Below are 57671 nucleotides of genomic sequence, written 5' to 3'. Positions count from 1 at the left end.
ATCGATGCAGAAACAGACTGTGATCTGCTTCTGCTTCCGGCAGTTCCTTTTTCCCGGCTGATGAAAAACAATATCTATCTGGAAAATTTCATCTACAAACGGACAACTGAACATTTCTCAGATGTGATCGCAGGAATCGAACGGACATTTTTTATGACCCTGACTCAGAGAATCGCAGCCTTTCTTCTGGATGAAGCTGCAGATACCGGTTCCGATGAGCTCGCTCTCACACAGGAAGCCATCGCCCGCTCCATCGGAAGTGCCAGAGAAGCTGTCAGCCGCAGCCTTAAAAAAATGAATAAAGACGGCTCTATCCAGATCTCACGGGGATCGATCCGTATTCTGGATAAAAGACGTCTTTATGAAATGATGAATACTTTTTAATTTGAAGATATTTTAGGTGCCGGCTGCAAGATCCACCAGAACAGCATCGGCATAATAGTCATTACCGGCCACATATAACGGATCATCCCATTTACAGGAGACACAAGACATATCAGTATATTCAGCACCGGTATGGCAAAGATCAGGAGTTTTTTCCATTGCTTCTTCACCAGAAGATATCCCATCAGCAACAGAGTAAGCCAGGTATACGTTCCTGCACTTAAGATAAGTCCCAGCCCAGGTGCACGCATCCATAATTCATCATAAAGCCTGAATAGATACTGGATCTTTTTTGGGCCCACATAGCTGACATCGATCCCGGATTTTTTCTGATACAGTTTATCTATGTAAAACCGGTACACGCCCTGCTGTCCTCTTCCCATATGGAACGGATCATTATAGCTGTAGGTGTTATTCAATGTCGCCTGGACATATACTCCCGGATGACGACGGAACATGGCAAACCAGGCTTTAAAATAATCTTTCATGTATCCATCCAATTTAGGATCATTATCATCATCTCTGAACCTAAATGTAATTTTCACAGGATCCGACAGTTCCGGATTATACTTCTCGGCAAGAACATCATAATCCAGGATCCTGTTTATCGCTTTCTTCTCACTTGCGGTTACATCATCCGGATATTCTCTCAGATATCGGGCAGTCTGCTGAAACGGTACCGAAAGCATTTCACATCGGGATCCAGGTGCCACGCCAAGGGCAGGTGCTGCCCCCTTTTCTACGCCCAGATAGCAGGCAAAAACACAGACAGCCACAATAAATGCATATTTCCTCGCACCCTTTACCAGGAAGAAAAACAAAAGGATCAAAGAAGGCAGGACCAGATGAATGCCATTATTTCGGGTAAGACAAACACTGATTCCCAGAAGAAATAAATATACTGCCTTTCTCTTGGAAAAGGAATGACAAATATCTATATACACTGCAAAATACAAAGTAATGACTGCCGTATACAATCCGTCTTTGATCACTGCCTGGGCATAGCTTCCAAATATGGGAACAAATGCAAACAGCAGAACAGTACCAAAAAGTATCCATTTTGGAGCCTTCCATCTGTACAGATAGCGGACTACCGCACTGTAACACCAGATTTCCACAGAAGTAAACACAATGACGATCAAAAATACTCCAAAATTATAACACCAGATAGTTTTTCCAAGTGTCAGCAGTCCACCCATGATCATCGTCAGGACCCATGGATGATGATTGTCCAGCGGCATAGCTCCCAAAAATACATCCAGCTGCCGAAATCCATCTGCCGGGATCGAACCTGGGAGAAATGCCAGGATAAACGGTGTCCATCCAATGATCATAGATATCTTTGCCAGGCGGAACCACATTACTTCTTCCTCTCTGGCCGGGATACGCCCACAGGCCTTTCGGAAAAACTCCATCTCAGGAATCCTCCAAAAATAAGTGATTCCCATATCACAGATAATATAAAATCCTATAAAACATCCGGCTGAGATCAGGATCTGTTTCTTTGCGCCAAACAGAAAATCCCAGTTTCCATTTGTAAAATAAGAAGTTCCAAGAAGCATTCCCGCCGAAAAGATCACTGCCAAAACATGTGCCTGCCAGTTTCTGTATTTCCGGTAGCCCTCCCATCCTTTCACGTATAAAATAAGAAGCAGGATCCATGCAAGCAAGCTCGTGCATCCCAATCCATTATAAACATCGCTCATTTTCTCTACAGAAGTATTTCCATCCATTGGAAGGCCCGTAAAAGAAAAGGCCAGCGCTGTGATCATTGCCGCGATCACAGGCACTGCATTCTTTTTTATTATTTTCTCATCCATATTTTTATTAACCCTTGTCTAAAATTTTCAGTAAACCAACAATGCTCCGGAAACCGTTTCGGTTCCCAGAGCTGTATCTGTTTTTTCTGTTTTCTGTTTTGGTTACTGAAGCGCTGCCTCAAGCTCTGTCTTTGATGTCAGTCCCACAAAACGTGCGGTCTCTTTTCCTTCTTTGAATACCAGCAGTGTAGGGATACTCATGATCTTGTACTGCTGTGCCAGTGATGGCTCTTTGTCTACGTCAACCTTGCCAACCTCATATCCGGCTTCTGCAAGCTCTTCCACGACCGGAGCCTGACGTCTGCATGGTCCGCACCAGGTTGCCCAAAAATCTACCAGTACCGGCTTTTCTGCCTTTAATACCTCAGTTTCAAAATTGTCTGTTGTAAAAACTTTTGCCATGATAAAATTCCTCCTTGATTCTGTATTTATTTTTAGTATCAGCTTATGCTTACGCCTTCAGAAGCTTCCGCACATACTGACAGGCGGAAAGTCCTGCCTGGGCACCGTCATGAACAGCTTTTGCCACCTGGAGAAGTCCACCGGTGCAATCACCTGCTGCATACAGTCCCGGAACTGTAGTCTCCATCTCTTCATTGACCCGGATATTTCCTTTTTCATTCAGTTCCGCTCCGATCTGGCGGGCCATCTCCGAGCTTCCGGCTGTACCAAGTGCTACAAAGACTCCCTCTGCCGGCACAAAAGAATCTGCTCCGGTACCTGCTTCCTGCATGGACACATCACTTTTCAGGCGGATGCCGGAAACACGCTCATCTCCTTCGATCGCCTGGATCTTCATGGTGTTAACCGGAAGCGGATTTTCTCTTGAAAATTCCGGTTTCTTTCCATCTGTAAAGATCGTCACACGGGAAGCGGTATGAGAAAGTTCTTCTGCTTCATGAAGAGCAAAATCACTGTTTCCAAGCACTGCCACTTCTTTTCCTCTGTAAAAAAATGCGTCACATACTGCGCAGTAGCTGACACCTTTTCCCTCAAATTCCTTTACTCCCGGAATCCTGGCAGAAGCTCTCCTGCTTCCGGTTGCCAGGATCACGCTGCGTGCCTCAAAATCTCCTACGGTAGTTTTCACCTCAAAAGTATCAAAACCACCCATTCCCACAACCTGGGCATCCAGGATCCGTACTCCAAGTGCTCTTGCCTGGGCAAGACCTCTTTCGAAAAGCTCTCTGCCGGACAGCGGCTGCTCCAGTCCGTAATAGTTCTCGATCTTCTCCGCTTTTTCCAGTGAACCGATCCCTGTATTTATGATCAGCGGATCCATATTTCCTCTTGCCGCATAAAGTGCTGCCGAGATCCCGGCCGGACCTGCTCCTATGATAATGATATTCTCCATTTCAGACACCTGCTTTCTTCTTCGTTTGGATCTGTTCTATAATATACGCTTCGCATTGGTCTGTTTCTGTGATCAGGTCACTTTTCCTTCACAGAAGTCATTATATCACATTCCCCCAAAATTACACCTTTTTTTCAATAGCTTTTATTTGCGTCTGTTTCTCTTCTATGCTATTATTATAACGACTTTAAACCAATTAAATGAATCAAGATGATACCCCTGCGGGATCATAAATATCTGCTTGACCTGTAAGGAAACGGATTCCTTATATTTATCAATAGATCATGAATCATAAAAAGGAGCCTAATCTCTATGAGAAATTTTGAATATTTTACCCCTACCCGGGTTATTTTCGGAAAAGATACACACCTTAAGATCGGCACTGTTCTAAAAGAGCAGAACTGCAGCAAAGTACTGATCCATTATGGCAGCCACAGTGCAGTAAGCTCCGGTCTGATCGATGAGATCCGATCTTCTCTGGATGAAGCTGGAATTTCCTATGTCACTCTTGGCGGTGTGGTTCCCAATCCCCGTCTCTCCAAGGTACGTGAGGGTATTGAGCTTTGCCGCAAAGAACAGGTTGATTTTCTTTTGGCTGTTGGCGGTGGCAGCGTTATTGATTCCTGCAAGGCCATCGGCTATGGACTTGCCAATCCGGATACAGATGTATGGAACTTTTTTCTCCGCACCGAAACCCCAAAAGCCTGTCTTCCTGTAGGCGTTATCCTGACGATCGCAGCTTCCGGAAGTGAAATGAGCGGATCCTGTGTGATCACCAATGAAGAGGGCTGGCTGAAACGGAGTAGTGCCCGCAACGATCTGTGCCGCCCACGTTTTGCTATTTTAAATCCCCGCCTCACCTATACCCTGCCGCAATATCAGACCGAAAGCGGCTGTGTGGATATCCTGATGCATACTATGGAACGGTACTTTGTAAATATCGAAACCATGGAGATCACCGACAGTATCAGCGAATCTCTGATGCAGACCGTGATCTATAACTCCCGGATCCTGATGAAGGAGACGGATAATTATACTGCACGGGCAGAGATCATGTGGGCCGGCAGTCTTTCCCACAATGGACTTACCGGCTGCGGAACCGGCGGTGGTGACTGGGCCTGTCACCAGCTGGAGCATGAACTGGGCGGCACCTACGATGTGGCTCACGGAGCCGGTCTTGCCGCTTTGTGGGGAAGCTGGGCACGTTACGTTTATGATGCAAATCCGGAACGCTTTGCCCAGTTTGCAGTCAATATCTTTGACATTCCCTGCAGTACCGACTTCAACAAAACTGCTCTTGCCGGCATAGAAGCCATGGAAGATTATTTCCGTTCCATCCAGATGCCTACCAGCCTTCATGAGCTTGGTCTTGATCTTACAGAAAAGGAGATCCATGATCTGGCGTTTAAATGCAGCTTTGAAGACACCCGTACCATCGGTGTGTTCAAACAGCTTAACATGAAAGATATGGAAAAAATCTATCTTGCTGCCAGATAAATCTGTAGCCATAATATTGCAGATGTTTTTTTGAAAATCAGATTTTTCAGAAAAACATCTGCTTTTTTTATTTTTTCCTTGCATTCTCTACATAAATGTGTTAAAGTAACAAAGTACTCAAAAGAGACATGCCCAGATAGCTCAGTTGGTAGAGCAGAGGACTGAAAATCCTCGTGTCGCTGGTTCGATTCCGGCTCTGGGCATTATTTTTTTACTCTGATCGCAGAATAGCCTCTGCTGGTCAGAGTTTTTTTATACAAAAAACTGCTGCAAATCCCTTGTGGAATCTACAGCAGTCTTTTTCTGATCACTGAAGCAAATATACTTCTGTATAAAACACGCCCTTCTGCTCTGCTTCGGAGTGTGTTGCCACATATACATCAATGCAATTGGTCCGGATCGCTCCTCCACAGTCCTCTGCAACATAAACCTGTCCATTGATCACTACTTTGGAACCGTATGGGATCTGACTCGGATCCACTGCGATCGTACGGTTGGTAGTGGCCGTTACTCCTGTGGAAGTAATTCCATTCGCCCATGGTCCGCAGCAGATGCTGCACGGACAATAATGCGTGATCCGGAATGTTCCCAGTGGTTTCAGTGTCGCGTCCGAAGATACTGATACCGGCGTTCCGATCTGTACGCCAGCTGCGGTACTTCCGGAACCACCTGTGGAAGTTACACCATCCACCGCATCCGCAAAAACGCCCTCCCCGGAACTCTTAGTAAGGGATCCTGCTTTTGTATTCTTTTCCTGCTCTGCCTTGGCCACTTCCGTAGCCTGATAACCTTCCAGACAGCTGGTCGGAATATAGCCGACGTGATCTGAACCACTGTCATCTGTGTAAACGATCCTGCTCCAGATAGCATCTACCGTACCTGTTCTTTTCAGCTCATCATCCTGAAGGACCTCTCCTACAACCTCTCCGTCCTTCTTGCCGGGATAATCCAGGATATCACTGTCCTGTGCCGCTGTAACTGTATCTGTAAATTTATTTACGATCTCCGTATCACTGAGCACGCTGTCCGAAACATAACCGATGATCTTGTCCTCACCTTTCTTTTGGAAGGTCACCTTGCTCCAGCCATTGTCACAGACTGCAACTCTTTCAAGCTTCGTTCCCAGGATCACAGAACGCAGCTCTGTACCACTGTCTCCCGGATTGGACCGGATTTCCGTATTTTTCGCTGTAACATAAAGCGTATCACTCTTCGCCAAAACATTTACTGTGTTTCCCGCCCCATCATCGATCTGAAACTGCTGAGGTGTTTTTTTCTCCTTTGTATATGTATCCAGTGTTGCTTCATATCCCAATACCTCTGCTGATACGGATGCAGGGAAAAGCATAGAAGCACATAAAATAACTACCAGAAGCTTTTTTCGCATGAAATCTTGCCTCCTTTATTCCGGCATTCTACGGTTTGTCCCGACTATCATAGCATATCAGATCATATTTTGCAATTTCACAGGACAGTCTTCAGAAATTTTTAACAAAAAGATCATATTTTTTAACTGGTCAAATCTATCCGTAACGGATACAATACTTATATGAATATAAAACACAAGAAACCAACCCTTACTAAAAAACAGCGCCACAAACTCCGTGTACAGCAGGTGCGAAGGCAGAAGATCTTTCTGACATGTCTTTTTCTGCTGATCGTGGGCTGTATCCTTCTGCGTTTTTCCAAATTTTCCGGCAGGCAGGAGGAAGCCCATCAGATCAATGCAGCCTGTGAAGCTTATCGCGATGAGGTCTCCAGCGAAGCAGCACAATATGATATGTCCAAGTATGTAGACCTGATCCTGGCTGTGATGATGCAGGAAAGCTCCGGACAGGGTACCGATCCCATGCAGTCCTCAGAAGGAGCCTACAACACCAGATATCCTCAGCAGCCCAATGGTATCACAGATCCTTCTTACTCTATTTCCTGTGGCATCCAGGAGCTGAAATATGCTCTGGATAAAGCCGGCTGTACCGGTCCGACTGATCTTTCCAAGATCCGTCTGGCTCTGCAGGCATACAATTTCGGAGCCGATTCCTATTTTGCTTATCTGGAAGAAAACGGTCAAACTGTGTGGACGGCCCAAAGTGCTCAGGCCTTTGCTCAGATGGCAAGCGGCGGCACACAACGTGATGAAGATGATCCCCTTCATGATCCTGCCGGTCCATGGGACTATGGTGACCAATACTATCCGGATCATGTTTTGCGCTATTACCACTTAGACAATAACTCATAAACCAGCGAAATATTGTCATATACAAGTTCTATTTCAGATGTCTGGAATAAACTTTATATGTTGTATATAATTTCAAAAAAATTCCAAAAAACATTTGACAGAATATAAAATCTATGCTAATATATGTCTTGTCGCTGAGGGAAATATGTGAAGCGATAAGGCATATGCGATAGTGGCGTAGTTGGTAACGCGCGACCTTGCCAAGGTCGAGACCGCGGGTTCGAGCCCCGTCTATCGCTCTTCAGAACTCTGAGTTTTTCAGAGTTCTTTTTTCATTTTTAAAACTATCCTTTTTCGATCAAAAAGTCCCGAGTCTGATCTCTTTTTTCCAGAAATTCAGATTCGGGACTTTATATTTTTTATCTTTTATTTCAGCTGCATATCATGGCCAAGGCATGCATCTTTTAGTGATGGAAAAGGCGGATTCCTGTAAATGCCATCACCATTCCATACTTATTACATGTATCGATAACTGCGTCATCACGTACAGATCCACCCGGCTCTGCAATATATTTTACACCGCTCTTATATGCGCGCTCGATATTATCACTGAACGGGAAGAATGCATCGGATCCCAGTGTCACGCCGGTAAGACCATCCAGCCATGCTCTCTTCTCTTCTTTTGTGAACACTTCCGGCTTCTCTGTGAATGTCTTTTCCCATGCACCATCTGCAAGGACATCCATATATTCCTCACCAATGTAAACATCAATGGCATTATCTCTCTCCGCACGTGTGATCGTGTCTTTAAACGGAAGCTCCAGTACCTTCGGGCACTGACGGAGGTACCAGTTATCTGCTTTCTGGCCTGCAAGGCGTGTACAATGTACACGGGACTGCTGTCCTGCACCAACGCCGATAGCCTGTCCATCCTTAACAAAGCATACGGAATTGGACTGTGTATATTTCAGGATGATCAGAGAAACCTTCATATCTCTCTTGGCTTCTTCCGTAAGCTCTTTATTCTCTGTTACAATATTGGAGATCAGCGCATCATCAATTGCCAGCTCCTGGCGGCCCTGCTCAAAGGTGACTCCAAATACCTGTTTGTGCTCCAAAGGTTCCGGTACATAGTTTTCATCGATCTGGATCACATTGTAATTGCCTTTTTTCTTCTGCTTCAGAATTTCAAGAGCCTCCTCTGTATATCCTGGTGCGATCACACCATCAGAAACCTCTCTCTTGATCAGCATTGCGGTATCTTTGTCGCAGACATCAGAAAGAGAAATAAAATCACCAAATGATGACATACGATCTGCACCTCTTGCTCTTGCATACGCACATGCAAGCGGGGAAAAATTCTTCCAGTCCATATCATCTACCCAGTAGATCTTTGCCAGTGTCTCATTCAGCGGAAGTCCGATGGAAGCACCTGCCGGAGATACATGCTTAAATGAAGTTGCTGCCGGAAGTCCGGTTGCTTTCTTAAGGTCACGTACCAGCTGCCAGCCATTAAAGGCATCCAGGAAGTTGATGTATCCTGGTCTTCCGGAGAGTACCTGGATCGGAAGCTCACTTCCATCTGCCATATAGATCTTTGATGGTTTCTGATTTGGGTTACATCCGTATTTTAACTGTAATTCTTTCATGAAAAAGCTCCTCCGTTCTCTGTGATATCCCTATTTTCTTATTTATTCTTGTTTACGATCCTGGATTCATATTTTCCTGTCTCAATGTCAATAAAACGAACAAAGAGAGAAACTTTATTATCCTGGTTCAGGCTCTTCCAGAGGAGATCCGTAAACTCATCAATATCGCTTGGGATCTCTACCAGCTTCGGCTCTCCCTCGAAACTTGGAAGTGGATTTCCATCGCATTTATAAGTATGGATAAAACGTCCCTGTCCTGCCGCCGCATTCTCATAGGCGAATGTATAACGAAGACAGGAATCCGGATTTCCGTTATTGCTCTTTAAAATAGACATCGCATAATTGAATTTACCGTCTTCAACATGAAGAACACCTGAAATACGAGGTGTATAGTTCGGCGCATCCGGCTCAAACTCTCTGCTGCGGAGAGACTGTTCAAAGGTGAGCTGTCTGTCCATTCCCTCATAGATCGTATCTGTCTGATCACCGTTTGTTACGATGGTCTTATTTCCAAGGACACGTACCGGTGCATAAATGATCAGGCTCGGGTCTGTAAGCTTGGATGGATCAAAAGCCTGTGTACGGATTCCTTCCCCATCCTCAACAAAAATACGGTTTCTGCTGTTCTCGCTTCTTCCCATAATAAAATATGCAGTAACTGCATGTTTCCCGTCAGCGGAACGTCCGATCACAATTCCTCTTCCCGGATAGGAATTTTCTTTCAGTTCTTTTTCAAGTGAAAATGTCGTCATTTTTCACAGTCCTCCTTGTCTAATGTAAGGCCCGGGGCTTATCCCAGGATATGAACGGTAACAAAAAACCGCCTGGACACCCCTTATCAGGCTGCCCAGGCGGTCGGCTTCTCACTTCACTGCACTCCCTGTAGGTAATCCTACTTTCCGCCAGTCATGCAGCTTCTGCTGTTATACTACAATACTTCTTCTTAATTTTCAAGCCCCTATTTTCAGAAATTATTTTTCCCGACTTCTTGTTGCTCACAAAATAAACAATAACACTTTATTTCCCCTGTAATGCATAATCTGTCTGGATCTGTGCTGCAATGTCTGATTTCATCTGGATCCATGCATCGGGATTTTCCACGTAATACTTCGGACAGTCTTTACCTGTGACATCATAATGACGGATCACCTGATCCGAAGTCAGTCCAAAGCGTGTACAAAGCCACGCTGTCAGCTTTACCGCCGAATCATAGGTTGCTGTATTAAACTGCCCTGTTTCATCCGGATGGCAGCATTCAATGGATATGGTATCTACATTTCTGGAATTTGTGGCATAGGATATTTCCGAAGTGGGAATACATTGTACCACTTCTCCCTCCAACCCTACCACAAAATGACTGCTGACTTTGTTGTCCTGCGTTATCGCAAGATTTTCAAAATAATTCCGGTTGGATACGGCAGTAGATCCCGGATTGGCCGTATAATGAATGGCTATATAATTTACCTGTTCCATAGAAATCTGTGGTCTGGAATAGGAATTCGGTGTCAAAAGCTCCACATCAATAAAAGGTGCTCCTTCTGCCTGCCATTGTTCCGGTCCGCCATTTCCGCTGGCATTCCCGGATATTTCTTCCTGTCCGGACTGAGTTTCACTCTGTTCCATGCGCATCTCAAAAAATGCGTATCCTAACGCACACGCAGCAAAAGCAACGATCACAATGATACATATCAACACAATCCTCTGTAGGATCTTGATCGGGTTCTTTTTTCTCAAAGACTTCTTTTTTCTTCTGGAAGACCCGGAGGAAGTTTTCTTTACGGAAACAGGCCGCCCGCTATGGGACGGCCTGGGTGACTTTTTACCGGTCTTACCTTTTTTTCCTTTATTATTCATCTACACTGTAGTTTGGAGCCTCTTTTGTGATGTGGATGTCATGTGGATGTGACTCTTTAAGAGATGCAGCTGAAATCTTGATGAATCTGCCTGTTGTCTTCAGCTTCTCAATGTTCTCTGCTCCACAGTAACCCATACCGGATCTTAAACCACCGATCAGCTGGAATACGGTATCCTCAACATGTCCTTTATACGCAACACGACCCTCAACACCCTCCGGCACAAGCTTCTTTGCATTCTCCTGGAAATAACGATCCTTGCTGCCATTCTCCATAGCTGCGATAGATCCCATTCCACGATATACTTTATATTTTCTTCCCTGATAAAGTTCGAATGTTCCCGGGCTCTCGTCGCATCCTGCGAACATGCTTCCCATCATGCAGACATTGGCACCTGCTGCGATGGCCTTGGTGATATCTCCGGAATATTTGATACCGCCGTCTGCAATGATCGGGATTCCGTAGCTGTTAGCCACTTCATAACAATCCATAACTGCAGTAACCTGCGGAACACCAATACCTGCAACAACACGTGTTGTACAGATAGATCCCGGTCCGATACCAACTTTGACTGCATCTACTCCAGCCTCGATCAGAGCCTTGGTAGCTTCGCCTGTTGCAACATTACCTGCGATTACCTGAAGCTCCGGATATGTTGCCTTGATCTCGCGGACTGCTTTTAAAATGTTTTCTGAATGACCATGTGCAGAATCAATTACGATCACATCTACATTAGCCTTCACAAGCGCATCAACACGTGCAAGCACATTTGCTGTGATACCAACCGCAGCACCACAGAGAAGTCTTCCCTGTGCATCCTTGGCTGCAAGCGGATACTTGATCTGTTTCTCGATATCCTTGATGGTAATGAGTCCTTTTAAATTAAAGTCATCATCTACAATGGGTAATTTCTCCTTACGGGATTTCGCAAGGATCTTCTTGGCATCCTCAAGTGTGATTCCTTCCTTAGCTGTGATCAGTCCTTCTGAAGTCATGCACTCCTTGATCTTTCTGCTGAAATCTGTCTCAAATTTAAGATCACGGTTTGTGATAATACCTACCAGTTTTCTGCCTTCTGTGATCGGAACACCGGAAATACGGTATTTCGCCATCAGATCATTGGCATCCTTCAGTGTATGCTCTGCTGAAAGATAAAATGGATCGGTGATAACACCGTTCTCAGAACGTTTAACTTTGTCAACCTCTTCTGCCTGTGCCTCAATGGACATATTCTTGTGAATGATACCGATACCACCCTGTCTGGCCATAGCAATTGCCATTCTGTGCTCTGTAACTGTGTCCATTCCCGCACTCATCATGGGGATATTCAGCTTTACTTTCTTGGTTAAATACGTTGAAACATCAACCTGATTCGGAATTACTTTAGAATAAGCCGGAACCAGCAGGACATCATCAAACGTAATGCCTTCACCAATAATAGTACCCATTGCATTTCCTCCCTTTGTGTAAGATATTTTAAATTTGTGAACTAGTGTAACAAAAAACAAGATTCATGTCAATCCAAAAAAACTTTACTCGGTGCAGAATTTTTCATGGTATTGGCAAGTTCATCATCCAGCTCCAGGATCACCTTGCAGGTTTCTCCGCTGTCTCTTACGATCATGGCATAGCGCTTATGATCCTCAATACCTGAGGAAAAGTCTATGGTTTTCATCTTCTGATTTCCGTTGTAATAATCCATTCTGTGGGATTTCAGAGGTGCCACAAGATCAGCCTCCGCAAGCTGAAGTGATTTTACTCTTTTCCTCTTTGACTTGGACATGATCATATCAATATCCAGTTCCCCGTTAACAAACAGATATTCATATTCCAGGTCTGTTTTCGGAATTACAAAATAGCATGCAACACCAAGAGCGATAGCCGGAACCAGAAGAAGTGCATTCAGCACCAGACCTCCCAGAACCATGATCACGGTCAGTACAATAAGACCGTATTTTATAACAAGATCCTTCCCTGTCTGTTTCTTCTTTACCAGAAGTTCTGAATATAAGTCACTCATTTGCTTCTTCCTTTCGTAATTTACTGATTTCTTTTGATTATAACACAAAAAGAGAGCCGCGTCCATGACGCAGGCCCTCTCATTTTGTAAATTATTTACCTGCCTGCTTGAAATTACATCATTCCCATTCCCGGGTTTGGTGCCGGAGCAGGAGTATCCTCTTTGATCGTAGAAACTACAGCCTCTGTTGTAAGAAGTGTAGATGCAACACTTGTTGCGTTCTGAAGTGCACTTCTTGTAACCTTTGCAGGATCAAGGATTCCATTTTCAACCATGTTTACATATTTCTCATTCAGAGCATCAAAGCCTGTACCTACCTCAGACTCTCTTACCTTGTTGATGATAACAGCGCCTTCCAGTCCTGCGTTTGCAGCAATGTGGAACAACGGAGCCTCAAGGGCTTTCAGGATCACATAAGCACCTGTCTTCTCATCTCCCTCAAGTGTTGCTGCAAGTTTTGCAACCTCTTTGGAAGCATGGATGTAAGCAGATCCGCCGCCTGCGATGATACCTTCCTCAACAGCTGCTCTTGTTGCTGCAAGAGCATCCTCAAGACGAAGCTTTGCTTCTTTCATCTCTGTCTCAGTAGCAGCACCTACACGGATAACAGCTACGCCGCCTGCCAGTTTTGCAAGTCTTTCCTGAAGTTTTTCTTTATCAAACTCGGATTTTGTCTCCTCGATCTGCGCACGGATCTGAGCAACACGTTTTGCGATGGCATCTTTATCGCCAAGGCCGTCAACGATAACTGTATTCTCTTTTGCAACCTTAACGGATTTTGCACGTCCGAGCTGCTCCATTTTAGCTTCCTTCAGATCAAGACCGAGCTCGTCAGAGATCACCTGTCCGCCTGTCAGGATCGCAATATCCTGAAGCATCTCTTTTCTTCTGTCACCATAGCCAGGTGCTTTAACAGCTACTACCTGGAAGGTTCCTCTCAGTTTGTTAACGATCAGGGTTGTGAGAGCCTCACCCTCAACATCTTCTGCAATGATGAGAAGCTTTGCACCAGCCTGAACAACCTGTTCAAGAAGCGGAAGGATCTCCTGGATGTTGCTGATCTTCTTATCTGTGATCAGAATGTACGGATCATCAAGAGTTGCCTCCATCTTCTCCATATCTGTAGACATGTATGCGGAAATATATCCACGGTCAAACTGCATACCTTCAACAAGGTCAAGCTCTGTATGCATGGTCTTGGACTCCTCAACAGTGATAACACCATCCTTGGAAACCTTCTCCATAGCGTCTGCAACCAGCTGTCCAACCTGCTCATCACTTGCAGAGATTGCGGCTACATTAGCGATCTGAGCTTTTCCGTTAATTGCCTGGCTCATGTTCTTGATTGCTTCTACTGCAACATCTGTTGCTTTTTTCATTCCTTTTCTGAGGATGATCGGGTTCGCTCCTGCTGCCAGGTTCTTCATTCCCTCATGTACCATTGCCTGTGCAAGTACGGTCGCTGTTGTAGTACCATCACCAGCTACATCGTTTGTCTTGGATGCAACCTCTTTGATGATCTGAGCACCCATATTCTCGAATCCGTCCTCAAGTTCGATCTCTTTTGCAATGGAAACACCATCGTTTGTGATAAGCGGAGCACCGAAAGATTTGTCAAGTACTACATTTCTTCCTTTCGGTCCAAGTGTTACTCTTACTGTATCTGCAAGTTTATTTACACCAGCTTCAAGTGCTGCTCTTGCTTCTGCGCCGTATTTGATCTCTTTTGCCATGATAAAATGACCTCCTATTTATATTGATATACGATAAGATGTTTATATTATTTAATGATTGCCAGGATATCTTCCTGCTTTACAATAATATAATCCGTTCCATCCATCTTTACTTCTGTTCCTGCATATTTGGAATAGATAACAGTATTTCCGACTTCTACTTCCATTTTTACTTCTTTCCCGTTTACAACTCCGCCAGGTCCAACTGCAATAACCTCTGCCTGCTGTGGTTTCTCCTGTGCCTGTCCCGGAAGCACAATTCCGGATGCTGTTGTCTCTTCTGCTTCAACCTGTTTTAATACTACTCTGTCGCCTAAAGGTACTAACTTCATGATCTATGTTCCTCCTTTATAAGTTCCGTCTTCGTCTGCTAGCACTCACTTTATACGAGTGCTAATCACTATGGCTATATTAGTGAATTTCACATATTTTCGCAACCCTTTTAAGATATGGTTTTTCTATATTATTCTGGTTTTATCTCTTTTATACTCTTGTTTTCTCTTGTTTTCTTAATTTCATTATTTATTTTGATTTTATGAAACAGACAAAAAAGAGACTCCCACGCTAGCGGGAAGTCTCTTTTGTCACGTTCTTTATCTTATATCAAGCATCTGACAGTGCTGATCACATTATGCCTTCTTGCTTCTCTGTGCTTTTATCTCCTCAAGCTCATCAAAGATCACTTCATTAAGAACTTTAATGTAAGTTCCCTTCATACCGGATGAACGGGATTCGATCACACCTGCACTCTCGAATTTACGCAGTGCATTTACGATCACGGATCTGGTGATACCTACACGGTCAGCGATCTTGCTGGCAACCAGGATACCCTCATCCCCATCCAGCTCATCAAAAATATGGATGATCGCCTCAAGTTCTGAGAAGGACAGTGTACTGAATGCCGATTTAACGATCTGCTGTTTTCTGTCTTCTTCTGCGTTCTCGTCATGAACCGCACGCATCATTTCCAGGCCAACAACTGTTGTACCATACTCGCTGACGATAATATCCTCAATATCATAGGGATGATCATTGCGGTACATGAATAACGTTCCCAGTCTCTCACCTGCAATATCGATCGGATTCACGATTCCCTGATAATTTCCGGGTACATGCTCAAAGCCAAGTGTCTGGAGATTGACATTCTCCTTTGTGGAAAGAACACCAAGAAATCTCTCATTCAATAACGGGTCGATATGTCCGCCGATTTTGTCATCGATCAGCTCTGTGATCTCATCCACACCCGGGCAGATACTGACTCCCAGAACCTTACCTTTCTTACTGAGTACCAGGATATTGGAACTTAAGGTTTCCATGAGCACCTGGCAAATGTCGTTAAACACTACCTTGCTTGAGCTGCTGTTATGCAGAAGCTTATTGATTTTTCTAGTTTTATCTAGCAACTGAACGCTCATTTTTCCTCCTTTCACTTTCGTACCTTGAAAGAAATCGTTTTTCTAGTCTAATATTACACGTTATTCTGGAAATTTACAAGACATTTTTATATTTTTTTTATTTTTAACGGGATTTTCTGAAAATTAATAGAAAAGCATTTATTCAATCAATCTTCATCTTTTGGTTTTTGTTCCACATATCCGCAGGTTTCCTGGCTGCAAACCAGCTTATTTCCCTTTTCGAGCATATAATTACCACATTTCGGACATTTCTTTGCAGAAGGTTTCTGCCAGGACATAAAATCACACTCCGGATTATTCTCACATCCGTAATATTTTCTGCCTTTTTTCGTTTTTTTCATGACAATTTCGCCGCCGCACTTCGGACATGCAACACCGATCTTCTCATAATATGGTTTTGTATTACGGCAGTCCGGAAATCCGGGGCATGCAAGAAATCTTCCATGAGGACCGTACTTGATCACCATGTTGCGGCCACAGTTGTCGCAGATCACATCCGTAACCTCATCCTGTATATCAACTTTCTCAAGCTCTTTCTCAGCCTCATCCACATCATGCTTCAGATCCGGATAGAAGTTACGTACAACCGTTTTCCACTGTACGGTACCTGCTTCCACGCAGTCCAAAAGCCCCTCCATAGTTGCTGTAAAGTTTACATCCACAATACTTGGAAAAGCCTGTTTCATAATATTATTAACAACCTCTCCAAGCTCTGTGACGTAAAGATTTTTCTGTTCCTTGGATACATAGCGTCTGCTGATGATCGTTGTGATGGTCGGCGCATACGTACTCGGACGTCCAATTCCAAGCTCTTCCATAGTCTTTACAAGTGAAGCCTCTGTGTAATGTGCCGGCGGCTGTGTAAAATGCTGCTCCGGCTTCAGTTCTTTCAGCTTCAGCTCCATACCCTTTTCCAGACTTTGACTTAAAACATTGCCCTTTTTGTCATCGCCCTCTTCTGTGTACACAGACATAAAGCCATCAAAGGCAACCTTGGATGCTGCAACCGTGAACACATACTCACCTGCTCCGATCTTGACAGACGTGGTCTCATAACGTGCCGGTGCCATTCTGCTCGCCGCAAAACGTCTCCAGATCAGCTGATATAAACGGAACTGATCCCTGGTCAGGGATTCCTTCACCAGAACTGGTGTCCTCGCAATATCTGTAGGACGGATCGCCTCATGAGCATCCTGTATCTTCTGTCCGTTTTTGATTGCCTTCTCTGTCTGAGAAACATAATCCAAACCATACTGCTCAGAAATATAAGTTCTTGCTGCTGCATCTGCTTCCTCTGAAATTCGAGTAGAATCTGTACGCAGATAGGAGATCAGACCTACCGTACCACTGCCTTTTACATCCACACCTTCATATAACTGCTGTGCCAGGCGCATAGTCTTCTGCGTAGAAAAATTCAGTGTCTTGGCAGCTTCCTGCTGCAGAGTACTTGTGGTAAACGGAAGGGGAGCGTTTTTGATTCTCTCGCCTTTTTTTACTTCTGTGATCTCATATTTACAGTCTTCCAGACTTTTCAGGATCTCATCCATTTCCTGACGGTTTCTGATCGGAAGTTTTTTATCTGTTCCATAGAACTTGGCTGTCAACGGTTTCTTCTCACCCTTTACCTGAAATTCACCCTCCAGGCTCCAGTATTCTTCAGGAATGAATGCATTGATCTCATCTTCTCTGTCACAGATGATACGCAGTGCCACAGACTGTACACGGCCTGCACTTAAGCCTCTTTTTACCTTGGCCCAGAGCAGCGGACTGATGGTATAACCTACCATACGATCCAGCATACGCCTTGCCTGCTGTGCATCTACCAGATTCATGTCCAGTTCCCTGGCCTGCTTGATGGACGCCTTAACTGCTGTTTTTGTTACTTCATTAAATGTGATCCTGTGCATCTTTGCAGTATCTGTCTTCAAAGCCTGCATCAGATGCCAGGAAATTGCTTCTCCCTCACGGTCAGGGTCAGTTGCAAGATAGATCTTATCTGCTTTTTTTGCTTCTTTACGAAGTTTTGCAAGAAGCTCACCCTTTCCCCGTATTGTAATATACTTCGGTTCAAAATCATTGTCCACGTCAATACCAAACTGGCTCTTGGGAAAATCCCTCACATGACCGTTGGACGCTTCTACTGTATAATTTGCCCCCAGAAATTTCTTTACTGTCTTCATTTTAGCAGGTGACTCTACTATCACCAGATTTTTGGCCATTTTACCTCTCCTAATCTCATTCTGCCTTCCTGTCCGGCTTAAAAACTCCTGCTAAATCTCCGGGCAAAAAAGCATTTATTCAAGTCTGATATAATACTGTCTCCCGGTTTCCTTCACAAGCCCCATCAAAATAAGCTGTCCCAGGATCCCGGCTGTTTTTCCCGGTGAAAAACCGGTTTTTCTGATAATATGATCCAGATTTTTTGGTCGTAAATCGAGACAACTATACACCAAATCCAAATCCGTTGCAAGTCCTAACTTGCTTTTTTCAGACAAATTTGTCTTTTTTTTCACAGATAATCCCCACTCATCCAGAAGTATTTCCGGAGAGTATGCAATTCCTGCTCCGTCGTAGATCAGCTTGTGACAGCCTCTGCTCAGCGCATCATTTACTGCTCCCGGAATGGCGTATACCATCTTCCCCTGTTCCAGTGCACAGGTAGCTGTGATCAGTGATCCGCTCTTTTCTTTTGCTTCCACCACAAGCACCAGATCTGCCAGTCCGCTGATGATCCGGTTCCTTGCCGGAAAATAATATGCCCTGCCTTTGGTACCTGGTTCATATTCGCTGATGATCCCTCCGTTTTTTTCGGGGATTCTCCGGTAAATACCTCTGCTGGATGAAGGATAACAGATGTCCACGCCATTTCCCAGCACGGCAAAGGTCGGGGTACCACCTTCCAGAGCACCCTTGTGGCCCTCAGCATCAATGCCGGCCGCCATACCGCTGATCACCTGTACCCCATGTTCGCTTAAGAATTTTCCGTAATTAAATGCCTGTATCCGTCCGTAAGGACTGCACAGCCTTGCTCCTACAATTGCAGCTGTAGGTTTGTCATCATCCGGAAATCTTCCAATATAATATAATTGTTTTGGCATACCAGGAAGTTCCTGAAGTCTTGCCGGATAAACACTACTGTCCTTCCGGGCACACCGGATCCTTGTTTGCTGTATTTCTTCCATATAAAATACCTTCCTTTTTTCTGTTTTATGACCAGTATTTCTTATCATATGCCCGGTACGTCAGAGCTTCGCAGATATGTTCTTCCTTTATCTTTTCGGAGGATTCCATATCCGCGATGGTCCTGGCCGTTTTCAGGATCTTATGATATGCTCTGGTACTGAATTGAAACTGCTCATATGCCTGCTCCAGAAGTTTGTCTGCCCCTCCCGTCATTACACAGTATTTTTCCAGTTTTCTTCCGTCAAGCTCCCCATTGAAGCAAAATTTTTCCTTTTTGTAACGTTCTCTCTGGATCTCCTGTACTGCTTCCACCCTCTTTCTTATTTGCGCAGAGGATTCCCCTGCAATTTTCTTTTTCATTTTTGAAAAACTCACTGCCGGAACTTCTGTGCAGATATCAATACGCTCCAGGAGAGGCTGGCTGATCTTTCCAAGATAATGCGTGATCTCCCCTGACGTACAACGACATCTGTTCATATCCGGGTAAAATCCGCAGGGACAGGGATTCATCGCTGCCGCCAGCATAAAACTAGCCGGAAAAATATAAGTTCCGGCAGCTCTGGACAGATGGATCTCCTTATCTTCCAGCGGCTGACGCAGGATCTCCAGGCTTTTTCTGGAAAATTCCGGCATCTCATCCAGAAAAAGAACACCTCTGTGTGCAAGAGTGATCTCCCCCGGCCCCGGTATCCTGCCGCCACCTGCCAAAGCCTGAGGGGAACTGGTATGATGCGGACTTCGAAAAGGCCTCTGCCGGATCAGCGGATCTTTTTCCGTGAGAAGTCCTGCCACACTGTATACCTTGGTGATCTCCAGGCTTTCCTCAAATGTCATCTCCGGCATAATGGTCGGCAGACGTCTTGCCAGCATGGTCTTTCCGGATCCTGGCGGTCCGATAAAAAGAATATTATGAAAACCGCTCACTGCGATCTCTGCCGCCCGCCTGGCTCCTTCCTGCCCGCAGATGTCCGCAAAATCAACCTTTGGTATTTCCGGTTTGTTTTCTGTTTTTTCTTTTTCCTGATACGCAGCTGTATAAGTGTTTGGGTCTCTCAGACATCGGATCATGGCATTCAGACTTTTTACTCCAAACACCGGCATATCCTTCACCAGATTCCCCTCCCGGATGTTTTCCTCCGGAATAACGCAAAAGCGTAAGCCCAGCTCTCTTGCGCGGATCACCCGAGGCAAAACTCCGGCAACCCCATGGATCTCTCCATTCAGACTGATCTCTCCTACGATCATAACTCCTTCCAGAAGATCCGGTTCCAGAATTCCGGCAGCCGCAAGTACTGCAGCCGCCACAGGCAGATCAAAACCGGCTCCTTCCTTTTTCATATCGGCAGGTGCAAAATTTACAGTTACTTTTTTTGGTGGCAGACAAAGCCGGTTGTTCTTAAATGCAGTCCGGACTCTTTCCTGGGCCTCTCTCACCTGGGCAGAGGGAAATCCTACCATAGCAAAAGAAGGCAGACCATCACTGACATCTGCCTCAACCTGGATCTCACGTACTTCCATTCCGTAGATCGCTGCTGATAAAACACTCGCAAACAAATACATTCCTTTCTGCGAAAAAACGGATCCCGATCTTCCATCTTTTCGTCTTTTCAGGTCAGGCGGATATTCGAAATCCGCATTGGTTAAAAACAAGGGAATTTTCAGATAGACATTTTCTGAATTTTAGAAGATAATAAATTTAGTATAGTCCATTTTGCTCCCTTTTGCAAGGGTGCATTTCGTTCTGTTTTATACTTTCAATAGAAAGAAGAGGTGAGCACAATGAAATTTCAGCGTATTCAGGATTTACGTACAGACGCGGATCTGTCCCAGAGAGAATTAAGTGAGATTCTTCATATCAGTCAGCGTTCTTATTCCCATTATGAAACGGGATCCCGTAATATTCCTATCGAAATGCTTATCCGGCTGGCAAATTATTACGACACCAGCATCGATTATCTCGTCGGCCGCACAGACCGCAAAAAAATGATCAAATAAAGAGATCCCCGGAAATGTGGAACAGTTTCGGGAATTCCTGTATCGGGATTCCCTGATTGCCAAAATCCGGGGATTCTTTATTTTATCGTGTTTTATTTTTTTTGATCATTCCGTATAATAGGTTTCTTCTTCTCCGTAGGGAATCTCATATTCTTCTGTATTCTCATCAGAAGAATCTTCACTGCTTTCGCTGTAGGATTCCTGTTCATAGGAATTTTCGTTGCTTTCATTATAGGAAGCATCCTCTTCGGAATTTTCGGATACTTCCAGGGATGGCTCCTGCCGGGTCATAATAGACTCTGTTTTCGGATAGGTCAGAGATCCCTCTCCCCGTTCATATGTTTTTACCTTCACATAAAGCTCACCACTTTTATCGAAAACAAACTCTCCTTTTGCCTTATTCCCTTCGGAATCCTTAAAACGGAACTGTGTGGCATTTCCTGCTACCTCTGCAGTCACATCTACTTCTGCGGTCATGGAAGGATCTTTTCCATTCACTCTCTTATAGGTAAAGGAAACAGATTTCAGACTGATATCATAAATATCGATCGTTGTCAGCCCGTCTTCGCTGTACCAGATTCCCTGATAATTTTCCGGTTCAAATGCCGGAAGGATTGTCGGGACCGGTGTCAATGACGGTGTCGGTGTCGCTGTCGGAACCGGTGTTGCTGTTGCTGCCGGAGTTGCTGTCACCTCCGGAATACTGTCCAATGCAGCCAATGCGGCCTCTCTTCGTTGTTCTTTTTCCACTTTATCCCTGTGGGAAACATACAGCATCCCTCCCAGTCCTGCCAGAATAAACAGAATGATCAACAGGATCAGAACTGCTCTCAGCCGTTTTTTTCTTCTTTTGTTTTTTCTCATCTGCATTACCTCTGTTTACTATAGCATACAGGAAACCCTTCTTGTATTTCTCAATTCTGCTTATTTTTTCTCTTTGATGATACCTTTTCTGTAAGCTTCCAGAAGCTGGATCAGCTCACTGATCCTTTCCTTCAGAGCAGTTCCGGTATCGGTATCACCGACCAGTGTACGTTTGTTATTGTAGTGAACCGCCACCCTGTTGGAAACAATATCCTGCTCCTTGGCTACCGCTTCTTCCGCAGAAGTAAAAGGCTCATGAGCAGACAGGATCAGCCCGTAGGAGTTATAAACCAGTGTATAACCGGCAATCCCCGTAACCTTCTGATATGGTCTGGAAAAACCGCCGTCGATCACAAGAACTTTGCCATTGCATTTTACAGGACTCTCTCCCTCACTCTGGTGAACCGGCACATGCCCGTTGATGATGTGACCTTTTTCCGGATCTAGTTCAAATTCACGGAGCAGATCATCTACAACATTCTCATTTTCCAGAAGATGATAGTAGGCATTTTTAGTTTCTTTATGTGTTTCCTTATCTTTAATAAAATAACGTTCAAAAGTGGTCATCTTGTCTTTTCCGAACAGCGGTGAATTCGGAGCTGCCCAGATATACCACATAATATCCCTGCCTTTACGCTTTTCATCCTCATTTACAGAGAAAAACGCCCGGCGCACATAAGTCTCAAGAACATCGTACAATTCTTTTCCTTTGTAGGTTTTTCCATAAATCTGAACTTCTTTCAGACTTCCATCCTCATTAAGCGGAATACTTCCATGGAACAGAAGATTTCCATTATAAGTTTTATAAAGGCCTCCCTTGTCCAGAAGAAGCCGGACATGATTCTGCAGTTTCTCGCAGTTTCGGAACGCGGAATCCAAGCGTTCCATTACATCCTTTTCCTCTGTAGTAAGTTCATATGGCTTTTTCCAGTCAATAGTAGGAAAATATGTATCGGTCAGCGGATATTCTTTTCCGTCCGGAAGTGTGATCATTCCCTTTTTCGGATCGATCCTATGAAGCAAACAACGCTTTTCCATATGGAATTCTTTGTGCCGGCGGATCAGCTGACCCTCCAGCTTAAACTGGATAATGGCAATAGCCTTGTGCATTTTCCGTCCAAGCTCTTCTTCCAGAATACTATAGTTATTGGCATCTCCCTTCATCTCAAAAGCAGTACATGGATCATCCTTATAAGCCTCCATTGCAAAGGTTGCCAGAGGCATGAGATTGATCCCATATCCATCCTCAAGAATATCCATATTTCGGTAACGGATGCTGTTCCGGATCACCGTTGCAATGCAGGCTTTCTGTCCTGTAGCAGCTCCCATCCAGACCACATCATGATTTCCCCACTGGATATCCAGCGAATGATATTTCATCAAACGATCCATGATGAAATGCGGGCCCGGACCTCTGTCATAAATATCTCCCAGCACATGAAGATGATCCACAACAAGACGCTGGATCAGTTCTGCCAGGGCAATGATAAAATTCTCTGCCCGGCCGATCTCAATGATCGTATTGACGATGGCATCGTAATATGCTTCTTTGTCCAGAACTTCCGCTTTCTCTGTGATCAGCTCCTCGATCACATATGCATAGTCTGCAGGAAGTGCCTTACGGACCTTGGAACGGGTATATTTGGATGCCGTTGTCTTGCATACTTCGATCAGACGATAAAGTGTGATCTTGTACCAGTTCTCCATGTCTTCTTCCTGTTTTTTTACAACCTCCATCTTTTCCTTCGGATAATAGATCAGTGTGGCAAGAGAACGTTTGTCGCTGTTGCTTAAGGTATGTCCGAATACATCATCGATCTTTTTTCGTACAGCCCCTGATCCATTCCGAAGAACATGGGAAAACGCATCGTATTCTCCATGAATGTCCGACATGAAATGCTCGGTACCTTTCGGAAGGTTTAATATAGACTGCAGATTGATGATCTCTGTTGAAGCCTTTGCTATAGTAGGATATAGCTCCGCAAGTCGCTGCAGGTATCTTAATTCTTCTTTTTTCATAGTATCTGGTATCCTCCTGGGAGTTCTCACTGCCAGATCAGCCTTCAGGATAAACGGCAGTATTTTTTATTTATTGTAAGCCCTTCCGGTATCATATATCAACCCGTAAAATCAAACAGTGACATCTGATTGGACTGCGGGATATCTCCGAAAAGATCCATATCATCCATCAGATCGATAACGGTCTTGCTGACCTTGGTACGATCACGGAAATCATCCTTGGAAAGGAATCTGCCTTTTGCGGCAGCATCCACAACTGCCTCTGCTGCCTTATCTCCAAGACCCTCTATGGTATCCAGAGCAGGCATCAGTTTATCTCCGATGATCTGGAACCGGTGTGCCTTTGCCTTATAAAGATCGATCGGCACAAAATCAAAACCTCTGGCGTACATTTCCTGTACGATCCTCATATCCTTCAGTGTATCCTGTTCCTTCTTGGATGCCTCATCACCTTTTTTCCGGATCTCCGCCATATAATATTCCAGACGTTCTTTTCCCATGCACATCAGTTCATAGGAAAAGGAAGTGGCACGGATACTGAAAAATGCTGCATAATAAGCCAGTGGATGAAACACTTTATACCATGCGATACGATACGCCATCATAACATAAGCTGCCGCATGGGCTTTCGGGAACATGTACTTGATCAGCTTACAGGACCAGATATACCAGTCCGGAACATCATGCTCTTTCATAGTCTGGATCCATTCCTCACGAAGCCCCTTTCCCTTACGGACACTCTCCATGATGGTAAACGCCAGACCACTTTCCACTCCTTTTCCGATGAGATAGATCATAATATCATCTCGCGTACAGATTGCTGTGGAAATGGTAGCTGTACCATTCTGGATCAATACCTGGGCATTTCCAAGCCATACATCCGTGCCGTGGGAAAGTCCAGCAATACGTACCAGGTCGGAAAAATATTTCGGCTTGGTATCGATCAACATCTGCATGGCAAAGTCTGTACCAAACTCCGGGATCCCAAGGCATCCCAGCCTGCAGCCGCCGATATCCTCCGGGCTGATCCCCAGAGCCTGCGTTCCCGCAAACAGGGACATGACATCTCTCTGGTCCAGCGGAACTGTTCTTGCACTGATGCCGGTCAGATCCTCCAGCATACGGATCATGGTCGGATCATCGTGTCCAAGTATATCAAGCTTCAGAAGATTTCCGTCAATGGAATGGTAATCAAAATGTGTGGTGATGATATCACTGTTCACATCATTGGCCGGGTGCTGCACAGGTGTAAATTTCTCAATCTCCTCACCCATAGGCAGTACGATGATACCTCCCGGATGCTGGCCAGTGGTACGGCGGACACCGGTGCAGCCCTTCACGATACGGTTGATCTCACAGTAACGCTTGTGCTGCCCCCGTTCCTCATAATAGTTCTTCACATAACCAAATGCGGTTTTTTCCGCAAGGGTACCAATGGTTCCCGCCTTAAAGGTCTGCCCTTTTCCGAAGATAACCTCTGTATACCGGTGAGCATTGGCCTGATATTCACCGGAAAAGTTCAGGTCGATATCCGGCTCCTTATCACCTTTAAAACCAAGGAATGTCTCAAAAGGAATATCAAAGCCTTCCTTGTTCATCCTGGCACCGCATTTCGGACAGATCTTATCCGGCATATCACATCCTGCCATACCCGCGTATTTTTTCACCTCAGGGGAATCAAAATCACTGTATTTACAGTCCGGATTCGGACAGAGATAATGAGGCGGCAGAGGGTTTACCTCCGTGATACCGGACATGGTCGCTGCCAGAGAAGAACCTACAGAACCACGGGATCCAACCAGATAGCCGTCCTCATTGGACTTCCACACAAGCTTCTGTGCAATGATATACATTACCGCATAACCATTGGAGATAATAGAATTCAGCTCCCTGTCCAGACGGTCCTCCACGATCTTCGGCAACGGATCTCCGTACATTTCGTGAGCCTTCGTGAAACAGATATTCTTAAGATCCTGCTCGGAGTTCTCAATGACCGGTGGAAATTTATCCGGATGGATCGGTGATATCTTCTCGATCATATCCGCGATCTTATTGGTATTGGTGATCACCACCTCTTCCGCCTTTTCACTTCCCAGATAGGAAAATTCCTCCAGCATTTCCTCCGTTGTACGAAGATAAAGCGGGGCCTGGTTATCTGCATCAGAAAATCCGTTTCCTGCCATGATGATCCGTCGGTAAACCTCGTCCTGAGGATCCATAAAATGCACATCACAGGTGGCAACCACCGGTTTTTTGAACTGTTCTCCAAGTTTTACGATCTTCCGGTTTATCTCTTTTAAGTCTTCCTCAGAATTGATCATATCATGTTTTTCATCCGCAAGCATAAACGCATTGTTCCCAAGAGGCTGGATTTCCAGATAGTCATAAAAATTTACCAGTCTGGCGATCTCCTGATCCGGTGCATTGCGAAGAAGTGCCTGATAAAGCTCTCCTGCCTCGCAGGCACTTCCCACCAGAAGGCCTTCCCTGTATTTTTCCAGCACGCTTTTGGGAACCCTTGGTCTTCTGTGATAGTACTTTAAATGGGACTGGCTTACCAGCTTGTACAGATTGATCCTTCCGGTCTCATTTCTTGCAAAAACAATAGCATGGTATGTGGGCAGCTTTCGGATGGTATCCGGTGAAACCGCACCCTGCCTGTTCATCTCATCCACATCAAAAATATCTCTTTCTTCCAGCATCTTTACAAACCGCACAAAAATCTCTGCGGTACATGCCGCATCATCCACAGCTCTGTGGTGATGATCAAGAGAAACACCTACTGCCTTGGCTACCGTATCCAGTTTAAAACGGTTCAGGGCAGGAAGAAGGAATCTAGCCATACCAACGGTATCCACATAAGTAAAATCATCCGAAATCCCCTGCCGTTTACAGTTTTCAATAATAAAGCTCATATCAAAGTCCGCATTATGGGCCACCATCACGCAGCCCTCACAGAATTCCAGGAATTTCGGCAGTACTTCCTCTATCACAGGTGCATCCAGGACCATGGAATCATTGATGCTTGTCAGCTGCTCAATACGGAACGGAATGGGCACTTCCGGGTTTACAAAGGTGGAAAAACGATCTGTGATCTGTCCTTTTTCCACTTTTACCGCGCCAATCTCAATGATCCTGCAGGTTAGTGCTGAGAATCCCGTAGTCTCAATATCAAAAACAACAAAATCTCCATCCAGACGCTGCCCTTTGGAATTGGTGACCATACCCTTCAGATCGTCTACCAGATACGCTTCCATTCCATAGAGCACCTTAAAATCAGACTCCTTTGGAACACAACCGCCCCAGGCATCAAAGCAGTGATTTGCCTCCGGGAAGGACTGCACCACGCCATGATCCGTGATAGCGATAGCCTTATGTCCCCACTCATAGGCACGTTTTACCAATGCCTTTGCATCGCTGACACCATCCATATCGCTCATCTTGGTGTGACAGTGAAGCTCCACACGCTTCTGAGGACTGGTATCCATTCTTGTGCTGGTAAAATTGGCGATTTTCTTGATACCTGTAATATTTCCAATAGTAAGCTCACTGTCAAAACGGTCAATGGTGGTAACTCCCTTCAGCTTCAGGAATGCGCCTTTTTTTACACTTTCCGTCACTTCCGGAACCTGCTCGTTACGCAGAAACATCTTCACAACAATACTGTCCGTAAAATCGGTCACAGGGAAGATCAGGATCGTTTTCTCATTTCGGATCTCACGAGCTTCCACATCCATAACCTGACATCGGATGATAACCTCACCCATCTCACCGGTAATGCTCTCCAGCGGAATCGTTTCTCCATCAAAATCTCTGCCGTAAACCACATCCGGATTGCTGTCCCTGCGGAATCCGAAGCTGCCGCGGAAATCCCCCTTCTGAACCTTCTGCTGTTTTTTGTCAACGGATTTCTTCTCGTTTGTCTTTTCGCCGCTCTTATCTCCAGAGGTTTTCTTTGTCTCTTCCCTGGCTGTATCCTCCTGCTTCGGTTCGCTTTCCTGATCCCCGCTGAGTTTGGCATGCTTCAGGACATTTTCCACTTCCTGTTTGATCTGAAGTGCAGCATTTTTCCGGTATTTACTCTCTTTCACTTCCACAAAATCCAGTTCCACTTTCAGATCCATACCGCAGCGTTCACAGAAAACCTTATGAAAATATTCAACAAGTATTTCGCTTTTCTGTCTGGAAATAACCGTATCCGGAAGCTCCATACGCAAGGTATCTTTTCCTGTAAAAATGATTTTTGATCTACGGAACAGATTGTACTCCAGCATGTTATAGTTGCGCAGCTCCATCTCCATACTGGAACGGTAGCTTTCCAGAAAGTTCTCCGGTGTATACTGCTCGGAAAGATGAAATTTTTCCACAACTGTTACAGTCATGGGAATCCCCGGAAAGCACTGCCGTTCGATCTCATCCTCCAGCGCAAAAATATTCTTCTTGTGTATCCAGCGGCTGCTTTCGATATAAACCCTCAAATGAGTTCTTCCGGGGTTCATGGAAACCTTTGTCACAAATACCATGTCCAGAAGTTCTTCCAGCTCTTTCTTCACTTTAAGATGCGGAAATACATCAAAAAAATCTTTCTCCATTATGACTCCTGCTCATTCCAGGTAAGAAGTTCCTGACGAAGTGTATCCAAAAGATCCGTTTCCGGTACTTTTTTTACAACCTCTCCATGCCGGATCAGAAGACCAACACCATCGCCTCCTGCAATTCCGAGATCTGCTTCCTTCGCCTCTCCCGGTCCATTTACCACACAGCCCATAACCGCAACCTTAATATCAAGAGGAATATCCTGTACCATGGTCTCTACCTGGTTTGCAAGGCCGATCAGATCGATTTTTGTTCTTCCGCAGGTCGGACAGGAAACAACCTCCACGCCTCCTTTGCGAAGTCCCAGCGTTTTCAGGATCCTTTTGGCTGATTTCACTTCTTCCAGCGGTGCGCCTGTCAGAGAAACACGGATGGTATCTCCGATTCCCTGATACAGGATGATCCCAAGTCCGATAGCTGATTTGATATTTCCCGAATACAGAGTTCCTGCTTCTGTAATTCCCACATGAAGAGGATACTGTGTTTTTTCTGCGATCAGTTCATGGGCTCTGGCGCACATGAGAACATCAGAAGATTTGATGCTGATCACAAGATTGTCATATCCCATCTCTTCAATGATGTGCACCTTATCAAGAGCACTCTCCACAAGTCCTTCGGCTGTAACACCGTGATATTTTTCTACCAGTTCTTTTTCAAGGGAACCGCTGTTTACTCCTACACGAATAGGGATATTCCGTTCCTTTGCTGTATCCACAACTGCCTGGATCCTCTCTTTGGAACCGATATTTCCCGGATTGATACGGATCTTGTCCGCACCGTTCTCCATGGCTGCAATGGCAAGGCGATAATCAAAATGGATGTCCGCAACCAGCGGAATATGGATCTGTTTTTTGATCTGGGATAAAGCCTTCGCAGCTTCCATAGTAGGAACTGCGCAGCGGATAATATCACAGCCTGCTTTTTCCAGTGAAAGGATCTGCGCAACCGTTGCTTCTACATCTTCAGTTTTCGTATTGGTCATGGACTGGATAAGGATCGGATTTCCTCCTCCGATAACACGATTTCCAATTTTTATTACTTTTGTATGATCTCTGTACATAAAAATCTCCTTTATGAATCCTGAAAGGCAGGTGTCTTCAAACGCCCTGCCTTTCCTTTCCGAACTATCTTTTTACTCTTACTCCTAACGTCGGATCTCCAGCAGCTTTGTTTTCAGTTCGTTTTCCATACGTCTCATATCTGCCTCTGCTGCCTGACGTTTTTCACGGCCTTCCTGCTGGATCTTCATCACATCATCCAGTGTCTGGATCAGTTCCTGATTGGTTTTTTTCAGAGTTTCAATATCTACAATACCACGCTGGGATTCCTTTGCAGTTTCCACAGATGCCAGGTGAAGCGTTTCCGCATTTTTCTTCAGAAGTTCATTGGTAAAATCCGTAACCTGCCGTTGTGCCTGTGCGGCTTCTGTGGAGTGCGCGATCCCTAGAGCCAGCACCATCTGGCTTTTCCAGAGAGGAATGGTATTTACAATGGTTGTCTGGATCTTCTCGATCATCGTCGTATCATTGTTCTGGATCATGCGGATCTGCGGTGCAGTCTGCATAGAAATGGTTCTGGTAAGCTCCAGATCATGAAGCTTTTTCTCAAAGCGGTCACATTTGCTTTCCAGATCATTGGCAGCCTGTGCATCTTCCGGAAGTCCGCTTGCCGCTGCCTTCTGATGCAATTCGTTGAGCTTGCCTTCTCTGACTTCCCTAAGCTTCTTTTTACCCGCAAGAATGTACATGGAAAGTTCTTTAAAATATGCAAGGTTCTGCTCATACATTTTATCCAGCACGGCAGAATCTTTCATCAGACGCATCTGGTGCTGCTCCAGAGCTTCCGTGATCTTCGTCACATTTCCCTCGGCCTTTGTGTAACGGTTTTTCAGAGTTTCCACCTTCGCTGTCTGTTTTTTGAAAAAACCGAAAAATCCCTTTTCCTCTGTGGCATCAAAATCCTTCAATTCTCCTACCACATTTGCAAGAAGCTCTCCTGCCTCCCCAAGATCCTGTGTCTTCACATTTACCAGCGCTGCATCAGAAAAATCTGCCATCTTCTTCTGAGTGCCGGCTCCGTACTGCAGGATCTGGTTTGTATTTTCAATATCGATCTTTGCTGCAAAGTCTTCTACGATTTTCTGTTCCTGGGGAGATAACACCGGTTCCTCTACTGCAGGCTCCTGGGGTTTCTCCGGTTCTTTTTTTGCAATTTCTTCTTTTTCTTCCGTGAGATCCGGTTCCAAAGTCAGCACCGGTGCTTCTACCTCAAAGTCTTTAAATTCTTCTCCCATAAGCATTCTCCTTGATCAGCTGTACCTTCCGGCAGATGTCTGTATTCCAGCTTCTGATCTGCTCGTTGTACTTATTTCATTTCCGCATTCTGTTTCATTTTTTCGAAATCATCCTCTGTCAGTCCCTCCTGTGCCAGAACCGTATGCAGCACAGAAATATCGGTGGATACATCCCATGCGGTATCCCGGAATATGGAATCCAGAAGTTTCTCAAAAGCAATATTCAGTGTATCAATGGTTTCTTCAATTTCTTTCTTGGAAGCCGTGATATTCTCGCCCTGTACAGGCTGTCCATCCATATCCTCATAAGCATCCAGAAGCTTCACAGTCATGGGCAGATAGTAATCCATCATTTTCTTAAGATCCGGAATCACCTCCGGATGCTCTCCTGCACGCTCAAAAATTTTCTGAACGATCATTTCCATCCTGGAAATCTTTGCGGAAATTTCTTCCCCGGGAATGGCGTCATTGCTCTCACGGATCTTTACCAGAAATTCATTTCCTTTTCTCAGGACTTCCTGGGCTTCCGGACTCATATTCTCCTCCAGCTGAACCTTAGGATCTGCTTCCTGTTTACGAAGCTCCAGCTGCTTCTGTGTTTCCAGATACTGCTGATAGGTCTCATTGCTGGTGATCAGACAGGTTCCCTGCTCATCCACATGGCCTTCCAGAAACCAGCCCTTCTGGATCATTCTGCTGATATCTTTTTTTACAAATTTCTCGTTCTTTCCTGCTGCCTGGGCAAGCTTCTGAAAATTACAGTAGGTGTGGTCTCCCAGCGCACGGATATATTTCTGGAAACGTCCCAGTCTTCCGAGACGGCTTGTTCCCGCTCCCAAAAGAGCACCGCCACCTGCTGCGCCTGCACACATCACTCCAAGCACACCTGCTGCAAGTGCACCGCTGTGTCCAATGCCCATCCAGATCAGAAGCACCATGGCTCCAAGCCCCATGCCACTTAAAAGTATCCCACCGGAAACTGCCATCATCATGCCTTTGAGATTCTCACCGGTAGTCTTTCCGTAGAGCAGTTCCGACTGTTTCCTTGCAGCCTGCTGCTTTGCTTTTCTGCTTCTTCCGTAATAAGGGCTCTGGTATGTATAGCTTTTCTTACGGAATTCCGGATCAGCACCCGGATCAAATACGGAATTCAGCGCATTTTTCAGCGCTTCGCTTCCGGAATTAATGGCCTTATTTACTGTCTGGTTGATCGTATGGCTTAATTCGTGATAGCTGTTTGAATTCACTGCATTATCTACAATATCCTGAATCTTTTTTCCAAGGTCTTCAAATTCGTGATTGTCCATTTTTCCCTCCAGTCCATAGATAATTTTTATTATATCGAAATCATATTAAAATTACAAGCAAATGAAAAAAAGGAACAAAAAACTATTGAAGTCATCACGTAAAAGTTTTACAATGGTAAAAAGTAAAAATTGTAAACGGAGGAATCGTTATGGAAAAAAAGAACATCGACTGGTCCAGCATCGGATTCGCTTACATGCCAACCGACTACAGATACGTGTCTAATTTTAAAGATGGAAAATGGGATGAGGGTACTTTAAGCACAGACCCTAATATCGTACTCAACGAGTGTGCTGGTGTGCTTCAGTATTCTCAGAGTGTATTCGAGGGTCTGAAGGCATACACAACAGAAGACGGACATATCGTTACTTTCCGTCCTGACCTGAACGCAGAGCGTATGGCTGCATCTGCAGCAAGACTTGAAATGCCGGTATTCCCGAAGGAAAGATTTATCGACGCTGTTGAGCAGGTTGTTAAGGCAAATGCTGCATGGGTTCCGCCATATGGTTCCGGCGCAACACTTTATCTTCGCCCGTACATGTTTGGTTCCAACGCCGTGATCGGTGTTAAACCGGCTGACGAATATCAGTTCCGTATCCTTACAACACCGGTTGGTCCGTACTTTAAAGGCGGCGCCAAACCGATCACGATCCGTGTCAGCGACTATGACCGTGCCGCACCTTGCGGAACCGGTAACATCAAGGCTGGCCTGAACTACGCAATGAGCCTTCATGCTATCGTAGATGCTCACAAACAGGGCTTTGATGAGAACATGTACCTTGATCCCAAGACTCGTACAAAAGTTGAGGAGACAGGCGGAGCAAACTTCATCTTCGTTACTAAAGACGGCAAGGTTGTAACACCGAAGTCTGACAGCATCCTTCCTTCCATCACACGTCGTTCTCTGATCTACGTTGCAAAGGAGTACCTTGGACTGGAAGCTGAAGAGCGTGAGGTCTACTTCGATGAGGTTAAAGATTTTGCAGAGTGTGGTCTTTGCGGTACTGCTGCAGTTATCTCTCCTGTCGGAAAGATCAATGATCACGGCAAAGAAATCTGCTTCCCAAGCGGAATGGAGAAGATGGGTCCGGTCATCCAGAAGCTGTACGACACACTGACCGGTATCCAGATGGGACGCATCGAAGCACCGAAGGGATGGATCCACGTAATCGAGTAATTACCGGATTTTCGTCATTATACATAACATTAAGCACAAAAAAACAGACCGCCGTATTTTTTTCGGTGGTCTGTTTTTTTATTATTTCTTCATTGTTTTTCTGTACAAAGCGGGCATTCTCATTCTGCTTTATGATCTGTGCTCACATTACCTATCTTTTCTCTCGTATTTCACAAACGCATATTCCAGATCAAAGTATGTCTGTTCTTCACTCTCCGCTGTGATCTCCCAGTCCGGGTCCTCATCCAGGTTTGGAAAATACGCATCCGCTTCATATGCAAAATCGATTTTTGTCACATGAGCTGTATCACAGTACGGGAGCATCTGTTTGTAAATACTGTCTCCGCCGATACAGTACACATCCTCTGCCGGATATTTCTCCACTTCCTTCAGTGCTTCCTCGATGCTGTGAACGATCACCGCACCTTTTACCTGATAATCCCGGTTGCCGGTGATCACAATGTTGGTTCTGTTTTTCAGAGGAAGTCCGTTTGGAAAAGACTCCAGTGTTTTTCTTCCCATAACAACCACTTTTCCTGTAGTTTCCTCACGGAACATCTTCATATCTGCCGGAATACTTACCAAAAGTTCATTATTTCTTCCGATTCCCCAGTTTTTATCTGCTGCAACAATAATATTCATTCTTTCTTCCTTTCTTTATGCAATTATACTGCAATGGGAATATTTTTGATCTGTGGCCATGTCTCATAATTCTCCACGATCAGATCATCGGTGGTGAATTTATAAAAATCCTTTATCTCCGGATTCAGTTTTACTGTCGGTGCAGGATACGGTTTTCTGGAGATCAGTTCTTTAATTACCGGAATATGACGATCATAAATATGGCAGTCTGCGATCACATGAACAAGCTCTCCGGCTTCCATATCGCAGACCTGTGCGATCATCATGAGAAGAAGAGAATACTGACACACATTCCAGTTGTTTGCAGCCAGGATATCCTGAGATCTCTGGTTCAGCACCGCATTAAGGACCAGCTTGTCTTTTCCGGGTTCCTTGGTTACATTGAAAGTCATGGAATAGGCACATGGGTAAAGATTCATCTCGTGGAGATCCTGATGTACATAAATATTGGTCATGATCCTTCTGCTGTACGGATTGTTCTTAAGATCAAAAAGAACTCTGTCTACCTGATCCATCATTCCCTCTTTATACTGATGCTTCACACCTAACTGATAGCCGTAGGCTTTTCCGATGGAACCGTTCTCATCTGCCCAGCTGTCCCAGATGTGGCTGTGAAGATCATGGATATTATTAGATTTCTGCTGCCAGATCCATAGAATCTCATCCATTGCACTCTTTAACGCTGTTTTTCTTAAAGTCAGTGCCGGAAACTCCTTCCGGAGATCATAACGGTTCACAACACCAAATCTCTTGATGGTATAAGCCGGAGTTCCATCCTCCCACACAGGACGTACCTTCTCACCTTCTGTGCTGGTTCCGTTTTCTATGACATCTTTGCACATGTCAATGAATATATTATCTGCAAGACTCATTTGTTGATTTCCTCCTGTAATTTTCTTCTATTCGATCCCGGGCTGCTTTTTTTCTTAAAAATGCCCCTGAAATTTATTTTATATTCTAACACATTTCAGTCCTTACTGTCCACTTCCCCTTTAACCTCCTATCCCATTTAACCTTCTCTCCCTGTTTTTCCTTTTCCCTGTTCTTTTTCTGTATTTTTCTGGACTTTTCCATGCGGGAGTGCTATATTAAGAGCCATGAAAATACTGATTACATTATTAAAACCTTTTTCTTTTGCACCTGCGATCCTGATGATGTGCGTGATCTACTCTTTTTCCGCACAGACCGGAGATGTTTCCGGTGCCCTGAGCTACAAGATCAGCTACCAGATCGTAGAAACCAAAAACGAAATATTAGCTTCCGGCAAAAGCCTGGAACAGCTTTCCCAGGAAGCTGCCGGTATCGAATTTTATGTCCGTAAGGCTGCTCACATGACAGAATACTGCCTGTTGGCCATATCTATTTCCTTCCCCATCTATGTATACGGAGTTCGGGGAATCTGGCTGATGCTCCTTGCCGGATTTGTATGTGTAGGATTTGCCGGACTGGATGAATACCACCAGTCTTTTGTAGAGGCCCGCGGACCTTCCGTAAGGGATGTAGGGATCGACAGCTGCGGAGCAATGATCGGAATTTTGCTGGTACAGGCATTCTGCTGGTCTACCTTACATACCCCCGGCAGAAAAAAATCTCGAAAAAAGCGCAGAAACGCACAAAGACGCAGATAACTGTTTTGCGATCTGCCTGATCTAAAAAACGGAACATACATAAGGATTTTTTTGCCTTATGATGTTCCGTTTTTGCTATTACTAATCGTCATATCTCAGCAGGCATTTTACTCTCACCTGCATCCAGTTTTATTTTTCGTCTTTCTCCTCCGGTGCGTCATCCAGATTTTCCGCAAGATGCGCCCGCTCCGCAATTGACATTTTTTTCTTTGCCACGGTTTCCGGATTTTGAGAAGCTTCCTCTGCCGCTTTTTTCGCAGCAGCTTCTTCCAGCTCATGTTTCTGTGCGCCAGCCTTTGCAAGATTACGGATCGCCATGATCAGAAGCACTGCTCCGATCACAACAAAAATACCTCCCGCTGCCAGAAATACCACACCGGAGTCTTCTGCTCCGCTTATGACACTGGCACAGAGACGATATCCTGTATACACAAGATAACCGCCTGCAAAGATCCACAGAAGACTGCTTCTTGTGGAAGAATTTCCCTGTCCGGAATTCTTTTCCTCAGCAGTTTCCTGCTGCAGCTCTTCCTTATTTTCTCTTTTCTGTTTTTCCATGATGTATTTCTGTCCTTTCTGATATCCTTATATTTCTCTATTTGTCAGATATCTTTTCCCTGTCAGCTTCTGTTTTTTCCTTCTCTTCCGTTTCTTCTTTTACAAGTCTTCCATAAAGCTTTGTCATTTTATAAATCTTCTGAATAATTGTTTCATTGAGCTGGCCTTTTTTCATACGCCACTTCCAGTTGTCACCAAGAGTTGACGGTTCATTGATCCTTGCCTCATTTCCAAGGCCGAGATAATCCTGTACCGGGATCACACAGCGATCTGCAACACTGGACATCGCCGCACGTATCATGCTCCACACTGCCGCAGTCTCATGCTTGCCCTCACAGCCAATATAGGCCCTGGCAAAATTTCGGTCATGCTGGCTCAGATTGCGGAACCATCCTCTTGTTGTCTCATTGTCATGAGTACCTGTGTAAACAATGCAATTCCTTTCATATCTGTGCGTCAGATACGGACTGTCCTCATTCTCGTCAAAAGCAAACTGCAATACCTTCATTCCCGGGAATCCGGATTCTTCCACCATCTCAATCACACTGTCTGTAAGGAGACCAAGATCCTCTGCGATCACATCCAGCTTTCCAAGATTCTTTTCAAGCGCACGGAACAGATCCATTCCCGGTCCCTTTTCCCAGTGACCGAACTCCGCAGTTTTATCTCCGTACGGAATGGAATAATACTCATCAAAGCCTCTGAAATGGTCGATCCTTACCACATCATAAAGCTTCATACAATTTGCCATTCGGCGTGTCCACCATGCATAGCCTGTTTTCTTGTGATATTCCCAGTCATAAAGCGGATTTCCCCAGAGCTGCCCTGTGGCGGAAAAAGCATCCGGCGGACATCCGGCAACGCCGATCGGAATATTTTCCTTATCAAACTGGAACAATTCCGGCTGTGCCCAGGCATCCGCACTGTCAAACGCAACGTAGATCGGGATGTCTCCGATCATCTCCACTCCCTTAGCATTTGCATAAGCTTTCAGTGCTGCCCACTGTTTAAAAAAGCAGAACTGCTGGAAGCAGTAAAATCCCACTTCTTTTGCAAGCTTCTCTCTTTCTTCAGCCAATGCAGCTTTTTCTCTGTTTTTGAGTTCCGTAGGCCATTCGATCCAGCTGATCCCATTCAGGCTGTCCTTGATTGCCATATACAGGCTGTAATCTTCCAGCCAGGCAGCATTTTCTTTTACAAACTTACGGTATTCCTGATCTGTCTCACAGTCATAATTTTCAAAGGCTTTTCTCAAAAGCCGAAATCTGGAATTATAAATCTTCTCATAATCCACATAGCTCTCGTTTGTACCCCAGTCACAGTCCTCGCAATCACTTTTATCCAGATATCCCTCTTTTACAAAAGCCTCCAGATCAATAAAATACGGATTTCCCGCAAAGGTAGAAAAAGACTGGTATGGTGAATCTCCATATCCGGTAGGTCCGAGAGGAAGAATCTGCCAGTATTTCTGTCCTGCTCTTGCCAGCTGGTCTACAAACTCATATGCTTCCTCAGAAAAGCATCCGATCCCATATTTCGATGGCAGACTGGATACCGGAAGTAAAATCCCACTTGCTCTCATAATTTACGAATCCTCCTGTTTTCTCAGTAGTTGCGCCCTCTCACAGATGTCTGCAGGAGCACTCAGATTTTTATTATATCACTCTGTCACAGAGCGTTCAAAGTCCTTTTTTGCAGATATATGTAAATATATCATGATAAACCTTTTCCCTGTCTTTCTCATTCAGGATCTCGTGGCGCATTCCCGGATATAATTTCCCCCGGACATCCCGGTATCCTGCACAACGCATGGCACGGACAGACTTCGCAAACTGTCTCACATTTCCCATGCAGGGATCCTCCGCCCCACTGATAAACAGCACCGGCATTTCCGGCTTTGTACACTTCCAGTGCTTCACATCATAGGCTCTTTTCATCAGGTCAAAAAGTGCCAGATATGCATCATCCGTAAAGGTAAATCCACAGTATTCTGAATCCGAATAATCCTGCACAACCTGCGGATCAGAGCAGATCCAGGAAAAACGGTTTTTTTCTTTTTTAAAGTGCATTGCATAGCTTCCAAAAGACATCATCTCGATCAGACCCGCACTGTGTTTAGGCCCGAAAACAGTCTTTCCCGCCTTTGCCAGAGCTACTCCGACCGGACGAAATACATTATAGCTGGGTGAGCCGCAGACGATCAGCATATCCATACAGCTGTCATGATGCGCTGCATAGGCACGAACTGCCAGAGAGCCCATGCTGTGTCCGAAAAGAATCAGCGGAATACCTGGGAAATGATCCTTGATCAAGCAGTTCACCGTATGGATATCCTGCAGCATGGCATCCGCCCCACCACCGTACATATACCCAAGATCCTCTTTACTGCGTACGCTTTTCCCATGGCCACGGTGATCATGGATCACACTTATATATTTTCGCTCTGCCATATATTCCATAAAAGGAATGTAGCGTTCCTTGTACTCACTCATTCCGTGAACGATCTGTATGATCCCACGGTATTTCTCATTACGTTCCAACTCCGGCACTACTGCCAGGCAGGAAATTTCCAATCCGTCTGCTTTTGAAGGAAATGAATACTGAATTGTCCGTAACATATATTTCACCTCACCTTTTCTGCTGCATAAAGCGGGCATTCGCATTCCGCTTTGTCACCTGTACTCAACCACTTTTTCTGTGTCTTCCAGTATATCATAACACAGGGGGTTTCTCAAACAGTAAACCTATGATATAATCGTTACGGTAACACAGGGTGATGCTGTTTGCCCGCAAATGCAAACAGATATCCTCTGACCCACCCACCCGAAAACCAGAATGACTTATTGTAAGGAGGAATAATGAATACAGAAGACAATAATGATTTTTATGACGATGAGCTCTCCAGATCATTGATCTCCAATGATTTTGAAGACGACACTCCCCACAGAAAGAAAAAAAGCAAAAAGCCTCTTGTGATCTGTCTGATCATCCTTCTGATCGCTGCCGCAGCCGGCGGAACCGCCTGGTATATGATGCAGCGCCATAAACCGGTAGAAGCCACAGAAAAATTTCTCACAGGCATGCAGAACATGGATTTTACCACAATGGAGAACCTTCTCCAAAGTCATGATCTCAGTGCTCTGGATGATGCAGATATCCGTGATTCTGCTTACACAGATTTCTTCACTACCGTCAACAAAAAAATGACCTACAAGATCACCAAAAACAAATTTGACATCCAGAACGGAACTGCCAGGATAACGGTTCACATGAAATATATTGACGGAACCAATATCTATGCAGCAACTATTCAGGAATACACCCGTAAGGTTGCTGTCGCAGCCTATGCCGGAAAGGAAATGACACAGGATGATATCCAGGAAATGCTCGCTGCACTTCTTGCCGAAAATGCTTCCACAGCTGATGAGAAATACAGTGAGATCGATATTACCTATCCTCTGATCAAAATCGGCAGCGACTGGAAGATCGTTTCTCTGGATGACACCACAGTCAAGGTTATGTGCGCAAACTTCAAAAGCGTAAAAGACGAAATATCATCCCAGCTTACGGATGACAGCACAGATAGCAGTTCTGCCGCTGCAGAGGATTCTTCCACCCCAGGCAGCACAGCCTCTGCTGAGGGCACAAGTGCATCCATTGATATTACAACTGACAAATTCTCCGTCCGTTTCAAACAGTTTGCGATTTCCAAGGACTACGGCGGAAATCCCTGTCTGATGATCTACTACGACTATACAAACTCCGGCGATTCCCAGTCCAGTGCATTTGTAGACTTCACCCTGCAGGCTTCCCAGAACGGAGAAGTTCTAGAAGGAACTTATCCGGAAGCCAGCGATGATGCTGTAGATAACTACATGAGCACCATTGATCCCGGAAAAACCGTCACTGTATGCCAGGTATTTCTTCTGAAGGATACTACCAATGATGTAACGCTTCAGGGCAAAGAAACTCTGAATGTAAGCGGCGGACAGACAACCTCTCAGATTCTGAAGCTGAAGTAAGATATCGGAATCGCCTGGCGGATATTTACGATCCAAATTCGATAAACCGGAAATTTACATTTTATCTTGCATATGAAAGGAAAACGGAAATTTCTCCTTCATGATTTTTTCATGGCTGGCAGAAATTTCCGTTTTTCTTTTTCTCATTCCTGTGTATATTTTTTCGATTCTATGAAAAACTATTTCCTGTATAACGAAAGGATGGTGACTTATGTCAAATAAATGTCTGCAGTACTTCACCCTGACCATTGCTGTGGTCGGTGCCATAAACTGGGGTCTGATCGGCTTCTTTAATTTTAATCTGGTAGCATTCCTGTTCGGAAGCATGAGCTGGCTCTCCCGGATCATCTACGGACTTGTAGGCTTATGCGGGCTTTATCTTCTGACCTTCTATACTCTGATCGATCAGGTTGAAACAACTGAATAAGCTACGCAGTAACACATAACGCGAAAAATCCTCTGCTGCATAAAAATAAAGCAGAGGATTTTTTCGCAACAAAAAAGAACTCTGATCATCCTCAGAGTTCCAAAGAGCGATAGACGGGGCTCGAACCCGCGGTCTCGACCTTGGCAAGGTCGCGCGTTACCAACTACGCCACTATCGCATAAGCGGGTGATGGGAATCGAACCCACGTATCCAGCTTGGAAGGCTGGTGTTCTACCATTGAACTACACCCGCAGTTATGAAATTATAAATCTTCATCCTTCGATGAGAGCGATAGACGGGGCTCGAACCCGCGGTCTCGACCTTGGCAAGGTCGCGCGTTACCAACTACGCCACTATCGCATAAGCGGGTGATGGGAATCGAACCCACGTATCCAGCTTGGAAGGCTGGTGTTCTACCATTGAACTACACCCGCGCATCGTCGCTTCGGTGATTACCGATCGCTTGACCGCTGCAACGATGATTAGTATATAGCATGCTGTTTTATTTGTCAACAGGTTTTTTGAAATTTTTTATTTTTTTTATTTATTGGATTTTTTATCAATACTCCCATACATTTGTGGCAGAAACCTGGGCCTTCGGTTTCTTGATCACAAGCTCCGGACTTTTTGCACTGACCTTGGTATTTGCAGGAATGGATTCTGTGATAAAGGTATTACCACCTATAATCGTATTCTCTCCTACAACCGTCTCACCACCGAGCACTGTGGAATTAGAATAGATCGTTACATTATCACGGATCGTCGGATGACGTTTTACATTGGCAAGCTGCTGTCCCTTTCTTGTGGAAAGCGCTCCCAGTGTCACTCCCTGATACAGTTTTACATTATTTCCGATTTCTGTAGTCTCACCTACAACCACACCGGTACCATGATCGATAAAGAAATACTCTCCGATGGTCGCTCCCGGGTTGATATCGATTCCTGTACGGCCATGAGCATATTCCGACATCACGCGCGGGATAAATGGGATCTCTTCTTTATAAAGAACATGTGCCAGACGATACACGTAGATAGCAAATAATCCCGGATATGAAAAAATGATCTCTTCCTTGCTCTTGGCTGCGGGGTCACCATCAAAACCAGCCTGTACATCTGTCAGAAGCAGTCTCTGGATCTCAGGAAGCTGCTCAAAAAATCCACATGCAGTTCTGTCTGCATGAGCTGCTGCTTCTTCCGGTTCCTCTCCGTGATAAAGAAGTGCGATCTCGATCTGATTCTTCAATCTGTCATAAAGATCATTCAGTCTGTGTCCCACATAATACTCCGGAAATACGGTAGCACTGGTATCCGTACTGAAATATCCCGGAAATACAATAGATTTCAGATCTCTTACTATATCAATGATCACCGAACGGTTCGGCAGACGTCTGCCGCTCTTCGGCATAAAAAGTTCTTCTGAAGCATAATTCTCAGTAAGACCCTTCGCCGCTCTGAGAATCGCTGATTTCTTATCGCTCATAATTCCCTCCATTTCTGCACATCCACTTCTGTCTGTACACTTTATCTCATTATCATATTATAGTCTGGAAGATTCGTCAATAATACAAAAAAGAAAAGTTTTAAAAAAGATTGACCTTTCTCCGGATACCTTATATAATAATAAAGGTTTGCATCCGGAGATGTACCCAAGTGGCTGAAGGGTCCGCACTCGAAATGCGGTAGGTCGGGCAACCGGCGCGAGGGTTCAAATCCCTCCATCTCCGCTTTTCTGCCGATTTATGACAGGAAGAATTTTATTTATATTTTATTATACAAAAAGCACTCTCATCTCTTGACAATTGTATATTTTATATGTATAATTGCAACAGTGATGAAAACACAATTTAATATAGGGGATTGGTCAAATGGTATGATAGGGGTCTCCAAAACCTTTGGTGGGAGTTCGATTCTCTCATCCCCTGCTATTAGAATCGCTGAAAAACCTTAATTAAGGATTTTCAGCGTTTTTTATTGTATGGCAGAAAAAGTGATCGCCCGGCCTGTCATATCAACATCCGGGCGATCACTTTTCAATATTTTACTTCTCACTGCATTCATATCGTGAAAATCTCTGCACGTATCCACATGCGCTTATCACTTCAGTTTCTTCAGATTATCCGGTCCAAATCCAAATGGCAACAGTTCCTTTAACGTAAAGATATCATATTTTTCTCTGCTGACTGCCAGTATGATCTGAAAGGTTTCCGGATCACAGAACTCCATCATAACCTGTCTGCATACTCCACAGGGTGCTGCATACTCTGTAGGAACACCATCCTTGCCGCCAACGATACAGATTGCCTGAAAGTCTCTCATGCCTTCACTGACCGCTTTGAAAAAAGCAGTTCTTTCCGCACAGTTTGTTGGAGTATAGGCAGCATTTTCTATGTTACACCCGGTATAATAGGTACCGTTTTTTGCAAGAAGTACCGCCCCTACATGAAAATGTGAGTATGGCGCATAGGAATAGTCCATCTGTCTGATCGCCAGATCGATCATTTCTTTGATCTGTTTTTCTTCCATAATTTTCCCACCTTTCCTGAATCAGGCATGTATACGTTATTCTTCTTTTTTCTGTGCCTGATCTGCACGAATCAGTTCACGGATCGCCTGTACTGCAACCTGGATTGCCTTATCGGTATCATGTACCACAGGATTATCCAAACCCAGCTTTTCTCTTTCCTGATTTGCAAGCACCAGGAAGCAGGAGCCCACACGTACTTTTAAATGGCTTGCCACTATAAAAAGAGCAGCGGATTCCATCTCCGACGCAAGACAGCCGAGACGTTTCCACGCTTCCCATTTATTCATCAGTTCATAGCTGACCGGCTTGGTTTCCGGCTCATGCTGGCCATAAAAGGAATCCTTACATTGTACCACACCTGTGTGGAATTCACATCCTTCTTTCTTTGCTCCTTCCACAAGTGCATTGATCACTTCCAGATTTGCCACTGCCGGGAATTCAATAGGTGCATACTCTTTGCTGGTGCCCTCCATGCGGATCGCGCCCGTTGCAACAACAATATCACCACTTTTTACCTCCGGCTGCATTCCACCGCAAGTTCCGATGCGTACAAATGTGTCAGCCCCGCACCGATAAAGCTCTTCCATTGCGATAGAAGCGGACGGTCCGCCAATTCCGGTAGATGTCACACTTACCTTCACTCCGTCCAGTGTTCCGGTGTATGTTACGTATTCCCGGTTATCTGCTACCAAAACCGGATCATCAAAATACTGTGCGATCTTTTTGCAGCGTTTCGGATCTCCCGGTAAAATAACGTAACGTCCCACTTCTCCTTTTGCTACCTGAATGTGATACTGTCTGTCCGCATCCTCTGAATAATTTTTCATGTTTGTTTCCCCCTTTCTCAGCTAACAGTTTACCTATTCCTTATGAATAAAAAAAAGACTGCATTTTCATACAATCCAGTCCTTTATTCTTTTATTTTAACCTTGCTTCCCGTCGATCCCTGCAAAACTGTATTGTCTTACATTACAGTCAGATTTTCGTATTTGCTCAGTCAATGTCAAACCTCTTTTGTCTTTATCCCATTATAACATAGATTCATTTTCTTCAAAAGCTTAATATAAACATGTTCCACAAACCACGGTTCTGTTGATCTCATCAATGCTTCTTCCGGTGAAAACCAGGCTACACCGCTGTTTTCATCTGCTTTTATGGAAACAGCCTCTTCTGAATCTGCCTCAAGGAGATATGTTAGGTTAAAGTGCAGATGGCTGGATACATATTTTCCTTTTTTCACATGGCCGTCTACAGTCAGGGATTCCAGGGAAAAAATCTCTTCTGACACCGGACGAACATTGGAAATCCCTGCCTCTTCTTTTACTTCTCTGACAGCAACGGATAGTAAATCCGTCTCTCCATCTGCATGTCCTCCAAGCCAGGACCAGGAATTGTATATGTTGTGATATACCATAAGGACTTTCGTCCGTTCTCTGTTTACTACCCAGGCAGAAGCTGTCATATGGGCTACTGCATTTTCCCTGGAAAAAGCATTCTCATTATTTCTGATCCAGTCCAGGATCAGGATTTTATCTTTTTCTTCCTGCTCATTATATGGCTTGTATTTTTCTATCTGATCAATCAGTTTCTGACGTGTTATCATTATGCACTCTGTCTCTTTCTTAAATATCCATAAATGTATTTTTAGTCAAGCGGATAAAAGCATCCGCTTCGCTACTTGCTCATAACCGAATAACTGCTTCACAGTTTATCAGAAGGAGCTTGTAACTATCTTTTTTATTTAATACCCATCCTTTAACCGGACAATATTTTTTAATTTTTTTCCATTCAGATATCGTTCCAGATTTTCCATGCAGATGTTCCAGATCATATCCTGAACTTCAGCGTTTCCACCGAAACTCGGGCCTGCAATGTGTGGAGTGATAAGGACGTTTTCCATATTCCAAAGAGGTGATGTCTCCGGCAATGGTTCTGTTTCAAATACATCCAGGACCGTTCCTTTTAAGTGGCCTTCCTCCAGTACTCTGATCAGGTCTTCTGTTGGAATGAGGCTTCCTCTTCCTACATTAACCAGAATTGCATCTTTTTTCATGGAATACAGCCGTTCGTAATTCAAAATGCCTTTTGTTTCCGGTGTTCCCGGGAGACAGCCGATCACAATGTCCGCTTTCTGAAGCTGCTGATCCAGCGCTGTCAGATCATATACCTCATCAAACTCTTTCATCTGCTGCAAATGCTCCGGGACTGCAGTTCTTTTTATTCCAGTCACATGCGTTTCAAACGCTTTCATTCTATGGGCAATATTTCTTCCTATATCCCCGGTTCCCAGGATGAGAATGTTTTTTCCATATATGGTTTCTGATGATCGATTCTGTACCCAGAGGTGTTTCTGTTTGTTCTTCCAGTAGTTCGGAAGTTCACGGTACAGCGCAAGGATATTCCCGATCACATATTCTGATATGATCTTTCCAAAAGCGCCGGAAGCATTGGTTAATGTAACTCCTGTCGGGAATGCTTTCATTTTTGTATATTTGTCCGCACCGGCCCAGGTCAGCTGGATCCATCGAAGATTTTCTGCTTTCAGGATTTCTTCTTCCTCTGGCTCTCCGATCACTACTTCTGCTGCTGCGATCGCATCCTCAGTTTCTTTGCCCTGAAATGTAAATTCGCACTGATCTCCGAATTTTGTTGCAAACTGATTTTGAATTTCTGCATTACATTGTGGTTTTAGTAAAACTTGTATTTTTTTCATGTTTTTCTCCGCAAATCATCTTTATCAGCTATATCCTACCATAATTAACAGCCATCTGCTATTATTTTCTGTTATTTCTGCCGCTGATACCTGGTCACTGCCAGGATCATGCAGACAAAAACTACCGCAAACATAGCTTCCAGTCCAATGCCTTTCCACACCGATACAGCTGCCTCACCTGTTAGGTGGCTATAACTTCCAAGAGTCTCATTTACGTTTTCATACCAGTACACAGGAAGAAACTGAGACACCTTCAGGACGTTTCTGTCCATAATATTCATGGGAACAAACACACCACACAGAAAGCACATTCCAAGAGACAGGATATTTGCGATCCCGCTTAACATGTTACTGTTTTTTACAAAAAGAACGATCAGATAGGAAAGTGAAAGTGCCACTGCCATCATTACCAGAGTGTTCAGTACATAGTATCCGAAATTTTCTGAACCGAGAAATATTTTTCCATACATAAGGATGGCTCCAGCCATACCGATTCCCCATAAGCCCCCGCCCATGATAAACATGGCCAGAAGCCCTTCCAGACTCTGTCGTCTTGCAGAGATCACAGATGCCTGCATTCTCTTTGGTATATCGTCTTTTTTGAAAGCCATCAGAACATATCCCATCACATAGCAAAGTAATGCAAGAAACAGATATGGAATATATCGGAAATAATAGAGCCATCCGGACGTACCACTGTTTTCATCTGTATCCAGCATGGTGACTTCTCCTCTTTTTTTATCCAGGATCGCTGTTGCCGCTTCCTTCTGGGAAAAACCGGCTTTCAGATATGTCCGCATTGTATTCAGGCAGCTCTCAAGCTGCTGATCCACATAATATACCGAATAAGATCCGGGCACCTTGGTCACAGAAATACTTTCGCCGTTTACCATACAGTTCTCATAAAAATCCTCAGGAATCACCACGATGTATTCTACATTTCTGTAAAAAAGCTCTTCCTGAAGCTTCTCCCTGTTATCCTCCAGCATGGTCACGTGATGCGTACCTTCAAGCCATTTTACCAGTCCTTCTGCAAGTGGTCCGTTGTCTTTATCCACCACTCCGATCTTTATTTTTTCGCTTTCATAGCTGGTATAAGTTTCCTTACCGGCCGCTGCCTGAAGTGCCATTGTCACTCCGAAAAAAATGCCCAGATACAGGAGGATCAGACCTGTATTTTTTTTCATGATCCTCATATAGCCTTTAAATACTGTCATAACGTTCCCTCCTGACCATGAAAAAGGATGCCATCACCAGCACCACGCACATTACCGCCAGTGTGATCAGATTTCTATAGTATCTGGTCATATCATCATATACATTGATACAGTAAAACGCATCTGAGATCAGTGATGCAGGATTGATCCGGTTCACAAACGGAACACTTTTTTCCACGATATCCTTCATATTTCCGTTCATCAGTCCGGCAAGAAAGCTGCTTACCATAGAGATTCCAAGCATGAGCCCGATTCTGACGCCTTCCTGCATTTTTCCGAAGCTGCCTATAAACATTCCCATAGATACACCGATGAGACTTCCGAAAAAAGATACCACCAGCATTTTTCCCATCTGTCCCTGAAAATCCAGATTGAGAATATACCGGAGATACAGGATCAGAATGATCACGTCCACATAGCCCAGAGCAAAAGATGTCAGCTGGTCTGTAAGGATCAGCTTCAGCTTGTGGGTCGGCGTTACACACCGTCTGGCTGCCAGAGGTGTGATATTGGCCTGGATCCCGATCGCAGAGCCAAATCCGATAAAGCATCCATACAGGCAGGCCATGGCGATCAGTGCGTAAAAGAACTGCACATTTCCGTCAATGGTCCGGCCACCAAGAGAGACTTCCCTTACCAGGCTGTCGGAACTTAACAAGGATTTCATGGTTTCCATATCCATCTGCGGATTTTTTTTCATGATATTGGTGATGGTCGTTCTGGTGTTTTCGCAGCTGTCGAGAACTGTCTGAAGGATACTTTCTTCTATTCCGATTCCTGCTACTGTAAGGGAAGGCTCTTTTCCCACATAATAAATCCCTTCTACTTTTTTATCCTGCAGTGCTTCCAGCGCTTCCTTTTCCGACATTTCTTCTGCTTTTAAAAGATCCGGACTGCTTTTTTCCACTTCATCCAGATAGGTCATAAAAAACGTATCCGCAGAAGCTTCCTTCACCACTGCCACCGGGACCGTCTGAAAATCTGCTTCATTGATATTTCCGAATGCAAAATAGAAAAAAGTTCCAAGCACAAGCGGAAAGACCAGCGGCCAGAATACAATGTTAAAATTCCGGATCTTGGAAAGAAAACTGTATTTCAGTAAATGCAACATCTCCCATCCCTCCTAATCTCTCAGCTGTTTTCCGGTGATCTCCAGAAAGACATCATTTAATGTAGGCAGTTCGGAAAAGACTCTTCCAAAAGAAATATCCTGGCTTTGCAGATAATTAAGAAGACGGATCAGGTTATGCTTCGCATCGGTACAGCGCACGACCAGCACCTGTTTTTCATACTGCACATCAAACACATGCTCCAGTGTGCGGATATCCCGGAGATTTTTTTCTTCCAGGGCAATGGCTTCTACGGTGATGGTCTCTCCTGTTTTGATCATCTGCTTCAATTCTTCCTTTGTTCCCTGAGCGATGACTCTTCCGTGATCCATGATGGCGATCCTGGTACAGATCTGCTCCACCTCTTCCATGTAATGGGATGTGTAGATAATGGTGGAGCCCTGGTGGTTCAGCGTCTGGATCCCTTCCAGGATCTTGTTTCTGCTCTGTGGGTCTACAGCTACCGTCGGCTCATCCATAATGATCAGTCTCGGCTTGTGGGCGATCCCGCAGGCAATGTTCAATCTTCGTAAAAGGCCTCCGGAAAGCTTCTTCGGGTACATTTTGCGGAAATCTTCAAGACCTGTAAATTCAATGGCATCCTCCACCAGCTCTTTTCTCCGTTTCCTGTCCCGTATGTAAAGGCCGCAGAAATAATCGATATTTTCCTGCACTGTCAGCTCATCAAAAACGGCTACATTCTGAAGCACGATCCCAATCTGTTCCTTGAGCTTATAGCTGTCCGGCTTCATCTCTTCTCCGAATATCTTTATTTCACCTCTGTCATATTTCAGAAGTGACAAAAGGCAGCTGATGGCCGTTGTCTTTCCCGAGCCGTTGGGACCAAGTAATCCGAAGATCTCACCCTCCCGGATATCCAGTTCCAGATGATTCAGTGCGGTAAGATCACCATATCGTTTTACCAGATTTTCTATGTGGACCATACTCTGTGGCATATGTTTTCCTCCTTTTTTACAGTCCGTTAAGCAGGACTTTTATGCCTTTTTCGCAGAAATTCATATTTCTTCTATGATGCCATTATATCCTTTTCTTCTGTCTGCTCCAAGTGTTGAATGTCACCACCTGCGAATGACAAATGTCATGTCTTTTTCAGAAAGATAGATTTTTCTTTGCAGGGAAGGAACCGGTATATTATAATAAAGGCACATTGATTTCAGAAATTTGTGCAGCAAAAGGGGTTCTCCCGGAACAGGATATGATAATTTTAGCCGGTTATCTGCCTGACTTTCGGAAAATGCTGTAGTAGAAAGGAGGGTATATTTTTTATGCGTTATTTTACAGATTCCATACTATTGCTTTTATACAGTACTTTAACATTTTTTTATGTGCCTGCAGATCAGGCTCTTGTGTTTGCCCTCCTTTTTGCGGTGATCCTTTGCTGCATTACTTATCTGTGCAGGGTATGTAAAACAGAATCCTGTTCACACAATTCTTTGCCAGTATTGAAACCCGCCGGAAATATCATTCCGGTTCTTGCAGGAAGCTATGTGATCTTTGGATTATGTTCCCTGTGGTTTTCGGATTTTCTTCTGTTTTTCCCGCTGCTTCTGTATCAGACCTTATCTGCCGGGCTTTTTCCTCTGGCAGTGGCTGAGCTTCCACTTTGGGGATTTCTGGTTTTTCAGATCAATAGATTTCCGGCAGTTCTTTGTCTGCTTGGGATTTTTGGTTTCGTTCTCTCATTTTTTCTCTGGCTCTATGCCGGAAAATATCAGGCTCTTTACCAGGATTTTCATCAAATCCGGGATGACAGTGAGGAACATACGCTTCTTCTTTCTGAAAAAAACAAGGCACTTCTGGAAAAACAGGATTACGAAATTTATGCTGCTACATTGCGCGAGCGAAACAGAATTGCCAGAGAGATCCATGATAATGTGGGACATGTACTATCCCGTTCTATCCTTATGACTGCTGCCTGCAAAACCATCAACAAAAATGATTCTCTTGATCCTCTGCTTGGAAATCTGGAAGAATCCCTGAACGGTGCTATGAACAGCATCCGTTCCAGTGTACATGATCTTCATGACGATGCGATAAATCTGGAAGATGCCATAAAAGGACTTGTAAAGGATTTCACCTTCTGCCCGGTGAATCTTACTTATGATATGTCCAGGCAGATTCCAAGAGAGGTGAAATACAGTCTGATCAGTATTACAAAGGAAGGGCTTTCCAATGTGATGCGGCATAGTAATGCGGATTCTGTGGATATTCTTCTGCGGGAGCATCCTGCACTTTATCAATTGTGCATTGAGGATAATGGGACACCGGAAAATGGAATTCCGGATATTCAAACTGGATCAGACAGCAATAAGGCCAAAAATATTTCCGGTGGTATGGGACTGTCCAATATCCGTGACCGTGCAAAGGCGCTGGGCGGTACAGTCCAGATTACGCAGGAGAATGGTTTTCGGATCTTTGTGACGATCCCGAAATCTGTTTCTAATTGAATCAGACAGATATTTCTCACTTTGCCGGAAACCTTCCTGATTTGATCAAAGTACTTTCCCGGCATATTGGATCCGTCTGTTTTTTCTGATCTGTAAATTTACTTTTTATAACTCATAAACAGGAGATTTTGACATGAAAATTATAATCGTAGACGACGACTGCCTGGTTGCAGGAGCACTAAAAACCATTCTTGAAGCAAACCCGGATATCGAAGTGACTGCCACCGGCTCTGATGGTGAAGAAGCCTGCTCTCTGTACAGAGAGTATCTTCCGGATATTCTTCTGATGGATATCCGTATGAAAGGAATGGACGGACTGGAAGCTTCCAGAAAGATCCTGGGCGGATTTCCGGAGGCAAAAATTCTTCTTCTGACTACTTTTTCCGATGATGAATATATTGTAAAAGCCCTCCGCCTCGGCACAAAGGGTTATCTTCTGAAGCAGGATCATACCAGCATTCTTCCGGCTCTTCAGGCGGTTTACTCCGGCCAGACCGTGTTCGGCACAGAGATCATATCCAAAATCCCTGAACTCCTACAGTCCTCCGACGGATTTGATTATGCTTCCAGAAACATCAGCGAACGGGAGCTGGATATCATCCGGCTGATCGCCAACGGATACAGCAATAAGGAGATTGCCACAGAACTTTTTCTCAGTGAGGGAACGGTACGAAATTATCTCAGTTCCATTCTGGATAAACTGCAGCTGAGGGATCGGACTCAAGTTGCTGTTTTTTATTATCAGCATAAGTAAAAATCTCCTGCATCCAAATTCCTGTAAATATTTATTAATTTAATAGAATCGGAGGATTCCTCACAATGAACCGCTATCTTACTATCTATATCCCGAAAACAGCTGTTCCGGCACCTGTCTCCCGCTTTCTTCGCACGCAGGCAGGTCTTACAAAAAAGCAGATCAGCCAGGCGAAGTTTCGTCCCGGTGGTATCCGGAAAAACGGACAGCAGTGCCGGGTAACGGAAACCGCTTATCCCGGGGATCAGATCATAGTATGCCTGGAAGCGGACGATGTGGATTCTACCCAGCTGGAATCTTCATCCTTTACTGTCAATTTGTCCAATCACCATTTCCAGTTCTCCGCAGACGCAATTTCATATTCTGATTCCGCAGCTTCAGAATTTGCAGGTTCTGATGTCAATTCTCACATTTATCATTCACTGGCTGCAACGTCACAGTTTCTTCCTGAGTTGGCGATCATATACGAAGACCAGGATATCCTCGCCATAAATAAACCTGCCGGGATTGTCACTCATCCTTCCGGTTCTCACTACAGTGACAGTCTCGCCAACCAGGTGGCTTCCTATTTCCGTTCCAAAGGAGAGCCTACCAAAGTCCGGTCTATCGGACGATTGGATAAAGAAACCTCCGGTATCCTGCTCTTTGCCAGGAACCAGACTGCTGCCGCCAGATTACAGAACCAGCGTGAAGAAGGGATTTCAGAGAAAACCTATCTGGCTGCAGTTTCCGGTTTCATGCCTGTGGATGAAAATGGAGCTTTTCACAGGATCTCCGTTCCCCTTGCACCTGACCCGGATAACCGTCTGAAAATGGTCGTATCCACAGATGGCACGCTTCCCGGAAGCAAACATGCAGAAACCCTTTATTCTGTTCTGAAATCTACCGGCCCTGACGCAGCAGCTCCGTCTTCTCTTGTAATGCTCCGTCTGAAAACCGGCCGTACCCATCAGATCCGTGTACACATGGCATCTCTCGGGCATCCTCTTCTGGGTGATTCTCTGTACTGTTTATCGGACATATCGAATCCGTTTTCCCGGGCTGCACTCCACGCATGGAAGCTTAAATTTCAACTTCCATTTTCAATTGATGAATCTGCTTCCGACACCCGGGCTTCCATGCATCATGACAAAAATGACAAAAAAGAAATCTCCCTGGAAGCACCCCTCCCGGAAGATTTCAAAAAATTCTATGAAACGATATTCTGAAGCCATACGCCTTTTTTTACAAGGATAAATCCAATGACACATTTCATCATATCCGCTGCCTGGACCATTGCGTAGATCACAAGTACAGGCAGACCTGTAAAACGGCTTAAGGTAAATGCGATCGTTACACTTACCACCCAGATAAACACACTGTCAAACAGAAATGTAACGATGGTCTTTCCACCGGAACGCAAAGTAAAATATGTTGCATGCAGGAATGCATTCTGCGGCATGAAAAATGCTGTGAGCATAATAAAATATTTCGCCAGAGTACGTGCCTCAGTATTGGTATTGTAAAGCCTTGGAAACAGTGGTGCCATTACAAACATCACAGCTGCCACGCAGGTACAGCAGAACACAGAAAATGCGATCATCTTGTTGTCCGTATCTCTGGCTTCCTTCATCTTACCTGCCCCCAGAAGCTGTCCTACAACAATGGCTACCGAATCTCCAAGTGCGATAAATACGATATTAAATACATTGTTGATGGTATTGGAAATATTTAATCCCGCAACCACGTTCAGTCCACGAACTGAATAACACTGTGTCAGCATGGCCACTCCGGCTGCCCATAAAGTCTCATTCAGAAGCAGCGGGGTTCCCTTAATAAGTATCTTCTTTGTCAGGTTCGCCGGAACCTTTAATGTTGAATACAGACCCTGTGCAAAAATATTCTTTTCTGTATGCTTATGTGTCCAGCTCAGGACAATGCAGGCTTCCACATATCTGGAGAGTACTGTGGCAACAGCCGCACCTCTTACTCCCATTTCCGGGAATCCAAATTTACCATAGATCAGAAGATAATTAAATATCAGATTGATCAGCACAGCCACGATCCCGGCCTTCATGGGAAGTACGGTCTCACCACATTCACGTAAGGTACTTGCATAGACCTGCACCATCATAAATGGCGGAAGTCCCAGAAGCATGATCCATAAATACTGTTTCCCATAAATAAGAGTATCCCTGATCTCCTGTGCGGTTCCGTCACCTTTTAAATACATGCTGATCAGTGAACCCCCAGCTGTCAGAAACAGTATAATGGTGATCGCTGTCAGAATCACTGCCATCCACAGTTTATAACGAAGTGTCTGGCGGACACCCTCATGATCCTTCTGTCCGAAATACTGTGCTGTAAAAATTCCCGCTCCGGACACCCCGCCGAAAATACATAGATTATATACAAAAATCAGCTGATTGACGATCGCCGCTCCAGACATCTGTTCGGTACCGATACGACCGATCATAATATTGTCCAGAAGACTGACAAAATTTGTGATCCCGTTCTGTACCATGATCGGTACTGCAATAGACAGGACCATCAGATAAAACCTCTTATCTCCTACGAACTTTCGGAAAAAAGAAGATTTCTCTTTTACCTTCTCCATAAATTCTTCCCCCTTGTTTTTCGTTTTCCTTCATCCAAAATTCTCCACAAAAAGAAGACTGCCCACCCGAAACAGTCTTCCCTTTCGTAAGCGTTGTAGCTACTACCTTACTACAAACTTCTTTTATTTTCAATAGTCTTTATAACGATAAATCTCCGCTTTTTTTGTATCTTTTTACTCCACCATACGACTCTCGTCTGCAATATCCTGATCTTTGAACTTTTGTTCCAGCTGTGTCACAATTTCAGTGTCAAAGTTTTTCAAAGTGATCTAAGCCGGCTGAAAAAAGATCTGGACCGGCTGAATCTGGTGCTGAATTATATTTCTGAGAATTACAAACGGCCTATTTCTCTGGATGAGATTGCAGGTGTTGCTTATCTCCAGACTGGATATTTCTGCCGTTTTTTCAAGAAAAAGATGGGGGGTACATTTCTGGAATATCAGAATGAATACAGACTTTCTTTTATCTACAAAGATCTGATCAATACGAAAGACCCCGTGCATGTGATCCTGGAACGCCATGGATTCACCAATTATAAGCTGTTTCGACGGATGTTCCAGGAGCACTTCGGGTGCACACCTACGAAGGTGCGGGAGAATATGCGGAAATAACAGTACCTTCTCTTACACCATCCAGTCTTCCCGCAAATACGAAGGAAAGTACCGCAGCAATCACTGCCATGGATACGTCAAAACAGATCCTGGTTATTCCGAAATTTGTTTTCTATGTGAGGATAACCATATAAAAAATGATCCTATACACGCATAAAAAACAGCGAAATGAATTTTAACTTCCATTTCGCTGTCTTGTGTTATTTCTTGTTTTCTATTATTTTTTTAGTATGTCGTTTTACGCAACCTGATTTTTGTTGTTGGTAACTGTGATCAGATGACTTTTGATCAGTACCGGACGTACTGCATTATAGATGATCGCTACCAGAATTACAGATACAACTGCATTGATAAAGGTTGCCGCCGCACTCATTTTTGCAAGTGCCTGTGCCAGTTCCTGTGGCTGTCCCAAAATGTACTGTTTGTAGAAATATCCTACGATAGGATCTGCAATTACGTTAAATGCAAGTCCTGCAACAGATGCGATCACACTCCATTTGAAAACATATTTTTTATCTGTACTCTCATTGATCTTTGCAACCTTGTGTGCCACAAGACCTACGATCAGACCGATACAGAATTTCAGTATAAAGGTTTTCGGTGCGCCTGTGATATAAACAGGGTCCATGATATCTGCAATTCCCATTCCGATAGCTCCGGCAAGTCCGCCATATACGCCACCCAGAAGCAGTGCTGCAAGTACGCAGAAAGCATTTCCGATATGAATGGATGTTGCGTCTCCGCCCGGCACCGGGATCTTGATCTGCAGAAATGTGAAGGATACATAACATAAAGCTGCTAATAACGCAGTTTCTGCAAGTTTAACTACTGTGTTGTTCTGTGTGTTCATAATAATTCCCCTCTCGTTTCGTTATTACCTTTGTTATTACTTTAATGTATGATTGTATTAATGTAGGAATGTAATAACTTGGATGTTATAGTACCGCTTGTTTGGGTATATTACAAGGGGCAATTTTTATGTTTTTTTAGGGGACAGTTTTTATGGGTAATAAAAAAGTGGCTGTTTAAGCCACTCTTTCATGATTGTATATTCAAAACTACATACATGTTCTGTTGATGATCGTTAATCTTTTTTGAATCAATTTTAACCTGCGTACCGATTCACCTTTTTTCACGGGCTCGCAGCTAAAACTGCATCGCCTGTTCTTTTGGCTACTCCAGCGGGGGTCATCTCGCAACTCCGTTGCTCGATGTCATTTGCTTCGCAAATGTCCAGTCTGTACCATAAATGGTTCTCCACAAACAAGCTTGTTCCGCCCCATTTCTGTTACATCCTGCCCGCTTCCTCGGCTTGTTGGTCAAGCCCTCACCCGATTAGTAACAGTCAGCTCCATGTGTTACCACACTTCCACCTCTGCCCTATCTACCTCGTCGTCTTCAAGGGGGTTTACTTCATAAGAATGGGATATCTCATCTTGAGGGGGGCTTCACGCTTAGATGCCTTCAGCGTTTATCCCTTCCGGACTTGGCTACCCGGCCATGGCTTTGGCAAGCCAACCANTATCAACCTGTTGTCCATCGGCTACGGCTCTCGCCCTCACCTTAGGTCCCGACTCACCCAGGGCAGATCAGCTTTACCCTGGAAACCTTGGATATTCGGCCTAGAGGATTCCCACCTCTATCTCGCTACTCATTCCGGCATTCTCTCTTCCATGCAGTCCACAGCTCCTTCCGGTACTGCTTCTTCCCGCATGCAATGCTCCTCTACCAATCTTTTCAGATTCCTTAGTTTCGGTGGCGCGTTTCAGCCCCGGACATTTTCGGCGCAGGACCTCTCGACCAGTGAGCTATTACGCACTCTTTGAATGTATGGCTGCTTCTGAGCCAACATCCTGGTTGTCTTCGAAATCCCACATCCTTTTCCACTTAACGCGCACTTTGGGACCTTAACTGTAGGTCTGGGCTCTTTCCCTTTTGACCGCCCAACTTATCTCGTGCGGTCTGACTCCCGGTGATATCTACACGGCATTCGGAGTTTGATATTCTTCGGTAGGCTTTGACGCCCCCTAGGAAATTCAGTGCTCTACCTCCGCAAGACTCACACCGAGGCTAGCCCTAAAGCTATTTCGAGGAGAACCAGCTATCTCCGGGTTCGATTGGAATTTCTCCCCTATCCACACCTCATCCCCACCCTTTTCAACGGATGTGGGTTCGGTCCTCCACTACCTCTTACGGCAGCTTCAACCTGGACATGGATAGATCACCCGGTTTCGGGTCTACTCCTACTGACTCTGGCCCTATTAAGACTTGGTTTCCCTACGGCTCCACACCTGAAGTGCTTAACCTTGCCAGTAAGCGTAACTCGCCGGACCGTTCTACAAAAAGTACGCGGTCGTACATATAAAGTACTTCCACAGCTTGTAGACACAGGGTTTCAGGTTCTCTTTCACTCCCCTCCCGGGGTCCTTTTCACCTTTCCTTCACAGTACTATGCGCTATCGGTCACTAAGTAGTATTTAGCCTTAGGGGGTGGTCCCCCTTACTTCCCACAAGGTTCCTCGTGTCTCGTGGTACTCCGGATCCTGCTCAGTCAGCTCTGCTTTCACGTACGGGGCTTTCACCCTCTCCGGCCGGCTTTCCCAAAACCGTTCTGTTAACTTCGCTGAATCTTAAATGCAGTCCATGACCCCGGCATGCACGCACACCGGTTTAGGCTCCTCCGCGTTCGCTCGCCGCTACTTACGGAATCGATGTTTCTTTCTTTTCCTCCGGGTACTTAGATGTTTCAGTTCCCCGGGTTCCCCTCCATACGTTATGGATTGGCGTATGGATGCATGAGGTCTGCTCATGCGGGTTTCCCCATTCAGACATCTCCGGATCACGGGATATTTGCTCCTCCCCGAAGCTTTTCGCAGCTTATCACGTCTTTCATCGGCTCTTAGTGCCAAGGCATCCGCCCTGTGCCCTTATTGCTTGACCTTTCGCTTCATCACCCTAGCGTAGGTGATGCGGTCTCTTGATTCTCGTGTTACTACAGTAAGTGCTTTCTTCTCACGAAGTTTACACTCACGTTCGTAACGTATGTGTTTGATTACTCTGTTCAT

At 44.8% G+C, this 57671-nt stretch carries 48 protein-coding genes, 8 tRNA genes, 1 riboswitch and 1 other annotated feature (1 of these 58 running past the window's edge); of the genes, 16 read left to right on the top strand and 40 right to left on the bottom strand.

The genetic code is table 11. The features are described from left to right. Positions 1 to 384, top strand: the 3' portion of a protein-coding gene (locus BN3261_RS03165; protein WP_059085432.1) for a Crp/Fnr family transcriptional regulator. It extends 297 nt beyond the left edge of the window; 384 of the gene's 681 nt are visible here — the last part of the coding sequence; its start codon lies off the left edge, out of view; it ends in the stop codon at positions 382 to 384. Here BN3261_RS03165 and BN3261_RS03160 read toward each other — a convergent pair. The 3 genes from BN3261_RS03160 to BN3261_RS03150 form a co-directional block, all read right to left on the bottom strand. After that, positions 381 to 2204, bottom strand: a complete 1824-nt coding sequence (locus tag BN3261_RS03160; protein ID WP_059085431.1) for a DUF6020 family protein — start codon at positions 2202 to 2204, stop codon at positions 381 to 383. The two genes, BN3261_RS03165 and BN3261_RS03160, sit on opposite strands and share 4 nt — an antisense overlap. Before the next feature lie 102 nt (positions 2205 to 2306). Further along, positions 2307 to 2609 carry a thioredoxin gene (gene trxA, locus BN3261_RS03155; RefSeq protein ID WP_412210986.1) on the bottom strand — a complete coding sequence of 101 codons (303 nt, stop codon included), beginning with the start codon at positions 2607 to 2609 and terminating at the stop codon, positions 2307 to 2309. Positions 2610 to 2655: 46 nt separating this feature from the next. Next, the gene (locus tag BN3261_RS03150) at positions 2656 to 3558 is read right to left on the bottom strand and encodes an NAD(P)/FAD-dependent oxidoreductase (protein ID WP_022426647.1); all 903 of its coding nucleotides are present in this window, start codon (positions 3556 to 3558) and stop codon (positions 2656 to 2658) included. Between the two features lie 312 nt (positions 3559 to 3870). On the opposite strand from BN3261_RS03150, the gene BN3261_RS03145 reads away from it, so the two are divergent. Continuing rightward, positions 3871 to 5055 carry an iron-containing alcohol dehydrogenase gene (locus BN3261_RS03145; RefSeq protein ID WP_015524359.1) on the top strand — a complete coding sequence of 395 codons (1185 nt, stop codon included), beginning with the start codon at positions 3871 to 3873 and terminating at the stop codon, positions 5053 to 5055. A 130-nt stretch (positions 5056 to 5185) separates the two neighbouring features. Continuing rightward, positions 5186 to 5258: transfer RNA gene (locus BN3261_RS03140), tRNA-Phe, on the top strand. Positions 5259 to 5362: 104 nt separating this feature from the next. Here the strand turns inward: BN3261_RS03140 and BN3261_RS03135 are convergent. Next, positions 5363 to 6442 (bottom strand): 3D domain-containing protein, encoded by a 1080-nt coding sequence (locus BN3261_RS03135; protein ID WP_059085430.1) that lies wholly within the window; start codon positions 6440 to 6442, stop codon positions 5363 to 5365. Between the two features lie 162 nt (positions 6443 to 6604). Between BN3261_RS03135 and BN3261_RS03130 the strand changes: the two genes are divergently transcribed. Together BN3261_RS03130 and BN3261_RS03125 are read left to right on the top strand one after the other, a co-directional pair. Further along, positions 6605 to 7294, top strand: a complete 690-nt coding sequence (locus tag BN3261_RS03130) for a lysozyme family protein (protein ID WP_059085429.1) — start codon at positions 6605 to 6607, stop codon at positions 7292 to 7294. Between the two features lie 166 nt (positions 7295 to 7460). After that, positions 7461 to 7533: transfer RNA gene (locus tag BN3261_RS03125), tRNA-Gly, on the top strand. A gap of 165 nt (positions 7534 to 7698) precedes the next feature. On the opposite strand, the gene BN3261_RS03120 is transcribed toward BN3261_RS03125, so the two are convergent. From BN3261_RS03120 to BN3261_RS03070, 11 genes are all read right to left on the bottom strand, one after another. Next, positions 7699 to 8883 carry a phosphoribosylaminoimidazolecarboxamide formyltransferase gene (locus tag BN3261_RS03120; RefSeq protein ID WP_015524356.1) on the bottom strand — a complete coding sequence of 395 codons (1185 nt, stop codon included), beginning with the start codon at positions 8881 to 8883 and terminating at the stop codon, positions 7699 to 7701. 38 nt (positions 8884 to 8921) lie between these two features. Next, positions 8922 to 9635 carry an IMP cyclohydrolase gene (locus BN3261_RS03115; RefSeq protein WP_015524355.1) on the bottom strand — a complete coding sequence of 238 codons (714 nt, stop codon included), beginning with the start codon at positions 9633 to 9635 and terminating at the stop codon, positions 8922 to 8924. Between the two features lie 86 nt (positions 9636 to 9721). Continuing rightward, positions 9722 to 9803: riboswitch (ZMP/ZTP riboswitch) on the bottom strand. 97 nt (positions 9804 to 9900) lie between these two features. After that, the gene (locus tag BN3261_RS03110) at positions 9901 to 10617 is read right to left on the bottom strand and encodes a peptidoglycan recognition protein family protein (RefSeq protein ID WP_235812336.1); all 717 of its coding nucleotides are present in this window, start codon (positions 10615 to 10617) and stop codon (positions 9901 to 9903) included. Between the two features lie 112 nt (positions 10618 to 10729). Beyond that, positions 10730 to 12184: an IMP dehydrogenase gene (guaB, locus tag BN3261_RS03105; RefSeq protein WP_015524354.1), complete on the bottom strand. Its 1455-nt coding sequence runs from the start codon at positions 12182 to 12184 to the stop codon at positions 10730 to 10732. A gap of 68 nt (positions 12185 to 12252) precedes the next feature. Next, positions 12253 to 12756, bottom strand: coding sequence for a DUF6106 family protein (locus tag BN3261_RS03100; protein WP_044961649.1), 504 nt, complete (start codon positions 12754 to 12756; stop codon positions 12253 to 12255). Between the two features lie 113 nt (positions 12757 to 12869). Further along, positions 12870 to 14489, bottom strand: a complete 1620-nt coding sequence (groL, locus tag BN3261_RS03095) for a chaperonin GroEL (RefSeq protein WP_022426640.1) — start codon at positions 14487 to 14489, stop codon at positions 12870 to 12872. Between the two features lie 47 nt (positions 14490 to 14536). Continuing rightward, the gene (groES, locus tag BN3261_RS03090; protein WP_015524351.1) at positions 14537 to 14821 is read right to left on the bottom strand and encodes a co-chaperone GroES; all 285 of its coding nucleotides are present in this window, start codon (positions 14819 to 14821) and stop codon (positions 14537 to 14539) included. 297 nt (positions 14822 to 15118) lie between these two features. Next, positions 15119 to 15904: a GTP-sensing pleiotropic transcriptional regulator CodY gene (gene codY, locus BN3261_RS03085; protein ID WP_015524350.1), complete on the bottom strand. Its 786-nt coding sequence runs from the start codon at positions 15902 to 15904 to the stop codon at positions 15119 to 15121. Between the two features lie 146 nt (positions 15905 to 16050). Further along, positions 16051 to 18123 (bottom strand): type I DNA topoisomerase, encoded by a 2073-nt coding sequence (gene topA / locus BN3261_RS03080; RefSeq protein WP_021651815.1) that lies wholly within the window; start codon positions 18121 to 18123, stop codon positions 16051 to 16053. Between the two features lie 75 nt (positions 18124 to 18198). Further along, positions 18199 to 19086, bottom strand: coding sequence for a DNA-processing protein DprA (dprA, locus tag BN3261_RS03075; RefSeq protein ID WP_059086853.1), 888 nt, complete (start codon positions 19084 to 19086; stop codon positions 18199 to 18201). 25 nt (positions 19087 to 19111) lie between these two features. Next, on the bottom strand, positions 19112 to 20647 hold the full coding sequence (locus BN3261_RS03070; RefSeq protein ID WP_235812335.1) for a YifB family Mg chelatase-like AAA ATPase: 1536 nt from the start codon (positions 20645 to 20647) through the stop codon (positions 19112 to 19114). Between the two features lie 219 nt (positions 20648 to 20866). Between BN3261_RS03070 and BN3261_RS03065 the strand changes: the two genes are divergently transcribed. Next, positions 20867 to 21082 (top strand): helix-turn-helix domain-containing protein, encoded by a 216-nt coding sequence (locus BN3261_RS03065; RefSeq protein ID WP_015524345.1) that lies wholly within the window; start codon positions 20867 to 20869, stop codon positions 21080 to 21082. A 105-nt stretch (positions 21083 to 21187) separates the two neighbouring features. On the opposite strand, the gene BN3261_RS03060 is transcribed toward BN3261_RS03065, so the two are convergent. The 6 genes from BN3261_RS03060 to BN3261_RS03035 all read right to left on the bottom strand — a co-directional run bounded on the left by BN3261_RS03060 (position 21188) and on the right by BN3261_RS03035 (position 32161). Next, positions 21188 to 21946, bottom strand: coding sequence for a hypothetical protein (locus tag BN3261_RS03060; protein WP_059085428.1), 759 nt, complete (start codon positions 21944 to 21946; stop codon positions 21188 to 21190). A 60-nt stretch (positions 21947 to 22006) separates the two neighbouring features. Further along, on the bottom strand, positions 22007 to 23965 hold the full coding sequence (locus BN3261_RS03055; protein ID WP_022426636.1) for a fructose-bisphosphatase class III: 1959 nt from the start codon (positions 23963 to 23965) through the stop codon (positions 22007 to 22009). A gap of 98 nt (positions 23966 to 24063) precedes the next feature. After that, on the bottom strand, positions 24064 to 28557 hold the full coding sequence (locus BN3261_RS03050) for a PolC-type DNA polymerase III (RefSeq protein WP_021651820.1): 4494 nt from the start codon (positions 28555 to 28557) through the stop codon (positions 24064 to 24066). Then, positions 28557 to 29621: a flavodoxin-dependent (E)-4-hydroxy-3-methylbut-2-enyl-diphosphate synthase gene (gene ispG / locus BN3261_RS03045; RefSeq protein ID WP_021651821.1), complete on the bottom strand. Its 1065-nt coding sequence runs from the start codon at positions 29619 to 29621 to the stop codon at positions 28557 to 28559. The genes BN3261_RS03050 and ispG overlap by 1 nt, the downstream gene beginning before the upstream one ends. Positions 29622 to 29705: 84 nt before the next feature. Continuing rightward, positions 29706 to 30854 carry a toxic anion resistance protein gene (locus tag BN3261_RS03040; protein WP_059085427.1) on the bottom strand — a complete coding sequence of 383 codons (1149 nt, stop codon included), beginning with the start codon at positions 30852 to 30854 and terminating at the stop codon, positions 29706 to 29708. A gap of 71 nt (positions 30855 to 30925) precedes the next feature. Continuing rightward, positions 30926 to 32161: a 5-bromo-4-chloroindolyl phosphate hydrolysis family protein gene (locus tag BN3261_RS03035; RefSeq protein WP_059085426.1), complete on the bottom strand. Its 1236-nt coding sequence runs from the start codon at positions 32159 to 32161 to the stop codon at positions 30926 to 30928. A 149-nt stretch (positions 32162 to 32310) separates the two neighbouring features. Between BN3261_RS03035 and BN3261_RS03030 the strand changes: the two genes are divergently transcribed. Further along, positions 32311 to 33336: a branched-chain amino acid aminotransferase gene (locus tag BN3261_RS03030; RefSeq protein WP_059085425.1), complete on the top strand. Its 1026-nt coding sequence runs from the start codon at positions 32311 to 32313 to the stop codon at positions 33334 to 33336. A gap of 147 nt (positions 33337 to 33483) precedes the next feature. Here BN3261_RS03030 and BN3261_RS03025 read toward each other — a convergent pair whose 3' ends face one another. Together BN3261_RS03025 and thyA are read right to left on the bottom strand one after the other, a co-directional pair. Next, positions 33484 to 33978, bottom strand: coding sequence for a dihydrofolate reductase (locus BN3261_RS03025; protein WP_015524334.1), 495 nt, complete (start codon positions 33976 to 33978; stop codon positions 33484 to 33486). Positions 33979 to 34001: 23 nt separating this feature from the next. Next, positions 34002 to 34850: a thymidylate synthase gene (thyA, locus tag BN3261_RS03020; protein WP_059085424.1), complete on the bottom strand. Its 849-nt coding sequence runs from the start codon at positions 34848 to 34850 to the stop codon at positions 34002 to 34004. A gap of 225 nt (positions 34851 to 35075) precedes the next feature. Between thyA and BN3261_RS03015 the strand changes: the two genes are divergently transcribed. Continuing rightward, positions 35076 to 35606, top strand: a complete 531-nt coding sequence (locus BN3261_RS03015; protein ID WP_059085423.1) for a VanZ family protein — start codon at positions 35076 to 35078, stop codon at positions 35604 to 35606. A 129-nt stretch (positions 35607 to 35735) separates the two neighbouring features. Here the strand turns inward: BN3261_RS03015 and BN3261_RS03010 are convergent, their stop codons facing one another. From BN3261_RS03010 to BN3261_RS03000, 3 genes are all read right to left on the bottom strand, one after another. Then, positions 35736 to 36164, bottom strand: coding sequence for a hypothetical protein (locus BN3261_RS03010; protein WP_021651826.1), 429 nt, complete (start codon positions 36162 to 36164; stop codon positions 35736 to 35738). Positions 36165 to 36201: 37 nt separating this feature from the next. Further along, a complete protein-coding gene (malQ, locus tag BN3261_RS03005; protein ID WP_059085422.1) occupies positions 36202 to 37746 on the bottom strand; it encodes a 4-alpha-glucanotransferase in 1545 nt (514 codons plus the stop codon). A gap of 97 nt (positions 37747 to 37843) precedes the next feature. After that, positions 37844 to 38782 carry an alpha/beta fold hydrolase gene (locus BN3261_RS03000; RefSeq protein WP_022426630.1) on the bottom strand — a complete coding sequence of 313 codons (939 nt, stop codon included), beginning with the start codon at positions 38780 to 38782 and terminating at the stop codon, positions 37844 to 37846. A 240-nt stretch (positions 38783 to 39022) separates the two neighbouring features. Here BN3261_RS03000 and BN3261_RS02995 point away from each other — a divergent pair, with 240 nt between their 5' ends. Further along, on the top strand, positions 39023 to 40186 hold the full coding sequence (locus tag BN3261_RS02995) for a DUF5067 domain-containing protein (protein WP_235812334.1): 1164 nt from the start codon (positions 39023 to 39025) through the stop codon (positions 40184 to 40186). Positions 40187 to 40397: 211 nt separating this feature from the next. Further along, a complete protein-coding gene (locus tag BN3261_RS02990) occupies positions 40398 to 40613 on the top strand; it encodes a DUF378 domain-containing protein (RefSeq protein ID WP_059085421.1) in 216 nt (71 codons plus the stop codon). 105 nt (positions 40614 to 40718) lie between these two features. On the opposite strand, the gene BN3261_RS02985 is transcribed toward BN3261_RS02990, so the two are convergent. The 5 genes from BN3261_RS02985 to epsC all read right to left on the bottom strand — a co-directional run bounded on the left by BN3261_RS02985 (position 40719) and on the right by epsC (position 42093). Further along, positions 40719 to 40791, bottom strand: a tRNA-Gly gene (locus BN3261_RS02985). A gap of 3 nt (positions 40792 to 40794) precedes the next feature. Continuing rightward, positions 40795 to 40865 (bottom strand) — tRNA-Gly (locus tag BN3261_RS02980). 35 nt (positions 40866 to 40900) lie between these two features. Continuing rightward, positions 40901 to 40973: transfer RNA gene (locus BN3261_RS02975), tRNA-Gly, on the bottom strand. A 3-nt stretch (positions 40974 to 40976) separates the two neighbouring features. After that, a tRNA-Gly gene (locus BN3261_RS02970) sits at positions 40977 to 41047 on the bottom strand. 125 nt (positions 41048 to 41172) lie between these two features. Continuing rightward, the gene (gene epsC / locus BN3261_RS02965; RefSeq protein WP_022426729.1) at positions 41173 to 42093 is read right to left on the bottom strand and encodes a serine O-acetyltransferase EpsC; all 921 of its coding nucleotides are present in this window, start codon (positions 42091 to 42093) and stop codon (positions 41173 to 41175) included. 156 nt (positions 42094 to 42249) lie between these two features. Here epsC and BN3261_RS02960 point away from each other — a divergent pair. After that, positions 42250 to 42337 (top strand) — tRNA-Ser (locus tag BN3261_RS02960). A gap of 127 nt (positions 42338 to 42464) precedes the next feature. Continuing rightward, positions 42465 to 42535: transfer RNA gene (locus BN3261_RS02955), tRNA-Trp, on the top strand. Positions 42536 to 42707: 172 nt separating this feature from the next. On the opposite strand, the gene BN3261_RS02950 is transcribed toward BN3261_RS02955, so the two are convergent. The 7 genes from BN3261_RS02950 to BN3261_RS02920 all read right to left on the bottom strand — a co-directional run bounded on the left by BN3261_RS02950 (position 42708) and on the right by BN3261_RS02920 (position 49120). Then, a complete protein-coding gene (locus BN3261_RS02950) occupies positions 42708 to 43136 on the bottom strand; it encodes a cytidine deaminase (protein WP_015524321.1) in 429 nt (142 codons plus the stop codon). 36 nt (positions 43137 to 43172) lie between these two features. Continuing rightward, the gene (gene udp / locus BN3261_RS02945; protein ID WP_059085420.1) at positions 43173 to 43964 is read right to left on the bottom strand and encodes a uridine phosphorylase; all 792 of its coding nucleotides are present in this window, start codon (positions 43962 to 43964) and stop codon (positions 43173 to 43175) included. A gap of 176 nt (positions 43965 to 44140) precedes the next feature. After that, positions 44141 to 44740 carry an NUDIX hydrolase gene (locus tag BN3261_RS02940; RefSeq protein WP_015524319.1) on the bottom strand — a complete coding sequence of 200 codons (600 nt, stop codon included), beginning with the start codon at positions 44738 to 44740 and terminating at the stop codon, positions 44141 to 44143. Between the two features lie 138 nt (positions 44741 to 44878). After that, the gene (locus tag BN3261_RS02935; RefSeq protein WP_110925740.1) at positions 44879 to 45850 is read right to left on the bottom strand and encodes a D-2-hydroxyacid dehydrogenase; all 972 of its coding nucleotides are present in this window, start codon (positions 45848 to 45850) and stop codon (positions 44879 to 44881) included. Between the two features lie 71 nt (positions 45851 to 45921). After that, positions 45922 to 47067 carry an ABC transporter permease gene (locus BN3261_RS02930; RefSeq protein ID WP_059085419.1) on the bottom strand — a complete coding sequence of 382 codons (1146 nt, stop codon included), beginning with the start codon at positions 47065 to 47067 and terminating at the stop codon, positions 45922 to 45924. Then, on the bottom strand, positions 47054 to 48178 hold the full coding sequence (locus BN3261_RS02925; protein WP_059085418.1) for an ABC transporter permease: 1125 nt from the start codon (positions 48176 to 48178) through the stop codon (positions 47054 to 47056). The genes BN3261_RS02930 and BN3261_RS02925 overlap by 14 nt, the downstream gene beginning before the upstream one ends. 12 nt (positions 48179 to 48190) lie before the next feature. Further along, the gene (locus BN3261_RS02920) at positions 48191 to 49120 is read right to left on the bottom strand and encodes an ABC transporter ATP-binding protein (RefSeq protein ID WP_059086850.1); all 930 of its coding nucleotides are present in this window, start codon (positions 49118 to 49120) and stop codon (positions 48191 to 48193) included. Between the two features lie 342 nt (positions 49121 to 49462). On the opposite strand from BN3261_RS02920, the gene BN3261_RS02915 reads away from it, so the two are divergent. The 3 genes from BN3261_RS02915 (at position 49463) to BN3261_RS02905 (ending at position 52606) form a co-directional block, all read left to right on the top strand. After that, a complete protein-coding gene (locus tag BN3261_RS02915; protein ID WP_059085417.1) occupies positions 49463 to 50644 on the top strand; it encodes a sensor histidine kinase in 1182 nt (393 codons plus the stop codon). A 133-nt stretch (positions 50645 to 50777) separates the two neighbouring features. Then, positions 50778 to 51398, top strand: coding sequence for a response regulator (locus tag BN3261_RS02910; protein ID WP_059085416.1), 621 nt, complete (start codon positions 50778 to 50780; stop codon positions 51396 to 51398). 65 nt (positions 51399 to 51463) lie between these two features. Then, positions 51464 to 52606, top strand: a complete 1143-nt coding sequence (locus BN3261_RS02905) for an RluA family pseudouridine synthase (RefSeq protein WP_059085415.1) — start codon at positions 51464 to 51466, stop codon at positions 52604 to 52606. Here BN3261_RS02905 and BN3261_RS02900 read toward each other — a convergent pair. Further along, on the bottom strand, positions 52588 to 53994 hold the full coding sequence (locus BN3261_RS02900) for an MATE family efflux transporter (protein WP_044961660.1): 1407 nt from the start codon (positions 53992 to 53994) through the stop codon (positions 52588 to 52590). The two genes, BN3261_RS02905 and BN3261_RS02900, sit on opposite strands and share 19 nt — an antisense overlap. A 309-nt stretch (positions 53995 to 54303) precedes the next feature. On the opposite strand from BN3261_RS02900, the gene BN3261_RS02895 reads away from it, so the two are divergent. Continuing rightward, positions 54304 to 54606 (top strand): helix-turn-helix transcriptional regulator, encoded by a 303-nt coding sequence (locus BN3261_RS02895; protein ID WP_242872603.1) that lies wholly within the window; start codon positions 54304 to 54306, stop codon positions 54604 to 54606. A gap of 238 nt (positions 54607 to 54844) precedes the next feature. Here the strand turns inward: BN3261_RS02895 and BN3261_RS02890 are convergent, their stop codons facing one another. Further along, positions 54845 to 55456, bottom strand: a complete 612-nt coding sequence (locus tag BN3261_RS02890; protein WP_059085414.1) for an ECF transporter S component — start codon at positions 55454 to 55456, stop codon at positions 54845 to 54847. 465 nt (positions 55457 to 55921) lie between these two features. Continuing rightward, positions 55922 to 57546, bottom strand: a sequence feature (23S ribosomal RNA rRNA prediction is too short). Positions 57547 to 57671: the final 125 nt, after the last annotated feature.

The organism is Blautia massiliensis (ex Durand et al. 2017) (assembly GCF_001487165.1).
GTDB classification, from domain to species: Bacteria; Bacillota; Clostridia; order Lachnospirales; family Lachnospiraceae; genus Blautia_A; species Blautia_A fusiformis.
Note: the sequence above shows the minus strand (reverse complement) of the source record. Positions and strands in the feature narration are given on the sequence as shown.

Coding starts and splice junctions, on each gene's coding strand:
- BN3261_RS03115 (WP_015524355.1), bottom strand. CDS start 9,635: ATGACGACATTTTCACTTGAAAAAGAACTGAAAGAAAATTCCTATCCG.
- BN3261_RS03150 (WP_022426647.1), bottom strand. CDS start 3,558: ATGGAGAATATCATTATCATAGGAGCAGGTCCGGCCGGGATCTCGGCA.
- BN3261_RS02915 (WP_059085417.1), top strand. CDS start 49,463: ATGCGTTATTTTACAGATTCCATACTATTGCTTTTATACAGTACTTTA.
- codY (WP_015524350.1), bottom strand. CDS start 15,904: ATGAGCGTTCAGTTGCTAGATAAAACTAGAAAAATCAATAAGCTTCTG.
- epsC (WP_022426729.1), bottom strand. CDS start 42,093: ATGAGCGATAAGAAATCAGCGATTCTCAGAGCGGCGAAGGGTCTTACT.
- BN3261_RS03135 (WP_059085430.1), bottom strand. CDS start 6,442: ATGCGAAAAAAGCTTCTGGTAGTTATTTTATGTGCTTCTATGCTTTTC.
- BN3261_RS03130 (WP_059085429.1), top strand. CDS start 6,605: ATGAATATAAAACACAAGAAACCAACCCTTACTAAAAAACAGCGCCAC.
- BN3261_RS03040 (WP_059085427.1), bottom strand. CDS start 30,854: ATGGGAGAAGAATTTAAAGACTTTGAGGTAGAAGCACCGGTGCTGACT.
- BN3261_RS03010 (WP_021651826.1), bottom strand. CDS start 36,164: ATGGAAAAACAGAAAAGAGAAAATAAGGAAGAGCTGCAGCAGGAAACT.
- BN3261_RS03060 (WP_059085428.1), bottom strand. CDS start 21,946: ATGAGAAAAAACAAAAGAAGAAAAAAACGGCTGAGAGCAGTTCTGATC.
- BN3261_RS03030 (WP_059085425.1), top strand. CDS start 32,311: ATGGAAAAAAAGAACATCGACTGGTCCAGCATCGGATTCGCTTACATG.
- BN3261_RS02925 (WP_059085418.1), bottom strand. CDS start 48,178: ATGTTGCATTTACTGAAATACAGTTTTCTTTCCAAGATCCGGAATTTT.
- BN3261_RS02930 (WP_059085419.1), bottom strand. CDS start 47,067: ATGACAGTATTTAAAGGCTATATGAGGATCATGAAAAAAAATACAGGT.
- BN3261_RS02905 (WP_059085415.1), top strand. CDS start 51,464: ATGAACCGCTATCTTACTATCTATATCCCGAAAACAGCTGTTCCGGCA.
- BN3261_RS02995 (WP_235812334.1), top strand. CDS start 39,023: ATGAATACAGAAGACAATAATGATTTTTATGACGATGAGCTCTCCAGA.
- guaB (WP_015524354.1), bottom strand. CDS start 12,184: ATGGGTACTATTATTGGTGAAGGCATTACGTTTGATGATGTCCTGCTG.
- BN3261_RS03160 (WP_059085431.1), bottom strand. CDS start 2,204: ATGGATGAGAAAATAATAAAAAAGAATGCAGTGCCTGTGATCGCGGCA.
- BN3261_RS03035 (WP_059085426.1), bottom strand. CDS start 32,161: ATGGACAATCACGAATTTGAAGACCTTGGAAAAAAGATTCAGGATATT.
- BN3261_RS03145 (WP_015524359.1), top strand. CDS start 3,871: ATGAGAAATTTTGAATATTTTACCCCTACCCGGGTTATTTTCGGAAAA.
- ispG (WP_021651821.1), bottom strand. CDS start 29,621: ATGTACAGAGATCATACAAAAGTAATAAAAATTGGAAATCGTGTTATC.
- BN3261_RS03015 (WP_059085423.1), top strand. CDS start 35,076: ATGAAAATACTGATTACATTATTAAAACCTTTTTCTTTTGCACCTGCG.
- BN3261_RS03025 (WP_015524334.1), bottom strand. CDS start 33,978: ATGAATATTATTGTTGCAGCAGATAAAAACTGGGGAATCGGAAGAAAT.
- BN3261_RS03100 (WP_044961649.1), bottom strand. CDS start 12,756: ATGAGTGACTTATATTCAGAACTTCTGGTAAAGAAGAAACAGACAGGG.
- BN3261_RS03065 (WP_015524345.1), top strand. CDS start 20,867: ATGAAATTTCAGCGTATTCAGGATTTACGTACAGACGCGGATCTGTCC.
- BN3261_RS03120 (WP_015524356.1), bottom strand. CDS start 8,883: ATGAAAGAATTACAGTTAAAATACGGATGTAACCCAAATCAGAAACCA.
- groL (WP_022426640.1), bottom strand. CDS start 14,489: ATGGCAAAAGAGATCAAATACGGCGCAGAAGCAAGAGCAGCACTTGAA.
- topA (WP_021651815.1), bottom strand. CDS start 18,123: ATGGCCAAAAATCTGGTGATAGTAGAGTCACCTGCTAAAATGAAGACA.
- BN3261_RS02935 (WP_110925740.1), bottom strand. CDS start 45,850: ATGAAAAAAATACAAGTTTTACTAAAACCACAATGTAATGCAGAAATT.
- BN3261_RS02940 (WP_015524319.1), bottom strand. CDS start 44,740: ATGATAACACGTCAGAAACTGATTGATCAGATAGAAAAATACAAGCCA.
- groES (WP_015524351.1), bottom strand. CDS start 14,821: ATGAAGTTAGTACCTTTAGGCGACAGAGTAGTATTAAAACAGGTTGAA.
- BN3261_RS03000 (WP_022426630.1), bottom strand. CDS start 38,782: ATGTTACGGACAATTCAGTATTCATTTCCTTCAAAAGCAGACGGATTG.
- dprA (WP_059086853.1), bottom strand. CDS start 19,086: ATGGAAGAAATACAGCAAACAAGGATCCGGTGTGCCCGGAAGGACAGT.
- BN3261_RS03050 (WP_021651820.1), bottom strand. CDS start 28,557: ATGGAGAAAGATTTTTTTGATGTATTTCCGCATCTTAAAGTGAAGAAA.
- BN3261_RS03055 (WP_022426636.1), bottom strand. CDS start 23,965: ATGAAAAAAGAAGAATTAAGATACCTGCAGCGACTTGCGGAGCTATAT.
- BN3261_RS02950 (WP_015524321.1), bottom strand. CDS start 43,136: ATGGAAGAAAAACAGATCAAAGAAATGATCGATCTGGCGATCAGACAG.
- BN3261_RS02910 (WP_059085416.1), top strand. CDS start 50,778: ATGAAAATTATAATCGTAGACGACGACTGCCTGGTTGCAGGAGCACTA.
- BN3261_RS02900 (WP_044961660.1), bottom strand. CDS start 53,994: ATGGAGAAGGTAAAAGAGAAATCTTCTTTTTTCCGAAAGTTCGTAGGA.
- malQ (WP_059085422.1), bottom strand. CDS start 37,746: ATGAGAGCAAGTGGGATTTTACTTCCGGTATCCAGTCTGCCATCGAAA.
- BN3261_RS02920 (WP_059086850.1), bottom strand. CDS start 49,120: ATGGTCCACATAGAAAATCTGGTAAAACGATATGGTGATCTTACCGCA.
- BN3261_RS03070 (WP_235812335.1), bottom strand. CDS start 20,647: ATGTATTTGTTTGCGAGTGTTTTATCAGCAGCGATCTACGGAATGGAA.
- thyA (WP_059085424.1), bottom strand. CDS start 34,850: ATGAGTCTTGCAGATAATATATTCATTGACATGTGCAAAGATGTCATA.
- BN3261_RS02890 (WP_059085414.1), bottom strand. CDS start 55,456: ATGAACACACAGAACAACACAGTAGTTAAACTTGCAGAAACTGCGTTA.
- udp (WP_059085420.1), bottom strand. CDS start 43,964: ATGAAAAATTATTCAGAGGATGCGGACAGACAGTATCACATTCAGGTA.
- BN3261_RS02990 (WP_059085421.1), top strand. CDS start 40,398: ATGTCAAATAAATGTCTGCAGTACTTCACCCTGACCATTGCTGTGGTC.